The sequence below is a fragment of the Mesorhizobium sp. M0159 genome (assembly GCF_040322295.1).
Taxonomy (GTDB): Bacteria; Pseudomonadota; Alphaproteobacteria; order Rhizobiales; family Rhizobiaceae; genus Mesorhizobium.
Map to the genome: position 1 here is coordinate 1 of NZ_JAMYTF010000028.1, position 57,254 is coordinate 57,254.

A 57,254-nucleotide genomic window follows, 5' to 3' on the forward strand; every position below is an offset into this window, starting at 1 on the left:
TCCCCGCCCGAACGTGGATGAAAGGCGTAACGGACAATCTTCTTTGCCTCGCCATCCTGATAACGGGCATTATGAGCCCAGTCCGCCCGGCACCGGAAAGACTTGGCTGGCCTGCGCCTTCGGACGTCAGGCCGCCCGGCTCGAATCATTCCGTGCTCTACCTGCGCATGCCGCGTCTGTTCGAAGATCTCGCCCTGGCGCGTCGCGACGGCCGCTTTCCCCGTCTCATCGACAAGCTGGCTCGGGTGCAACTGCTCATCCTTGACGACTGGGGCACCCACAGCCTGACCGACCAGCAGCGTCTCGATCTGCTGGAAATCTTCGAGGAACGCTATCGCCGGAAATCAACGCTGATCACCGCCCAACTGCCGATCGCCCAGTGGCACGCCATGATCGGCGAGCATGAGAAAGCAAAAAACACCGCCGCCCTTGACCGGCGCCGAAAACGGCGAAATCAATCGCAAATGACTTCAACCAGGCAACCGAGCGCCGACCCCATCCTGCTGTCCGCGAATTAGTGAAACTGCTGTCCCCGATTTAGCGGAACGACTGTCTCGTTTTTGCGAAATACGCACGTCCGACGCAGCTTGCGTTGACAGAGGCGGTTTTACGCGCAATAGCACTTCCGCTCGGCCTATTTTTGTGGAGTTCAATTGTGGTTCGGCCAAGGGCGCTGGGCGCCGGACCGGCCCCGTGTAAAGAGAGAGAGACCCTGCATGGAAGAATTCTTACCGCGCATCGCCACTGGTGCCGGCATCGGCCCGGCTCTCGCAGAGAAGGCCGTTGGGTTAATGCTGGGTTTCCTGCAAAGCCACGCGGCCGACGGTCCCGTTGCCCGCATGATCGAGGCCATTCCGGGAGCTTCGGAATTAGTAGCGAAGTATCATGGCGACGACCCAGAGGGTGGCGGCCTTATGGGGCTCGGCCAGCAATTGATGAGTGAGGGTCTCAGCATGGCAAAGATCGCCGGCCTCGCCAACGAGACGATCGCCTTCACCAAGGAACGTGTCGGCGACGAACTCGTGGACGAGGTCCTCAATTCAGTTCCTGGCCTTCCCCAGTTCGTCTAATCAGCGGCAGCCGGGGGCGCATGACCTCGTGCGCCCGTACCGGCCGTTCTGCGCAGTAGGCATTCTCCGCCGAGCTTTCCGTACCGATCTCGCCAGACCACCAACCGCCGGGCACGCGAAGCGAGCGTTGGAGTACTTCATTCGTCTATTCCAAAATCGACCTCAGGCGAATCGATGTGTATAATTTCTGGCGGTAAGGGTTTATCCTGAACGCTTTCGATGAAGCCCGCGAGATAAGCAAACGTATTGTATTTCTCGAGGACCAACCGCTTCGCCTCTCGTATTGCGCCGCGACGCTCCTTCCAGAGGTCCGAGTTGATGATTTCTTGAATTTTTTGGATTACGTTCTTGTCCTCTGGGTCAATCAGAACCATTGAGTCCGAAGGGAAGAACCTCGTGATTGCCGGGCTGCCGTAATAGATCGGCATTGTTTCAGCAACGAAGCAGTCCATAAGCTTCTCTGTAAAATAGTAATCAGCACGAGTATTCTCGAAAGCTATACTGTAACGGTAAGGTGCGAGTGCGTTCCATTTATCTCCAATCAGCCGAAAACCTCGGCCGAACAGGTCAAAATCGAGCTCCTCTCTCAGCCGTTCCAGAAACGCCAGCCGATATCGATGCCCTTTAAGCAGGGCGATGTTACTGGTAATCCATGAGAGCCGAAGCGGCTTGTCCACGACTTCGCTGACCAGAAGTTGGTCATATGTCTTGTTTACAGACCAAGACCGAGTGATAGGTGGAGCCAAAACGAATCGGCGCCCTGCATTCTGCCGAGCAGCCAGCTCTGCGTCAGACGTCAGGACGATAGTATTTTTCCCCTGCCCTTCATGAAATGCGCGATGAGCTTTCGTCGGCGGTTCGCCGATTGCAAAAATTGTCCTGTTTGGGCTCGCCTCGATATCAACAGGGAGCCCAAAAAGAGAAGCAGAGTTAAAGACGATATGCCAATCGGGCACGAAGGATGTCGTGCGTACAAAAGCGACATTGTTCCAGATTCCACTGCCCTTTGGAGTGAGATGGTGGATTGCATCATCCAAAACGCCCCAAGAATCCAGACATGTAGCAACAATGGGCGCCGGACGTTCCGTCAACAATTTGGCCAACAAAGCAGTTCCACCCCATTCACTTCCGTTGGACCGGGAGCAACTTGTGCATCGGGCGCAACACCTCTCTGCGCCTGAAATAGCTCGCGATCCTGATCGATATCAAACACACGATTCTGTGCGACTTCGCGCCATTCGACAACTCATCTCTAAGACCGCGGGAATCCCTTCACTCGTGAAGGTACTCAATCGCCATTCCGGATTGCGGTAACATTGGGCAGCATAAACCTGCCGGGACCCGCCGTCGAGGCAATTGTCGCTTTGCACTTAACCAGGTTCTTCCTCACTTTGTGTGGTGATCAGGCCGGTTGAGTGGCAGCATGCGTGCCCTAAGGAGTTCGGAGCCCGCTCTGCCGTACATCGCACGCTTGATCGTCTTCAGGCGGTTGATCTGCCCTTCCGCCTGGCCGTTGCTCCACCGTAATTCAATGGCATTGCGAACGGCGTCAACGTCACGGCGTAGGACCCGAGCGAAACGCGTGATGGCGACGAGCCCGGAGTTGACGGCATCCTCGATCCAAGTGTCGAGCTTGTCCAATTCACAGGCCCCGCAAAATGCCGCGGAAGCGCATGGCAAGCCTGCGCATCGTGGCAAACTCATGTGATCCTTGCTTCAGGACGTCGACCTTTCTCGCCTGGTTGATCGTCAGCATACCCCGGGCCTTCATGCAGAGGGCCGCGGCGACTACCGGCGAGATCACATGGCCGGTCGCCGGATCCTGGATGGGGACAGCATCGCGGGCTGGTTGATGGCGTATGATCGAAGCAGGCGACGCACTGTCCTCGCCCGTCCTCTCGGCGCGGCGCCAGCTTGGGAGAAGCCGCTCCAGATTCGAGAAACTGCCCGTGTAGCCGCGCTGTTTGATATCGTGGAACAGGTGTCGTCCGCAGCGATTGCCGTCTCTCCAGGACTGGCTAAGAAACGCCTCGAAATATAAGGGTGACGTCGGCTCGACGCGGCCCTGCGTCGGTCGGGTGGCGTGTCGAAATTCAGCCATTTGGCGATGCTGCGCCGGCCGTAGCCGGTACGACGGGCGATCTCGGAACAGGACAGCCCTTTCCTTGCGCAAGGCGTGAACCATTTCGAACACCGTCTGCCGCGATTGTCGATGAGCGTGGCGCACCCGGCGCCGATGCGTTGCGTCAACGTGCGGATCATCCTGCATCAGATCGACTTGCGCGCTCCCGATACCCTTATCGGGCAGCAATGCAGGCCCCGTGGCGCGGCCCGAAAGGCTCATCTGCTCCTCGATTGCGACCAGCAGATTCTACATGAGATGGAACCGATCAGCCACCTGGCGCGCTTGCGGTGCACCCTCGCGAACAGCTTGCGCATAGAGCCCGCATCGGTCTCGGCTCACGATCTCGACGGAAGGGTGCCGCTCTAGCCATTGCGACGCACTCGCCACGCTTCTGTCATCCAGGATGTCGACAACCGAATGGCGCTCCAGGTCCACGATCATCGTGCCGTAGCGCCATGATCGCCGCCAGCTCCAGTCATCGATGCCAACGACCCGAATGGTGGAGTTGCTGTGAGCGACCGCGGCATCTCGCTTCAGCTGCCACAGGATAGTGTCGTCGCAGACCGGCATGCCGAGCCGTCGCATCAAGCGCTCGCCGGGACGGCCGCCGGTGCTATGGCCGAGCAGACCGACAATCTCCGCGACCCTCCAAGGGGAAGCAATCGTCGGCAGACGGTCGGTGAATGTTTGTCGTTCACATTTCTGATGTGCGCACCGCCAGCGGCTCAACCGAGGCTTCACCGTCACGGTCTTGCCCTGGACCGGCAGATTCTGAAGGCTGCGGTTGGACCAGCCATGCCGACTTCGGGTCCGTCGTCCGCAATCTGGGCAAAATGCCGAACGCCGGTCCGGCAGCGGAAACAAGCCAACTGTCATCATCAGTGAGCGCGACACCCCGTATTTTAGCCCCTGGGCCGCGTGACCATTTTGTTTTCGTTCGCATGCCCGCACATAGCGGCATCCCTCGCCAACGGCGAATGAACCACACAAAGTGAGGCAGAGCCCCATTAACTGCCAAGCGACACGATCCTTGGCTGCGTACCCGTCCTCGACGATTCCCTCGGAGCATCATTCCTGGCTAGTCCTTTTACCCGGCCATACGCGATCAGCCACTCACGGCCCGGACGAAATGCGCAAAGCTGGCCGCCGCACGTCACAATGCGCAGCGCCTTATTTGGACGATGCTGATATTTTTTCTTCAACGATTGGTCTCAATGCGAAAGGGCTAGGCCGATCGTTGCCTGGCCGAGCGCCAGACCGCCGTCGTTTGCGGGAATGCTTACGTGCGCCAGCCCCTCCAATCCTGCGACTGTGAGCTCGGCAAGTACGCCTTTGAGCAGCAGCCGATTCTGGAAAGCGCCACCGGACAGTGCGACCGTGCCGACGCCGTTTTCGTTAGTGAGTCCGATGGCCTTCCGCGAGATGATCTCTATCAGCGTCCTGTGGAAGCGCGCAGCAATCAGCCCGGTTTCGGCGCCCAAAGCCTGATCACAAAGAAGCGCTTCCCACAGACCTTTCCAGGAGATAACCGGTCCCTTCCGCGAGGTTGCTGGCCAAGCCTCGGCCGCATCCATGAACGGGCTGGCGAGCGCCTCCATCTCCATGCCGGCTTGCCCCTCGTAGCTCTGGCGCTCCAAACAGATGCCGAGGACTGCCGCGCAGGCATCGAAAAGCCGCCCCGCCGAGGAGGCAAGCGGAGCATTGACGCCCCTCTCGATCATCCGGTCCAGCACCCGAAGCGGCTTTTCGGCCAAGGCGGGGACGAAGGGCCGATCGGCAGGAAGCTTGGCCAGGAAATCCGGACCGAAAGCCGCCCGCAGATGCGCATAGGCATTGCGCCACGGCTCGAGGCTGGCCTTGTCGCCGCCGGGCATGGCGACCGGCTCGAAGTATGCCAGCCTCCGGAACCCTCGATAGCCGCCGAGCAGGAACTCGCCGCCCCAGATCGTGCCGTCATCGCCGTATCCGAGACCGTCGAGGATAATGCCCAGCACCGGCGGTGCGTCGATTGCGCGGCCGTGCTGGGCAAGGCACGAGGCGAGATGCGCGTGATGGTGCTGGACCTGCACAAACCTCGCCGCGGTCTCACGGGCAAGCTCCATGGCAAGCTGGGTCGAACGGTAGCCCGGATTCCGGTCGGCCACAATGAGGTCCGGCTTCGTGTCGAACAGGCTTCGATACAGCCCCAACGCCTGCCTCCACGCGTTCTGGTTCTTCAGCTCGTCGAGGTCGCCGAGATGCTGCGACAGCAGCGCGTTGCCGTCGCCCGCCAGGCAGAACGCGGCCTTTAGGTCGCCGCCCGCAGCCAGCGCCCTGACCGGGCCATCGAAGCCCGCCGGCAGCGCCAGCGGCTCCGGCGCGAAGCCGCGCGCGCGCCGCAACACCGAAATGCCGTGCCCGTCGAATCGCACCACGCTGTCGTCGAGCCGGTTGACAATCTCGCGGTCGTGCATCAGCCAGAAGTCGGCGATCCCGGCAAGCTCCTGCCGCGCCTCGTCATTGTCCGTGCATTGCGGCTCGCCCGAACGATTGCCGGAGGTCATCACCACCGGACCGTCCAGCGCCCGCAGCAAGAGATGATGCAACGGCGTGTAGGGCAGCATGAAACCGAGCCGCTCGTGCTGCGGCGCCACGCCCGCCGCAACGCCGCAGCTGTCACGGCGCTTCACCAGCACGATCGGCGCCGCTCGGGCGGCAAGCGCCACGCGCTCCTCGCCCGACAGCTCCGCGAATTCGGCAAGCTGCTCCAAGTCGCGCGCCATCAGCGCGAACGGCTTACCGTCGCGCTTCTTGCGGGCGCGCAGCTGCGCCACCGCCGCTTCGTCCGTCGCGTCGCAGGCGAGGTGGAACCCGCCGATGCCCTTGATCGCGACGATCCGCCCTTCCCCGATCAGCGCCGCCGCCTCGCGGATCACCGCCTGCGGGCCGCCGCCGACCACGACGTGGTCTGGACCTTCCAACCAGACGCGCGGGCCGCAGGCCGGGCAGGCGATCGGCTGGGCGTGATAGCGGCGGTCGGCCGGATTTTCATACTCGGCCCGGCATTCCTCGCAGGTCGAAAATCGTGCCATAGCGGTCGAGCGGCGGTCATAGGGGATAGCCTTGACGATTGACAGACGCGGCCCGCAATGCGTGCAATTGGCGAACGGGTAGAAATAGCGCCGGTCCTTGGGGTCGAGCACTTCCGCAAGACATTCCAGGCAGCAGGCGGCATCGGGCACGATGCCGGTCTTCACCCGCCCGCCCGCGCTCGCCGCTATGGCGAAGCCGCCCGCCGGCCGCGGCCCCTCAAGCGTCGCCGTCTCGATCCCGTCGATCCGCGCCAACGGCGGGCATTGCGCCTTTAGCCTGTCCGCGAAGGTCTCGAACTCGGCATCGCTGCACCACAGCGCGATCTCCACGCCTGCAGCATCGTTGCGGACGTGACCCGATAGCCCCATAGCGGTCGCGATGCGCCACACTGTCGGCCGGAAGCCGACGCCTTGCACCAGCCCCGTCACCCGGACCAGGCGTCCCTCCACTGCGGGCTCGGCGAGCGGCGGGCCCATCAGCGCACCGTGCACACTATGCACGGGTCCAACGACCGCACGATGTGCTGGACTGCAACCGGCTCGGTCTCGCCGAGCCGCACCGGCGCACCTTCGAGCGCCAGCTCCAGCGGGCCACGATTGCCGGCCCAGTCGCGTGGCGAAAAGTTCTGCAATGCGTAGAGCAGGTCGATCTGCGCGTGGTGGCGGCGACGAACCGCGATCTGGAGAAAGAGCTGCACCCCGTTCTTCAGCGTGAGCGTGAGGTTTTCCGGATGACAGAGCTTGGTGATGTACTGGTAGATGCCGGCCTCGTTGATGCCGTCGATGGTGTCATGCGCGTCGGTGTAGCCCGAGATGATCATGCGCACGATGTCCGGCCAGCGGGTGCGCGCCTGCTTCAGGAACTCGGTGCGGCAGGTGCCGGCTATGCGCTGGTCACACAGGATGATCTGGATCCATTCCATCTCCAGGATCGAGCTGGCGGCCTTGGTGTCGCTGGCTACGTGGACATCGAAATCCTCGCTCAGGACGCGCCGTTGCGCCTCCAGCGAGCGGATTTCGTCGTCGACGATCAATATGCCCGGCAGGTCGCTCACGATGCCTTTTTCCTTCCCTCCCGGCCGGCCTGCCAGGCGACGTCGCGGTGGCGGGCGATCGTCACTGGGGTGCGCGACTTCGGCACCTTGTGCACGAAATTATGCCGCGCGACGTGGTAGCTTGGGTCGAAGCCATAGAAATTGCGGCGCATCCGCGAAAGCTCCTCCTCGCGATAGGCGCAAAGCGGCTTGGCCGCCTCGTCGGCTGCGCGCCGGGCTTGTTTTTCGGCGAGCAACCCCGGAAACTCTTCGCTCCCGGCCAGCGCGGCAGCCGACGCCCTCACTTGCGCCGTGAACAGCTCGCTTGCCCCCGCGAACACCCGGTTGGCCAGATTCAGATTCAGCGCCTCCTTCGCGCCCATCGGCAGGCGCGCTGCCGCGATCCGGCGGGCATTCTCAGTCCCGCAGCAGCTCGGCAGGAGATAGGTCCAGAACTCCGAGCCGTAGAGATTGCCCATGTCCTTGTAATGCGGGTTGAGGATGACGCTCGAGCGCATCCAGAGCTGGTCGGTGCTGCGGGCGAGAAACACGCCGCCCGCTGCCGCATTTCCGGCAAGCGCTGCTACGGTGATGTGGCTTGTCGTGCGGATGATCGCATCGGCGAGGTCGTCGATGGCATTGATGTTGACCCAGGAATCGTCGGCCGCGCTGTCGGCCGCCTCGATCCGGTTGAGGTCGAGCCCGTTGGACCAGAACTGCGGCCCTCCGCACAGCACGATCGCCCTGGTCGGACGCTCCGTCGCTTTTGTATAAGCGTCCAAAAGTCTTCGACAGGCGTCCTTTCCCATTGCACCGTTATAGAAGGGGAAGTGCAGATAGCCGACCGCAGCTTCTTCTTCGTAGATGATGTCCTGATAACCGCCCGGTGAATTGAGCGGGATCTCCGGCAGGTCTGCAACTTCCTTCGCGAAGACCATGGTCGCCGGCAGCTTGAACGGGTGTGGCGAATTGGGATGCCGGACATGGCCGATCCACAACGCGCCGTCGACGGTGACGATGGCGATCGCCGGCCCGCTTCTGGCGGCGACCACTCCCGGCTCGGGGAGCGATATCTTGCCCCGTTCACCCCGCGCGAGAGGCAAGTCACCCCCTGGTTCACGTGCGTCTCGCGCGTCGAAAAGGAAGACCGTTTCGCCGAAAAGTTCGTCCCGCACGCCGGGCGCGCCGTCGGCTGCTGCGATATTCTTCAGCACCGTTTCGGTCGTGTCGGCAGCCCAATCGATCCGCCGGTCCGCCTGTTTGATCGCGTCCCGCCACCGGCCCAGCGGCGCTACAGATTGTTCTTCCAGGGCAATCGGCTTTTCGCCCTGCTCGAACCGCGCGATCGCTTCGAGCACCGCCGTCACCGCCGCGTCGGTCACCTCGTTGCTGTAGAGGCTCGATTTCGTCGCCTTTCGCATCGCGAAGGTGGCGCTCGCCCAGACCGGCCCCGCATCCATTTGGGCCGCCGCTTCCAGCACCGTGACACCCCACTGCGTCGCCCCGTCCACCATCGCCCAGTCCAGCGCGGAGGGGCCGCGGTCGCCGACGATGCCTGGGTGAACGATCATACAGCATCGATTTTCATAGACTTCTTTCGGGATTGCCCGCTTCAGAAACGGGGCAATAACGAGGTCCGGCCGAAACAAATCTACCGCCTCCATGGTCCGCTCGTCGTTGACGTCCATCTCGACCGAGACCTCGTGTGCGTGCTCGCCAAGCGCCACGAAAATCCTCTGACTCAAGGCGTTGAAGGCGGTGACGAGAAGCAGAATGCGCATCTTCAGCAGATCCTCGGGAGCTGTTCCCCGGCGATCCAGTCGACCATGCGCATACCGCCAAGTCTCGTTTTCATCCGCACCAGCGCATGCTGGTCTGTGACGACTTCGCCAATGATTGCGGCATCCCGGCCCATGGGATGAGCGCGTATCTCGGCGAGCAAAGTCTTCGCGTCTTGCGCCACGCAGATGGCGATCAGCTTGCCTTCGTTGGCAACATTCAGCGGGTCGAGGCCGAGCAGTTCGCACGCCGCCGCGACCTCCGGCTTCACCGGAACCGCCGCTTCCCGGATTACCATTCCGACCTTGGACTGCTGCGCGATTTCGTTCAGCGTCGCCGACAGTCCGCCGCGCGTGGGGTCACGCAACACCCGGATACCAGGAACGGAGCCAAGCATCGCCGCCACCAGATCGTGCAGAGCTTGGCTGTCGGAGATAATTTCCGTTTCAAAATCAAGGTGTTCGCGCTTCGACAGGATTGCGACTCCGTGGTCGCCCATGGTGCCGGAGACAAGGATTGCATCGCCCGGCCGGGCATTGCTTCCGGAGATGTCTGTGCCGTCCGCCAGCACGCCAACAGCGGTCGCGGAGATGAAAACGCCGTCGCCTTTGCCCTTCTCCACCACCTTGGTGTCGCCCGTAACCACGGGTACGCCTGCTTCCCGGGCGGCAAAAGCCATTGAAACAACTATTCTTTCCAGTTCGGCCAACGGAAAACCTTCCTCCAGGATGAAGGACGCGGACAACCAGAGCGGCCGCGCGCCCATCATGGCGACGTCGTTAATCGTGCCGTGGACCGCCAGTGCTCCGATATCCCCGCCCGGAAAGAACAGAGGCGAGATGACATGCGCGTCCGTTGCCATCACCAGGCGTCCGCAGACGGTGCCGAGCAGGGCCGCGTCGTTAGCCTGGGCCAGGAACTCGTTGGCCAGATGTCTTTGAAAAATATCCCGAATCAGCTCGGCCATCGCGCGGCCGCCCGCGCCATGCGTCATGTCCACCGCGCCGCGGACCGACGAGGTGGTGACGGCTAGGCTGGGATCGTTCGCGCTCATTATTCCGCCGCCTCCAACAGCTTCGGCTCGCGGAAACGGCCATAGGTCCAGTAGGCCGCGCAGGCGCCTTCGGAGGAGACCATGCATGAGCCAATCGGGTTCTGCGGCGTGCACACGGTGCCGAACAGCTTGCAGTCGGTCGGCTTCTTCACCCCGCGCAGGATCGAAGGGCATTCGCAGGACTTCACCTGGCGCGAAGCCTTGACCGACAGCTCGAAACGCTTCTCGGCGTCGAAATCGGCATAAGCGTCGCGGATGCGCAGGGCGCTGTAGGGCACGGTGCCGAGGCCGCGCCAGTCAAAGGTCTTGCGCAGCTCGAAGACCTCGCTCACCAGTGCCTGCGCCTTGAGGTTGCCCTCCTCGGTCACGACGCGGGTATATTCGTTCTCGACCTCGTGCCGGTCTTCATTGACCTGCCGGATCAGCATCAGGATGGACTGCATGACGTCCAGCGGTTCGAAGCCGGCGATGACAACCGGCTTCTGGAATTCCTCGGCAAAGAATTCATATGGCTGCGAGCCGATCACGGAGGAGACGTGCGAAGGTCCCAGAAACCCGTCAATCTTGACGATGCCCAGTTCCCGCACTTCCGGCGATTCAAGAATGTGAGAGATCGCGGCCGGCGTGAGCACATGGTTGCAGAACACGCTGAAATTCTTGAACCCCTCGGCTTGCGCCGTCTTGATCGCGACGGCCGTCGGCGGCGTCGTGGTTTCGAAACCGATGGCGAAGAAGACGACTTGCCGCTCGGGGTTTTCACGCGCGATCTTTAGGGCATCGAGCGTTGAATAGACCATGCGGACATCCGCTCCGTCCGCCTTGGCGCGGATCAGGCTGCGTTGCTTGGTGCCCGGCACGCGCATCATGTCGCCGTAGGTGCAAAGGATGACCCCGTGCCGCTCGGCGAGCTCCACCGCATCGTCGAGGCGAGAGATGGGAAGCACGCAAACGGGGCATCCGGGTCCGTGCACGAAATGCACGTTCTGCGGCATCAGGTCCTGCACGCCGTGGCGAAAAATCGCATGCGTGTGCCCACCGCAGAACTCCATGAAATGGTAGCTCTTTTCCGGATCAGCCTCGATCGCGATGGCGCCGGCGATGGTCTTCGCAAGCTCCTGGTCGCGATATTCGTCGACATATTTCACGCCGAAATCTCCTCCAGCCCCTCCTCCAGCACGCCCGCTTCGGCCATCAGCTGCAGCGTGCGCTCGGCCTCCTCGGGGCTCACCTTGTGGAGCGCATAACCGACATGGACGAGCACGAAATCGCCAAGCGAAACGTCTGCCACCAAAGCCAATGAGATGCGCTTCGTGACCCTGTCGAACGCGACCACGGCCATGTCGTCATCGAGCAGTTCAACGACGCGGGCGGGAATGGCCAGGCACATCAGGCTGCTCCGAGCTCGGCCGCCCGCCGATGGCCGACTAGCGCCATGGCGCGGACCGCGCCGATCCAGGCCGTCCAGTCCGACATCCCCTCGCCCGTGCGCGCGGAAACCCTCAGCACCTTGATCCGCGGGTTCACCTTTCGGGCGTTGGCGATGCAGGCCTCCACGTCGAAGTCGAGATGCGGCAACAGGTCAGTCTTGTTGAGGATCATGAGATCGGCGGCGGCGAACATGTCGTGATATTTCAATGGCTTGTCCTCTCCCTCGGTGACTGAGAGCACCACCACCTTGTGTGCCTCGCCTAGGTCGAAGCCCGCCGGACAGACGAGGTTTCCCACGTTTTCGACGAGGAGCAGGCCTCCTTCGGCAAGGTCGAGGTGATCTGCGGCATGGCCGACCATATGCGCGTCGAGGTGGCAGCCCTTGCCGGTGTTGACCTGGATCGCGGGCGCGCCGGTGGCGCGGATGCGGTCGGCATCATTGGAAGTCTGCTGGTCGCCCTCGATCACGGCGATCGGCAACTTGCCCTTCAGTGCCTCGATCGTGCGGCAAAGCAGCGTCGTTTTGCCAGAGCCGGGGCTGGAGACGAGGTTGAGCGCAAGCACGCCGCGCTCGGCGAACATTTTCCTGTTCGCATCGGCATACTCGTTGTTCTTGGAATGGATATCCTTTTCCAGCTTGACCATCCGCGCCTGGCTCATGCCCGGCGCACGGGTGCCACCGGGGCCCGAGCCACAATCGTGCACATGATCGTCATGATGGGGGCCGCGATCATGATCGTGGTGGTGATCATGATCGTGGCCGTGATGATGGTGATGGCCATGCGCCTTGCCCTCGATCCGGACGGCGCCCTCGCCGCATCCGCAAATAGTGCACATCAGCTCACCTCCAATTCCCTGATCTTCATTTCTTGGCCGCCGGTCACCTGCAGCTGATGGCTTCCGCAGTCCGGGCATGGATCAAAGCGTGCCGCGATCGGCACGCTCTGGCCGCAAGGCATGCACCAGGCCCTGCCTTCCGTCTCGACGATTTCCAGCCTTGCGTCTTGCGCCAGAGAGCCACGCATGACGACATCGAAGCCGAACTTCAGCGCCTCGACCTCGACAGCGGATAGCCGCCCGATTTCCATGCAGACGCGGCCCACCTTCCGAAAATCCTGTCTCGCGGCCTCTTCCTCGATGATGCCACGGACGCTCTCGCATATCGCCATCTCGTGCATCAGCGGAGCCTGATATCGTAGCCGACGCAGGGGTCGATGGCCCGGACCAGGAGATCGGCCTGGACCGCCAGATCTTCACGTCTGGATGCAGCGAGCGCCGAAAGCGAGCTCGCGGCAATGCCGCTCTCGGCGAAATGAATGCTGGTCGGAGCCGTGATGGCGTAGTCGGCGATTCGGTCGTCGTTCAAAACAATCCGATGTTCCAGCCGGCCGCGTGCTGCCTCGGCGAAGGCAGTAGCAGAGCGGCCCCCGTTCTCGTCGCGAAAGACTTCGCGCGTAGGCACTTCGGACCCCTCCGCGACATCCCGCAGGGCCGCGAGCCCTCCGGCGATCTGCGCCGGCAGCGTCGATGCCTCGACCACGCGGGCAGCCAGCCGCGCGGCCAGGCCGGCTCCACCGTTTTCGGAAAGGAAAGCGCGAACGAGCGGCGCACCAGCCTGCCTGGCGAGGCAGCTCGTGTCGGCCGACGTTTCCTTCGGCAAATGTTCGTTTCCCCCGTTTGTCGTTTCGGGGTGGCCTATCATGGCCCAGCCCCTTGCCAAGACCGGGGCGATGAGACGGGCCGCAATCGTGCCGCGCTCCATAGCCCACTGCGCGAACGCATCGCGATCCATCTCGCCAAGCGGCTTTTCGCCTTCGTAGACCACGGACTGCGTTAGATGGCTCGCTTCGGCGGCCGTTTCGGCAGCGTCCGCGCCCGGAATCCCCACGCACACGCCGGGAACGAACGCATTCCCGCCTGGAAAAAGTGCCTGCTTGAGGCGCTGCGGCAGGCGCATAGACCGGCGCAGGGTTTTACCGTCCGCAGGCTCGCCCGCGAGACTGGCAGTATCCAAGCCAATGCGCAGCAGGTGCTCGCGCAGCGTTTCGGTAAGCACAAGAAGCCGCCGCGCTTGCTTCGTGCGCCGGTCCGTCCCGATCTCCAGGGCCGCCTCGGCTGCCTCAACGCTCGCCGCCGACTGCGCAATACTACAGACACTGAACAGCGAACCGATCGCCGAGATGACCTCCGTCACCGGCCGGGCTCGCACGATCGGGCCAAGCGCAACCGGGCGCGGCGGCGTGACGATGGCTTCCATAACGCGACCGCCATCGCAGACGAGATCGATGGAGACGCGGCCATCAACGCTCATGCAGCGGTCTCCTCCTTGTCGCCCAAACCGAACAGCCAGCGGCGGGTCAATTTCGCCGGCTGGGAGCTCGCGGGTGTTCCGGCAGTCTCAACCTCGTCCAACGCGCTTGCCTCTTCCTCAGGTAGCCGGCCTTCCCAGACACGGATCATCTCGCCGTCTTCGTCTTCTTCCGCCTCACGGTTGAACAGTTCCGCAAGCACCTGCCGCGCGGCCTCTTGCGCACTCTCCTGGTCGGCGAATTCGAACATCGGCGAGAACAGCGAGCACATGCGGTAGCAGCCGAGCTCCTCTTCATAGGCCCGGAAGAACTCGAACCGGCCCGCCGGGAATGATGCATGCTCCTTCGTGCCCGTAGGCACGCGCGGGCGCGCTTGCCCGTCGCCAAATGGTAGAAGCACGAGGTTCATGAACCAGGGCGTGACAAGAACCGCGAGCCATTTGCCCTGCCACTGCCGCACGCCCACCGCGCTGACGCAAAGCGCCGGATTGAGGATCGGAATTCCTGCCATGGCCGTCCGTTCGATCCGCTGAAACACGAACTCTAGATGGGCAGCGACGGCTTGCGAATGATCCATGTCAATCGCTCACGACCATGAAGCCCTGCTTGGAGCCGTCACAGGTGGGGCAGCTCCAGTTCGCCGGCAGTTCGGCGAAGGGCGTGCCGGGCGGGATCTGCCAGTAGTCGTCGCCCTCAGCCGGGTCGTAGACATGCCAGCAAATCCTGCATTCGAGCCGCGACATCGGGCCGATCTTGGCATTGTCGCCGCCATATGAACCGGCAAAGAAGGAGTCGTTCACCGGTAGACCTCCAGGATTTCGAGGAGCCGCTGGCGGCTGTCCGCAATATCCTCGGGCGCAGCGCGGACCACCCCCGGCAAGGCCGTGACCTCGATCGTGTTGAGGATGAGATCGTCGGTCGAATTGAAGAAGCGCACCCACCAGACGCCGCGCGTCCCCGTCGTGGTCACGCGGCAATTGCCGTAGCCACGCGACAGCACGACCACCGGCCCGTGGCCAAGCAGGCCGTCGAGGAAGGTCAAGTCCTCTTCAGTGTGCGGCAGCAGCGACAGGTTTATGGCGTGCGGCCCGACGTCGGGCCCGACGAGCGGGATGCGGCCATTGAGCTCCGAAATCAGCGGCGGCGCGTTGAAGACGCCCGTCGGATAGGTCGCCGGCGCAGCGAGCGTATTGCGGCAGCCGGCGAAGGCCCTCTCCAGCACGGCCGAGGGAAAGGCGCCGACCTCGACGAAATCGCGCACGAGCCTGCCATCCGTTCCGGTCTGGCGCACGCGCCAGATACCGGCGAGCACCGACTCCTGAGCCTTCAGGTCGTCGCCGCAGATGATCAAGACCTCGCCCTCGCCCAGCGCCTGGTCGATCAGCGCAAGATTGGCGTCGTCGAGGCCGGAAAGATCATGCACCGCGTTTTCGCAATCCGGCGAGGACCGGCCGAGGCTTTCAGCCAGCGCGGAGAGCACCGCCAAAGCAGCTTCGAGCCCGGCGACATTTTCCTTCTCCGGCAACATGGGTGACGCAGAGGTCGCCATGCCCTTCGGCATTTCCATATACTGCAAGTCGCTGCCGTCCCCTTCGCTCGGCTGTGAACCCGGCCCGATGCCGCCGAATAGCGATGCTGCCATGATGCGCCCTCCCGGCCGCTTTCGCTCACTGGAAATGATCGTGGTCGTGACGGTCGTGGGTCGCGCAGGCTTCGGGAAGCTCGAAACGCGGCGGCGCGCTCGGCCCGCGCCTCAGTTTGCCGTCGATCTCAGTGAGGTAGTCTTCCCAGTCGAGCACGCGCTTTATGGCGCCGAGATATTCGCCGTTCCTCAGGAAGACAAGCGCCGGGAAGGCGTCGAAGCGATAGCGGCTTTGCAGCTCGCGTTCGCTCTCGCGCGATACCACGGCGGGCTTGAACACGCCCTGGAAGGCCTGCACCAGCTCCGGGAGGATCACCGCCACATCGTTGCTCTCGGCGAGCCGCAACCAGTCACCGGGAAAAAACAGCGCGGTGAGGTCGTGGGCCTCGGCGAATGCGTCGATGTTCGCCTCGTCAACCACCGGGATGCGGTGGCGCTCCATCATCATGGTGAGAACGGGTGAAAACATGGACTCAGGCGTCCTCCGTGCCTTGCGGTGAAAGGGCTTGCCCCGGCCGCAAATGCTCCGGCAGTTGCGGCTCGCGGCCGACCAGGTCGGCGAAGAGGTGGTCGAGGTCGGTGTCGCCGGCGAGCGCACGCTCCGTCGCTTCGATCGCGTCGGCGATCAGGCGCGCCGTCTCGGCAGTGACAGTCTCGCGCGCGGTGTCGAGGAAGGCGAGTATCCACGTACCCGCTGGCTGGTCGCCCACCAGGGTCATATCGAGGCGCCGCGTGCCGCTGCGACCGGTGCACAGGGCAATGCCGCCGCTGCATTCAACCACCTGGAAGGGAACGCCGACACACATCAGCCCTGCCTTCCAGACGATTGCAAAAGCGCGTCGACCTCGCACTCGAAATTCGCCGGACCAGCGAAGGCACCATTCGCGAGAAGCCGCGCGTCGCCGTGACGACAGGCCTCTTCCGGTCGGGGTCGACCGCTCTCGTAGATGCCGATGCGCATTTCGCGCGAGGCGAGCGTCTCTTCTTCGGCCAGCGGTTCGGTGCGCTTGGCGATCGTCGCGCCGAGCCAGGCGAGCCACTCGATGGCGATCCCGATTGCAGGCTCGATCTGAGCCTTCACCGCGGGCCGGAGACTGCCGCCGTAGTCGTCCAGCTCGACCGGTTGCACGCCGACGAGAAGGAGATGGGCGGGATAGTCACCCATCATCTCGGCCATGGCGAGAACTTCCTGAAAGCCAGTCTGGTGGAGCGAAATCTTCTTCACACCGAGGAAGGCCGGCACCTCGCTGCCTTCGACGAGCTTCAGCGTGCCGGGCGCCAAGCCGTAGTCGACCGCGTCGAACACCACGAGGATGTCGGCCTCGCGGATATGTTGGAGGAGGTAGATGCCCTGCGTGCCGCCATCCATGGCCCGGACGTTGTCCGCCGTTTCGCAGAGCCGGTGGAACTCCTCCACCACGCGGATGCCGAAGCCCTCGTCCGCCCATAGCAGATTTCCGATGCCGAGCACGAGCACCTGTGGCGCGTCGTTCATTGGGAAGCCTCCCTTCGATCTTTTTCTTCCAGCAGCAAGAGGCGGGCCAATTGGCCGGGGGCCGGCAAATGGTTGCGAAATAGGTTGATCTCTGGATAGCGAACGACGCGTATGGAAAGCGCGATGACGATTTTCCCGCACAAACGGAAAGTATCCTTCCATTGACGGATACGGCAACGGCCGGACTGAGAACCGAAATTCCAGGCCGATGGAAAGTTTGCGTCACTCGCCCTCCCCACTCCGCCTCGCTCCGCACCTTTGCCCTGAAAGGGATAGAGGAAGGGCGCCGGGCGTTGCGGTTGGCACTTCCTCTCCCCGTCGAACGGAGGAGAGGTGTCGAGGCAAGCCGAGACGAAGTGTGGATCGAACCCGTCTTGAAGAAAAGAGCCGGGGGGGGGCGCCCCCCCCCCCGCCCCGAGCGGGCGGGGAAGAAGCACAAAGGTAAAAACAAAGGCCCCGCACCGGGCCGACACCCCCCCCCCCCCCCCCCCCGGCAGGTGAGGTCGCGAAAGTCCTAGTGGGAATCACGAGGCGCGCCGTTGCCGCGAAAGGTCCGCCAGCCGGAGAACATCGAGGAGATGATCGACTGCTTCGACATGATGTCCTCGCGCACCGCGGCATAGATATGGATGATCACGAAGCAGATGATCACCCACATGCCGAGATGGTGCCAGGTATGCACGTCCTGACTCTGACCGAGAAGTGGGATGACCCAGCTCGAGAACAGGTCGTACTGCCAGGACCCCATGCCGGCCCCCTCGCCGTAGAGCGCCAGTCCGGTCACGATCATGAAGATGGTGAACCAGACGAACAGGAAGTGCATGGCGAGCGTCGCGAGCGGGTTGTGCCCGGAATACTTCATCGGCTCGCTCACCAGCATGGCGTACCAGAGCACCTCGTGCCAGAGCTCCTTCCAGAACCGTCCGTTCCAGACAGGCGGGAGGAATATCTGCCGGGAATGCTCGTTGCCGGCGAAGACCCAGTAGATGCGGAATGCGAAGCCGACGATCAGGACATAGCCCGCAACGAAATGCAGGTAGCGTATCCAGCCGAAGAGGAAACTGGAACTCGCCTCGCCGCCAACCGCCGGCGGCGGCGAGCCGATCAGGTAGCCGGTGCCGGCAAGCATGAGGATGGCGAAGGCATTGACCCAGTGCCAGAGGCGCAGCGGCGCCTCGTAGACATAGACCCCTTCTTCGCCATGCGGAGTTTGGCTCGCGCTCATGGCCGCCCCCTAGCCGCCGAACACGAGCGTAGCGCCGGAGCCGGCAATGACCATGCCGAGCCCGGCGCGCGCCCAAGGCGACGACGCGAGCCTGAGGCCGATGCCGGTGCCGGCCAGATGCAGCGCCGCGGTCGAGAGCGTGAAGCCGGCAATATAGGCAAGTGCCGCGCCGGTCGTCTCGCTCGCATGGGCATGGCCATGGAAGAGGGCGAAGAACCCGGCAAGGCCGATGCCGAGCATGCCGGGAAGGCCGGCACCGGCGACGATCATGATGCCGAGAGCAAGCACGGATAGCGCGATCATGCCTTCGACCGCTGGCAGGCCGATGCCGGCAAAGGCCAACGCCGCACCCGTCATCATCATCGCCACGAAGGTTGCTGGCGCCACCAGGACCCGCGACGGCATGGCCACCGCCGACCAGACCCCGACCGCCGCCATGGCGAGAAGGTGGTCGAGTCCCATCAGCGGATGGGCGATGCCGGCGGCGAACCCGTCGGCATGCCCTGCGCCGACATGGGCGAGCGCCGGGCTGGCAAGGACCGCGAGCGAAGCTGCGGCGCCAAGTTTCAGGATAGCGTGTCTCATTTCGGTTCCTCCCCTAGCGCACTTTGACATTGGCAAGTTCCTGTCCGTCCGGACCCATGACATGGGTCGAACAGGCAAGGCACGGATCGAAGCTGTGGATCGTCCGCAGGATCTCGACCGGCTCCTCCGGCCGCTCCACCTTGGTCTCCATCAGCGACGCTTCGAAGGCGCCGATATTGCCGGCATGGTCGCGTGGCGAGCCGTTCCAGGTGGTCGGCACGACGCATTGGTAGTTTTCGATCCGGCCGTTCTTGATGCGTATCCAGTGGCCCAACGCCCCGCGCGGCGCTTCGGTGAAGCCGACCCCCTTGACTTCGGCGGGCCAGGACTTCGGATCCCATTTCTGGGTATTGGCCGTCGAGCTGTCTCCAGCCTTGATGGTGGCGATCAGCTTGTCCATGAAGTAGACCTGCTTGCGGGCCGCCCACTGTGCTTCCAGCGCGCGCGCAGCGGTGCGGCCGAGCGTCGAGAACAGCCCCGTCAGCGGTACGCCGAGTGCCCGCAGCGTCGAGTCGACCTGCTCCTTGATCTCCTCGTGTCCCTGGACGTAGCCGACGACATAGCGGGCGAGCGGCCCTACCTCCATCGCATGGCCGCGCCAGCGCGGCGCCTTGATCCAGGAATATTTCGCGCTCTCGTCGATTTCGCGGATGTCGGTGCGCGTGCCCTTGGCATTCGGCCCGAGCTGATAGTTCGGCTCCGTGATCCCATCCCATGGATGCAGGCCCTTCGCCTCGTCCGGGTATTTGTACCAAGAGTGGGGCACAAACTCCTGGATCTGCTCGGGATCGCGCACGTCAACGGGCAGCACCTCTTTGAGGTTGCCATCGATGATCGCGCCCTGGGGCATCATCAGGTTGGCTGCCGAATAGTCGTTGGCTTTGTCGGGGATGTCGCCATAGGCAAGAACGCTCTTGCCCGACAGCCCGCCGCCATAGAGCCAGCCCTTGTAGAGACTGCCGATCGCGATGATGTCGGGGATGTAGACGTTGTCGACGAAGGCGATGGCGCGCTCGATGACGCTGCGGACGTAGTTCAGCCGCTCCATGTTGATCGGCGCGCCGGCCGCCATCTCACCGTCGATGTTGATCGCACAAGGCACGCCCCCCACCAGCCAGTTGGGATGGATGTCCTTGCCGCCGAAGATCGTGCGCGTCGTCATGATCTCCTTCTGGAAGTCAAGCGCTTCCAGATAGTGCGTCACCGCCATCAGATTGGCCTCCGGCGGCAGCAGATAGGCCGGGTTGGTCCAGTAGCCGTTCTTGAACGGCCCAAGCTGGCCGCTCTCGACGAACTTCTTCAGCCGGTTCTGGATGTCACGGAAATAGCCCGGCGAGGACATCGGGTGGCTCGGCGAAACCGCCTGCTGCAGCTCCGACGTCGCCTTCGGGTCGGCTCTCAATGCGTTAACCGGATTGACCCAGTCGAGCGCGTGCAGGTGGTAGAAGTGGACCAGATGATCGTGCACCTGCAACGAGAGCTGCATGATGTTGCGGATCGAATTGGCGTTCTCCGGGATTATGATGCCCAGTGCGTCCTCGACCGCACGCACCGAGGTGAGCGCGTGCGTGCCGGTGCACACGCCGCAGATGCGCTGGGTGAAGGCCCAGGCGTCGCGCGGGTCGCGGCCCTTGAGGATGACCTCGAGCCCGCGCCACATGGTGCCGGTCGAGACCGCGTTGCGGATGATGTTGTTCTCGTCGATGTTCACCTCGCAGCGCATATGGCCTTCGATCCGCGTGACCGGATCGACGACCACGCGCTGGCCGGAGGTGTCGAGATTGAAGCCGTTCGGCGTCTGGATGACCATCACTTGTTCCCTCCCTTTTCGCGCATCCGCTTGACCACGCTCGCCGCCGCATGCGCGGCCGCGGCGGCGCCGATGACGGTCGCGGCCGTCGTGCCGATCCTGTCGGCATCGGCCTCGATGCCGAAGCCGTGGACGCGGGTCAGGCGGCTGTAGAAATCGCCCTTGTCCCAGAAGCCGTCCTCGGAGCAGCCGATGCAGGGATGGCCGGCCTGGATCGGGAAGGAGAGGCCGCCGTTCCAGCCCACCGTCGAGCAGGCGTTGTAAGTGGTCGGTCCCTTGCAGCCGACCTTGTAGAGGCAATAGCCCTTGCGCGCGCCCTCGTCATCGAAGGACTCGACGAACTGGCCGGCGTCGAAATGCGGGCGCCGATAGCATTTGTCGTGGATGCGCTGGCTGTAGAACATCTTCGGCCGGCCCTGCCGGTCGAGCTCTGGGAATTTTTCAAAAGTCAGGATGTAGGTGATGACGGCCGTCATCACTTCTGGGATCGGCGGGCAGCCGGGAACCTTGATGATCGGCTTGTCCGGCAGGCCCGGAACCTTATGGACGGGCGTGGCCCGCGTCGGGTTCGGCCGCGCGGCCTGCACGCAGCCCCAGGAGGCGCAGGAGCCCCAGGAGATGATCGCCTTGGCGTCGGAGGCGGCATGGTTGAGCTGGTCGACGAAGGGCTTGCCGCCGATGATGCAGAACATGCCGTCCTCGTTGAGCGGCGCATTGCCTTCGACCGCGAGGATGTAGTTGCCCTTGTACTGTTCGACGACCTCGTCGACGATCGCCTCGGCCTGATGGCCGGCGGCCGCCATGAGCGTGTCGTCATAATCGAGTGAAAGCATCGACAGCACGACGTCCTTGGCGAGCGGGTGCGCCGAGCGGATGAAGCTTTCGGAGCAGCAAGTGCATTCAAGCCCGTGCAGCCACAGCACCGGAATGCGCGGCTTGGACTCCATCGCGTAAGCTATTTTCGGCGCAAAGGCCGGTCCAAGGCCGAGGGAAGCCGCCGTCAGGCTGCAGAATTTCAGGAAACTTCGGCGGGTGATCCCCTGTCGGCGCATGACCTCGTAGAATGTTTGTTGCATCAGGCCTTCCTCCACAGGCGGCGGCGTCTCCTGGTGCCGCGGACATGCGAAGGCGGAGCAAGTCCGATGCCAGAGTTAAAAAGCCGAATAAATTCAAAACTCAGATGCTCTTCGAGGCGTTGACTTGTTCCGGTCGCCGGCAAAGGAGTGGAAACCGGGCTGGCAGATTTCGAACAAAGTTTCCGTGATGCGGCGAGACGAGCGAAGAGGCCTGGCGGCGGGTGCCGACGGGATTTCGGCGGGCCTCGACCGACCTCGCCCAGAGCCACGCGCGGCTTGTCAGGACGGCCGAGCAGATCGCGCTTGGCCTGCGCGGCTACCGCAGACTGGGAATCGCGAGATTTGCACCATCTACTCGTCGCCGCTTGCGTTGAAACCGCTGTTGTCGGGTTTGTCGCATCCGCGACACGGTGATGTTCGGCCGCGCGCCGCCGCACTCGCAGCTAAGCCGTTGAATAAAATGCAGACTGGTTTTTCTGAGGCTGCACGTGCCGCGGTCGTGACCGGTCTTTCATTGCGTGAGGCCGAACGTGCGATTGCAGCTCCTGCCGCCGCGCAAAGAGAGGTTCAAGATTTGTGCCAACTGCGCTTGGCCGGCAGGTGGCATAGAGCGGTGCCTGAGAATGAAAGTGCCGCCGCCCAGCCTTCATAGCCGTTCCTCCTTTGTGGCGTGACGGCTCGAAAGTCGCCATCGCGTCAGATGTTCATCAGGGTTCGGCATAGCCGGGGCTCGTCGGCGACAGTCATGGCAGCGACTTCGCTTCTGGAGCCGCTCATCCGGCCGATAAGAACACATGCGCGTCCTAAGCCGTAATTGATCCGCCGGAGCTGACCAAAGCCACCTTGCTCTGGGTTGCGGCAATGGCGATTGCAGGCGAGAAGCCGAGAAGAACCGATGCGGCGAGGAGTCCTGAGGCCATCCGTCCACGAGACGTCACCAGGGAACGAAGTATTGCGTTCCGCGTTACACTACCGTATATACGTCCGCAGCACAGGAGCGCGCCATGGCCACCACAGCCACCAGGAAGGAAACACCCGTCTCGATGCGGTTTCGCGACGATGATCTCATCATCATCGACCGCGGCGCGGAGCTGCTCGGCCTGTCGCGCACGGAGTTCATGCGGCGCGCCGCGCTGCACGAGGCGCAGGCGGCCATCCTCAACGAAACCGTCATCCGCGTGTCCCCGGAAGCTTATGACGCCTTCATGCAGGCGATCTCAGCCCCCGCCGCTGCGCCCCCGCCGAAGGCGGCCGAGCGGCTGCGTCGGTCCCCGCCCTGGGACCGTTAGGTGGCGCTTTCAGGCATCGAACTCCTCGACGACGCGCACCGCCTCGACAGCTTCGATTGCGGCAAGCCGGCGCTCAATGCTTGGCTGGCCGGCTTCGCGCGAACGAACCAGGTCCGCGGCTTTACCCGCGTTCTGGTCGTTCACGATGAGGGAACAGTCGTCGGCTATTACGGCCTCGCGCCGGGCGTGATCCAGCCAAACAGCGCACCGCGCGCCATCCGCACCGGACGGCCGCCCGATCCGATCCCCTGCCTGTTGATTGCACAACTCGCCGTCGACCATCGCTATGCCGGACAAGGCATCGGCAGCGGCCTGGTCAAGGACGCGCTGCATCGCTGCGTCGCCGGCGCCGACATCGTCGGCGGCCGCGCAGTGGTGGTGCGGGCGATCGACGCCGAGGCCGAGCGCTACTGGCAGAGCTGGGGCTTCATTCCCGCGCGGGACAATCCGTCGGTGCTCATGCGCTCGATCCAGGACGTGGGCCTCTGGCTGGCCGACAAAGGCCACTAGCTCCACGCGCGTAGCGCCTCCGGCAGCGGCAGCGTCCGGGCGCGCCGGCCTGCAGCCGGATGACGATCCCTCACGCAGGGCCAGAGGGAGACGGCAGTCAGAGCGAGGAAGCTAGCAATAATCTGGGCGACTGGGCTGCCTACCAGGTCCCGTCTCGTGAAGGCGCTACGGATACTGGATCCAGCCGCCAAAGACCGCGAGATGGCGCGGCGCGCGGACTTTGGGATGATAGTCTGGGACGGCGCATCGCCCGGCACGGCCGTCAACGTGCTTCAGCTCGCCAATCGCGAACAAGCCGTGCGTCATTTGCGATCTGGCCAGGGGCAGCATGGCGACTACGTACAATGTGGGAGACTGGTGCGCCATGCTCCGCGATGCCGGTCCAGACATTCGGCGGGCCAAGCGAAGCCCGCATGGCGCCGGACGAGCGCCTGGCGTTGCCGGGATGATGTACGCGCGGTCCCGGCGGGTTTGACCCGATAGGCTTGATCCGGCCCCGCCCCCAACTCCACTTGTATGAACGGCCGGGGCCGGCCCTTTTCGAAACCGGCCCACCGCCGCGTGACGTTGTGCAGGATGATCGTCTTGACCCGTCTCGCATCTGAAGCGGGTGCAAGCCTGCCGAACATCCCGGCTGCTTGGTCATCCAACCTGGCTGCGAGGCATCGCCACCGTGGGGTGGCGTTCGCTGCCAGTCGGCTCCGATCTCGAAACCGCTGTGCCGCCATACCGAACACGCAACTCGGTTTAAGCGCCAGGCTGCTGTTCGAGGTATTGACGACGCAGGCGACATGACCGGAAAGGCTGGCGGGGTAAGCAGCTTCCATCGATCCGGCGGCATTGCGGATGTGGCTGGCGATGGCGGCCTGAGTTCTTGTCCATCTGCCGCATAGCGGGTGGTCAGGTGCTGGTCGCGTTTCCGGCGAGCCGAAGCATTTGTCTCTCAAGGTCACCCCTTGGAAATCCAGCACCAGCGGCTTGTCGGGACAAGATAGATGCTATTGGGATTTGGCCGCCGCAGCCGCGAGCATCGCTTCTCCCATCCCATTGACGCCTCGGGCATTCAGCATTTCACCAGCGTTCTGAATGTCGCGCACCTCTTTGTTCTGGCTGAGTTTTGATTTACCAACCAGGCCGGTGATCTCGATTTCCAGGGCGACGATCGCCTTAACCATCGTGTCAATGAAGTCCTTCGGCGCGTCGCCCATCTTCCACGGGGCAGGCTGCGAGGCTTCATGCATGTGAGTGAGCTTCGCCACGTTACGGCGCACATAGCGCTCATCATCCCGGACAGTGATGCGTCCGTGGGCGTGGACGACGAGATAGTTCCACGTCGGCACCTGCTTATGGAATTCATGCTTGCTTGGATACCAGTTCGGCGAGATGTAAGCGTCGGCCGCACGGAAGATAACGAGGACTTCATCGCCATTGGCAACTTCCTCCCAGACTCGATTTTTGCGTGCAACATGGCAATTGAGGAGGCCTTTGTCTCCCTTCGAGCGGTCAAGCTCGAAGGGAATGTGGTTCGCGTCGAGTGTGCCTTTGCTGTGGGTGACCAGGATACCGAGCGGATGTCTCTCGATTAGGTCAAACAGGGTGTTCTGATCGGGGACGGCAAAATGGGGCGGAACGTACAACGGTGGATCTCCTGTCGCGAATGGGCGGTCGTTAGCGAGCGGCGGTGTCTTGCGGAACGGGCCCGGGCATCTTTGTTGCCGGCGAAGAGGGCCCCGGATCTCGCTGTCCACCACGCTCAAGAACTGCCATCGAGAAGTGGGCAGGCAGATCAGATGCCGCCGCGTAGGAGTGCGGTTGGTCAGTGACAAGCCGCACACTCTCGCCTTGGCTCAAAATTACTGCGTGGGTACCCACCACGACACTTAGGGACCCCTGAGTCACCGAGATCAGCTCGCGCGTATCCGGACTATGAGCATCTGAGGAAAACACGTCGCCCGGCATAATGGCCCAGCTCCACAGTTCGAACATCGTTCGTCCCGAGATCGATGAATGAAGTTGTGCAAAGCTTCCTTTAGCGCTTGTCCAAAGCGTCCTCGTCTCTGTCCGCTCAATAGGAAGGCGAACTGTGGAAGGATGGTCATTCAACAAATCGGCCACCGAAAGCGAAAACGCCGCCGCCAGTCGGCAAAGTATGCCGATGCTGGGGTTCGCCTTGCCTTGCTCCAGCGTGACGACGGTTCCCTTGGATAAGCCGCTCAGTTTTGCCAGTCGATCCAGGGTCAGGTTTTGGTCGCGCCTCAATTGTCGGATCCGAACCGCTATCGCTTGGCCAAGCACCCGCTCGGGGTCCAACGCTGTCGTAACATCGGTCATTATATTGACTTAGTGCCTCGGCTCACTTATACGGTCAATATAATGACCGGCCTGAAATCGTGCAACTGCCCCGTTAGCGAGGAAATGACCGATGCGTTTTGAAACGAAGGCGATCCATTGCGGCCGAGCTGTCGACGCTTCCACGGGAGCGGTGTCCCTGCCGCTGCACACCAGCACGACGTTCCAACGTAGCGTCGACGGCTCGTTTCCTTCCGGATTCGAATACACCCGGGATGGAAATCCGACACGCAACGCGTTCGAAATGGCCATGGCCGCGCTCGAGGGCGGAGAAGATGGCATTGCCTTCGCGTCGGGCATGGCTGCAATCGCTGCAGTCTTTGAGAGCCATCCGTCGACGGGTCGGATCGTTCTGCCGGATGACATGTATTTCGGCATTCGTTCGCTGATTGACGAGACCGACATTGGGTCTCGCTTCGACTTTGCGGCCGTCGACATGCGCGATCTGGATGCCGTGCGCGCCGCGGTCACGTCGAAGCGGACTGGCCTCGTCTGGGTCGAGACGCCGTCAAACCCGATGATCCGCGTTGTCGACATTTCGGCCATCTGCAAGATCGCGCACGAGGCTGGCGCCTTGGCCGTAGTGGACAACACGTGGGCAACTCCAGTGCTTCAACGGCCCCTCGAAGTTGGGGCGGACGCGGTCGTGCACTCGGCGACAAAGTACATCGGCGGCCACTCGGACTTGATGGCGGGCGTCGTCATTGTCCCGCACTCGTCACCCCTCGGTCGCCCACTGCGGATGGTCCAGAGACACAAGGGCAGCGTCGCAGCGCCATTCGACTGTTGGCTGGCATTGCGGGGCCTGCAGACATTGTCGGTACGCATGCGCGCGCATTGCGAAGGCGCCCAGAAGGTTGCTGAGGCTTTGGCGTCTCATCCGCGTGTCGAAAAAGTACTTTTTCCTGGCCTGCAAACTGATCCGGGACACGATCTCGCTAAGCGGCAAATGAGCCATTACGGAGCGATGCTATCCTTTATCGTCAAAGGCGGAGCCGATGCTGCGATGGCCGTGGCCGGCCGCCTCGAGGTTATTGCCAGGGCGACAAGCCTTGGCGGGACGCACTCTCTGATTGAGCATCGCGCATCCGTCGAGGGTGCCAAGTCCAAGGCGCCAGGCGGATTACTGCGAATGTCAGTGGGACTTGAGCATCCTCAGGACATTATCGATGATCTGATGCAGGCCCTAGGCGGAACCTTCAAAGCGGCAGCCGAATGACGCGGGTGCAAGAACTCTGGCAGCGCTTTACGTGGCGGCTGGCGCAGCAATGCGGCCTGCTACGGTTGGGCGCCTAGATCAGGCAAAGCATCTTCGACGATGCTTAGATTTCGATCGAAAATCTCGGTGTCGGATGCGTTGGCGCGGAGAGACCGCACCTTGTTCAGGATCGCCGCAACCGCCGCTTCAGGCCTGGCGATGCGGCTCGACCTTTTCGAGGAAACCGCCGGTCTGCATCAGCTCGGCGATCTTCTTGTGCGCGACTAAACGGTCGAGACCGTCGAGCTCGCCCCAGACCGCCTAGCGCTCCGGCGTCACCTCCAGCCCGGCGAGAAAGTCCTCATTGTCCTTGAGGCTCACCGCCGCATTGACGGTGAGGATATTGACCGCCGGCAGCCGGTGGCGCTTGCCGGCCTCGAAATCATTGAAGTCATGCGCCGGCGTGATCTTGACCGCACCGCTGCCTTTTTCGGGATCGGAATACTCGTCCGCCACCACCGGGATCCTGCGGCCGACGATCGGCAGGATGAGGTTCTTGCCGACGAGATGCCGGAAACGCTCGTCGTCGGGGTGGACTGCGACAGCCGTATCGCCCAGCATCGTCTCCGGCCGGGTCGTCGCAACGGTGATGAAGGTCTTCGGATTTTCCGGATCGAAGGTCATGCCTTCGACCGGATAGCGGAAGTGCCAGAGGTTGCCGTTGACTTCCTGCTGCTCGACCTCGAGATCCGAGATGGCGGTCAACAGCTTCGGGTCCAAGTTCACAAGGCGCTTGTCCTTGTAGATCAGCCCTTCCTTGTAGAGCGTCACGAACACTTCGAGCACGGCCTTGGACAGGCCCTCCTCCATGGTGAAGCGCTCCCGGCTCCAGTCGGCCGAGGCCCCGAGCCGCTTCAGCTGGTTGAGGATGGCGCCGCCGGATTCTGCCTTCCATTCCCACACCTTGTCGATGAACTCATCGCGCGTCAGGTCGCGGCGGTGGATCTGATTTTGCATCAGCTGGCGCTCGACCACCATCTGCGTGGCGATGCCGGCATGGTCCATGCCTGGTTGCCAAAGAACGTTCTTGCCGCGCATGCGCTCGAAGCGCACCAGAATGTCCTGCAGCGTGTTGTTGAGCGCGTGGCCCATATGCAGCGAGCCGGTGACATTCGGCGGCGGGATGACGATAGTGAAGGCTTCAGCCCCCTCCTCGGCCCCGGCACCGGCCCGAAACGTCTTTTCAAGCGTATTATGTTTTTTGTGCATAGACCAACGAGTTGAACGGCGGCCCCATAAATCGCCGATGTGATAGGTCGGGCAAAGGCGTCCACCAGCTCGTACTTGTCAGGACGATGCCACCCTTGATCTTGCACCCGCCTCCGATACCAGCGATGCGCTGCGTCATATGCTCATGCCTGTCAGGATGGGATGGGCGCTGCTAGCACCGTGGCAGTTTGACGACCCGGCCATCGGGGCGGTAGCACCGTCCAAGACCAAGAGTCGCAGGGCAGACCGCACCCCATCGGGCTGCGCGACCCAGACCAGCTGACGCCCAACTGGCACACTCATCGCGCATCAGCACCGTGGATGCGACATCTACTTTGTTTACTTTGTTGCGAGCGCGATATCGGAACTTGGTTGTGACGCAGCTGTGCGTAAGCGCACCGCTGTCAGCAAGTGAGTGAGCGAAAGAACTACGTGGTGGAGGTGAGAAGTCATGCGGCGTCAAGATTCCCCGCCCTTTGCGGCAAACACACTGATCCCTCTTCAGAATCCGGTCTTTCGTTCGATCTGGACAGCCACGCAGATATCCAGCCTTGGCTGGCTGGTGCAGAGCGTGGCTATAAGCTGGCTTATGGCAACGATTTCAGCCTCCGATCTGATGGTTGCGCTCGTGCAGGCTGCATCGACACTGCCCGCCTTCTTCTTGTCGATCCTTGCTGGAGCGATTGCAGACAGCTTCAGCCGCCGCGGCGTGATGCTTGCCGGACATTGCCTGATCGCATTGGCATCCACGGCGCTGGCTCTCTCTGTTGGACTGGGCTTTGTCAGTCCATGGCTGATCTTGGGACTGAGTTTCTTGGCGGGATGCGGCTTTGCCTTGAATGATCCAGCCTGGCACGCCTCGGTCGGCGACATCCTGGAAAAAAAGCGCGACATACCCGCTGCAGTGACGCTGATGTCGGTGGGGTACAACGTGGTTCGGAGCATAGGACCGGCGCTGGGCGGTGTAATTTTGGCTTTGCTGGGCCCCCTTACGGCTTTCGCCTTCGCTGCGCTGACCGACCTGGTCCCATTGAGCGCTGTCCTGCGCTCCAAGTGGCAAGTTCGTTCTTCGCCTCTTCCGCGCGAGCGGATGACGACGGCCATTCATGATGGCATGCGCTTCACGGCAATCTCCTCGGAGATCAGAGTGGCGATCGTGCGTGCAACCCTGTTCGGGCTGTCAAGCATCTCGATCCTTGCTCTGCTCCCCCTCCTGGTTCGCGACCAACTGGCGGGGGGGCCAATTGTTTACGGCGTCCTGTTGGCCGGCTTCGGCACAGGCGCCTTCATCGCGGGCATTGGCAATAGCTACTTGAGACGCATCACGTCCCAAAATCGATTGATCACGCTCGCGTCCGTTGCTTGCGCAACGTGTTGCCTTTTACTGGCTCTCACATCATCGGTGGCTGTAGCAGCGATCGCGCTTGCAATCGCTGGCGCCGGCTGGGTTGTCACCTGGACCGGAACCGACGTGTGTGTGCAGTTGGCAAGCCCAAGGTGGGTCGTTGGTCGCACCCTGTCGATCTATTACGCCCTGACCTACGGCGGCATGGCAGCGGGCAGCTGGATCTGGGGTGCTGTCGCGCAGTACTATTCCCTGACGTGGGCTTTGGAAGGTGCTGCAGCGGCGCTGTTGCTGGTTGCAGCTGTGGGAAAGCTATTGCCGGTACGGCTATGGGAGGAATCGGATCAAGGGGCCTTCGACTTCAGGCCACCAGAACTGGCCCTCGATTTGAAGCCCAGGAGCGGCCCGATCGTGATCAAGGTGGAGTACTCGATCCCCGAGGAGAATATCGAGGAATTTCTGAGCTGCATGCGCGAAAGGCGGCGCGTTCAGAGCCGTGCCGGTGCGCGGGACTGGACCCTCCAGCGCGATCTTCAGAACTCGACTCTTTGGACCGAGACATTCCGCACGCCGACATGGACGGACTATCTTCGTCTAAACCATCGGCTAACGGTGACTGACAGGGAGGTAGGCGAGCGCCTTGCCGCTCTGCGGGTCGGTGATTCTCCTCCTCGTCTCTCACTTTCGATCGAGCGGTCGACAAGCCCCGCCCCCGGCAGCCAAGTCCAGCCTGTGCCCTTTGTATCGCGCCCGTAAGGAAACCAGTAACTTTTCTGGGCTCGGACACGGGAATGGCCGAGACCTACTCCTTCTCTCGTCGGGTCAGCCCGGATTGCCATACCTTGCGGCCGGTTAGGCGAGCATGAGGATTTGTGTGGCACGTATGTCCACCACGGGCCCATGTCCAGCCCCACCGCCTCTGCCATCAGATCGGCTTGGGGACGGGTTCAGGTCGCCTGTCCCCGTGCATCGCGGCGAGCAGCGGGGAGCAAGGGGGGCGGAGGGGTCTCGCCGGGCACGGAGTGAAGCGGGCAGACGGAGGAATCCGCCACCTGCGGCGCGACAATGAAGCTGCGAGCGTTGCCTCAATCAAGATGAGAATGCTGGCGGGTTGGAACGCAGGGAGGGCGTAGCCCGACTGGAGTTTCAACCCGCCAGCGCCGCCGCCTTTTCGGGCTTCAGCGCGCGCGTGGATTTTCTGCATTTAGCTGCAGCGAAGGTCCCGGTGGTGCGGTGGAAGCGCACCCGGGGCATCTTGGACTTATTATCCAGGACTGCTGCATTGCCACAGCAATGGTCACAACCTGCTAGGGTCCGGACCCATAAAGGGTTCCACTGACGGTGGTTTTATGATTCACGGTCTCCAAAGGGAGGCCACCGATGAATCGCGATTATTTCTGGCTGACCGAGGAGCAGTTTTCGCGGCTGCAGGCGCTGCTGCCAACCGACACGCGCGGCAAGCGCTGGCGGTCCTCCGGCTGAGGTCCTGATCGACTCTTCGGCCGTGAAGGCGCATCGCTGCGCTTCTGCCGGCAAAGGGGGGAGCAAAATCAGGCGATTGGCCGGTCGCGCGGTGGGCGAACCACGAAGATCCACGCCCTGACCGATGGCCTGTGCCGCCCGATCGCTTTCCTCTTGACCGGTGGCCAGGTCGCCGATTGCAGCGCCGGAGATTTGCTTCTGGAGCAGATGCCCGAGAGCCCGATCCTGCACGCCGACAAGGGCTATGACACCAATGCCATTCGCCACAAGGTCGAGGCTAAAGGGGCGATGCCGAACATTCCGTCGAAAGCCAACCGGCGCTGGAAGAACTGCTTCTCCCCTTCCTCTACCGTGATCGCAACGCCATGAGCGCATGTTTGGACGGCTCAAGGATTTCCGCCGCATTGCCACCAGCTACGATCGATCGGCCACTAACTTCCTCGCTGCCGTCTGCCTCGCCGCTACGGTCGGTTACTGGCTGTGACAGTTGTCCTCGACAAACAGAAGCGAACTTGCGCCCTGAAGCAGGGTGATCGCTTCAGAAACGGTGCGAAGGAGTATGTCACTCGCCGGCTCGATGTCGTGGATGAGGCCGGCGGCCTCACCAATCATGATCGCGGCTATCGTGGGATCGCCGCTTGCCCACGCTTCGCGGTAGGCAGCGGACTGCGCGTCAATGTCGGCGAGGAGATGGGCCTCATTGCCGTGCCAGGCTTCCGTAAAAGCATTCTTCCGAACGCGCAGTGAAAACCGCGATGGCCAATCCAGGCGGCGCGCTAGGTCCATCACCGAGGTTCGAACCGTGTCGTCTCCGGTCGCCGCAAGGGCAGCCTGGTGCAGATTTGGATGAACGAGAGCCTCCAACGAGGCCCAGAAACGTGATCCCATCACGACGCCATCAGCGCCAAGCATCAGCGCCGCTGCAAGCCCACGACCATCGGCGATGCCACCGGCCGCGCAGATGAGCGTGTCCGGCGCCCGTCGCCGTACCAAGTTCGCGACCTCCGGAACAAATGTGAATGTCGCTCGCTTCTCACCGTGACCGCCGGCTTCCGCGCCTTGGGCGACGACGATGTCGGCTCCGACATCAAGAGCGCGGCGCGCGTCGTCGAGGCTCTGGACCTGGCAGATCAAGGGGACCCCGGCGGCCCGTATCGCCGGCGAAAAAGGCGCCGGGTCGCCAAAGGATAGGAAAATCGCACTTGGTCGCCGCTCCAGGGCCTTATCGAGTAGGCGCGGGTTCCTGGCGAGTGACCAAGTTATGAAGCCGCAGCCGACAGGTCGGTTGCCAGATCGCTCGAACTCTCGCGTCAGCCAATCAGCGTCGCCATAGCCGCCGCCGATAAGCCCAAGCCCTCCGGCTGAACTGACCGCACCTGCGAGTTCCCCGCCCGATGCGAATGCCATCGGCGCGCTGATGATCGGATGCTGCAGTTCAAGCCGATCAGTGAGACGGGTTACGATGCGCATCATCACTCCAACAGATTGCCTTGAGTATCGCAGGTTCGGTTGATTCTATCGAGCCCCGCTCAGCGCCCCGCGATTAACGGCAACCAGAGCCCCCAGTCGACCAACGGTTATGAGTCCGGACCTTAGTACTACAGTTGCGGATGCCGATGCCGTTTGTAGTGACAGATGATGGCCGCAGCCTGATGTCGTCGTCGCCATAGCGACCAGGCGATAATGAAGGGCTTTTGTGTCGGTGGGAAGATGAGGCGGCGAGGAGATAGCGGATCTCGGGGACGCTCGGGACGAGCGCAGCCATCCGGATCAGGCGGCGATTGGCTCCTTTGGACTCGTTTCGTTCGGTTTGCTCCATGCGCTGCGGCGAAGATCAGCCGATAGCTTCGAGAGGAATGCCAGGGCGGCCATGCACAGGCTCATGTGGCGATGCCATCCGTGCCAGGACCGAGCCTCGCAATGATCAAGTCCGAGATCATCCTTGGCGCGCTCAAAGCACTCCTCGATCGCCCAGCGCAGGCCGGCCACTGCCGCCAATTCGGCCAAGGAGGAACCGGGCGGGGCGAAGACCAGGTAGTAGGCTTTTTCTCCGGATGTCGATCGCTTGCGGCGGACGAGAAGCCAATGCTCGAAGCCGCCTTTTGACGTCCAAGGGCGGCGGATGCGTGCCCAGTCGTAGAGCCGAGGGCCTTTGGCGCCTTCACCTGCCGCATGACAGGCCCAGTCGTCGGGCTCGAACTCGCTGGCCAGTTCCTCGGGCGAGGTTTCCTCAAACAGACGATCCCCTCCCCGGCGCATGAAGTGAGCGCCTCGAACCGCCAAGACATAGGGCTGCTCGCGAGCTTCCAGCATCCGGCGAAGGCTGCTGTCCGCCCCGTAGACAGCGTCGCCCAGAACGTAAGCGCACGGGACGCCGGCATCGAGCGCCGCCTCGACCATGGCGCGCGCCATCTTTGGCTTGGTCGCAAACTCGACCATCTCCGGGATCGACGCTCTGGCACATCGCGCCCGATCCCTTGTCCAGCTCTCCGGCAGATAAAGGCGACGATCGACCAGCGCTTGGCCGTAGCGGCTCGCGTAAGCCAAGAACACGCCGACCTGGCTGTTCTCGATCCGCCCCGCCGTTCCCGAGTACTGACGCGCGACACCGGCGGAACGATCGCCCTTCTTCACAAATCCCGTCTCGTCGACGATCAGGACGCCATCCTCAGCGACTGCATCCGATAGGGCCGCTCCGCTCCGGATTGCTCAGCCATCAGCCAGCCTGTCTTGCGCTCAATGCCGGAAAGAAGGCCGTCAAGGAAATCTGCGCCCGTTTCCCGCAACTCACGACGAGGAAGCACCCGCCCAACCCGTGCCTTCAGCGCTGTGAGCGGCCAACAAGCATCCGGCCCGTGGGGCCGACTCGTCTCCCGGTCGTGTGAGCAGAAGAACATCGCGAAGTGCGGCTTCATCCTCGACGCCGCGAGCCTGCTCGCCGTACCGCGGCCGCCGAAAGCCCTAGGCGCTGTCACCAGGCGCCAGCCCACCTCTCTAGCTGGCGGACCATCGCATCGAGCGCGCCGATGGCCGCACCTGCAGTGATTGCAATGTCCTCAATGCGCCGCAACTGTTTGGGTCGGCGGCAGCCCTGCGCAACCAGGCCGGCACCGCCGTCGTCGGCGCGGCTTCCGTGGCACCGGGAAGAGTGCCGTGGTGGCGCAGGAGGGTTTTGGCTCAGAATCATGGAACACGATGAATCATCGCGGCGCTTTTTGTAGAGCGAACGATAAGTCTTGCACGACCAGCCATTTATCCCTCGCGAGATCAATGCCGCGGGCAATTAGCAGGCGAACTCCGTCCGGACTGAGTACCTGTTTCAAGGCGGGCAAAAGAAGTTGTGTAGTCATGTCACGAAATGCTTGGTCCGCTTCTCTGCCGGCCGATGGTCCATGAAATCCCCTCCCCACCCATGACACCAGACACCTCCTTGCCAATAGACCGATCAAGCACTGGCCTCCATGGTACCAGCGTGAACTCGCGCGCCTTCTCGACTATGACGTACTTGCCGCTGGCAAGGTCGATCGAGCGGCGCAATCGACCCTCTATTCGATCACCAGGCTGCGCTTCGGAATACGAGAGTCCGAGTTCGTCAGACAGTTGACCGGCAACACGGTTCAGCTCACGTTGACGCAGCATCGAAAGCATGTTGGCGCGATAGACGATCCGGTCCTGCTCTTCCCGAGCAAGACCTTGCGCAATCAGCCACTGCCGTCGGCGGCCTTGCGCCTCTCGGACATCGCGGCCGAAACCAGAGCTGTGCAAGGCCTCCGGTGTGTCGGAAACCAGCTCTCGATCGAGCCAGGTGGCGCCGTCGAACCTGACTTGTCTCTCCAGCGGCATCGATGAGAGCTTGTGAACCGTGACAGGCTCGGCCCTCGCTCGCTTACGCTCGTAGTCAGACACACGGTCGAGATGATCCGGTGCGACGATCCAGGTGCCGTCCGGCTCGCGCTCGACACGACCGGTCGCCCGGCGGATCGCCTCCAGTCGCCGCACGTGCGTTTCGGCAAAGCGTTCGGTGGCCGACGGGTCATGCTTGAGATGGATATCGATGCTGTAGCGCGCGTCATTGGCCGTGGCGATCTCGGCAATTGTGCGGTCGACTTGCCTTGGCCCGGTGTCCCTCGGCGTGACCCGCACTATGCAGCCCTCTGGCGTCGGTTGGGTGGCCTCGCCTTTGCCGATATCAACATAGTGGCTTTTGCCGTCCACGCCGTCGACGACGAGGTAATGGCGGTCAGTGATTTCGTCGGCCAGGCCGCGCGCAACGATGCGGCCAACGACAGGCTGCATCTGCTCTGCAGATCGACCATGGACAACATAGTCGGCGGCACTGCGGGCGAGCCCCTTGCCGGTCAGTTCGCGGTGCATGGTCTTGATGATGTCGCCCCGCTCGCCGATGCGGCGCAGCGTCGCTTCAAGCTCGCCATCAAGGCGCCAGCGGCCCGAGCCGACTTCCTCAGCCAGACCCATCCGCTCGAGCTTGCGCAGGCGGCCCTGGTGCAGCGTCTGGCGAAACGTGTCTCGGCTGGCCGGTGAGACATGCCCCTCATGGTCGCGCATGCGGAGCAGCTGCCGATCGATGCTGGTGAAGCGTTCCCGCTCCATTTCCTGGCGCAGGCGTTGCTCGATCTCGCGGTCCGTTCTCGGGCCAAGGTCGAGGCTGACCAGCTCGGCCGCCTGTTCACGGATTCCAGACGAGATGTAGTCTCGCGCGATGACAAGATTTTCGCCGCGGTCGTCCTTGCCGCGGACGATAATATGGGTATGCGGATGACCAGTGTTGAAATGATCGACAGCGACCCAGTCGAGCTTGGTGCCGAGGTCTCCTTCCATCTGCGCCATGAGGCGCCGCGTGAGCGGCTTGAGGTCGTCATACTCGATGCCGTCTTCAGGTGCGACGATGAAGCGGAACTGATGCCGGTCGCCATCGGCACGATCGATGAACGCCTTGCCATCGACGCGGTCGCTGTCGGCGCTATAGAGCTCGCCAGGCTCGCCTTCCCGGGTGACGCCGTCGCGCTGGAGGTAGCGAAGGTGTGCACGTGCCCCGTCAACACCCTTGCCGGCCAGCTTGACGATACGCGCCTTGACGACGGCGCGCCGCTGCCGAAACGCCGCGTGGCGATCGCGCGCTCTGAGAACGGCGGCAGCAGCCCCGCCGCGCCCCGCCCGGCTTCCGATGAAGCGGCCACGGCGACCGCTGCCGCCGCCGGCTCGGTTGATCGCGGCGCGAATCTGGCCGGCGAAACGCTTGCCTGCCTTCGAGCCGCGCGATCCGATTTTGCCCAGGCTCGGCTTGAACTCTTCATCCTGCATTGAGCCTCCTAGTAATCTTTAACAAAATCACATGTTTGTCGGCAGCAGCTCTCCTGACGCTGAAGGCAGCCTCCGTGAAAAACGATGTGCAGACAAAGACTTCGCCGGCTCCAGGAGGCGATGCCTTTATCTTGCCTTCAGCGGACCTGCATCCCTGCCCCGCCCGACCCACGGTACCCCTGCCCTCACCTGCGATCCGGCCGGCCTGACCTTGCTCGCTCCGATCCGAGCGGCACCACAATTTGGCCATTCGGATCGGTCGCGGAAACACCGTTTCGCAGGAAAAACAGCGACTGCCCGGACGGGATTTCCGGCGCTTTTCCGGAACGGGATTTGCCGGTGAACGCGTCCATGTCGGCGGCCGAGATCCCCGCCGCCTTGAGCTCTTCCAGATACGAAACCGTCTCGCTGGGCAGCGGTCGCCCACGCTGCAAATGCTGTTCGTAGCGGTCCGGCCCAGCGTTATAGGCGGCAAACAGGCCGGGAAAGCCGAAGCGGTCATACATGGCGCGCAGATAGGCAGTGCCTGCCAGAATGTTGTCGCGAGGGTCGTGCGGATCGGCCCCCAGGCCAAGCTCTGCGCGCATCTCCTCGTAGGTGCCGGGCATCACCTGCATGAGGCCAATGGCGCCGGCGTGTGAGGCGATCGGCCGTCCGTCCAGCATTGTCTGCCCCCGGCTTTCGGCATCCATGACGGCATAAATCCAGGGCTGTGGAATGCTGAAACGCCGGCTTGCTTCGGCTACCAAGGGCTGCCATCTTGCCAGCTGCGGACCACGGGAGATGGCGGCCGGCTGAGCGTCGGTCGCGGCGGAACATGCGCATGGCGCTATCGCGACCATGCCCAGCATCAGGAGGGTTACTCGGTCCATAGCGGCACCAGCCTCCCGACAATATTTTCGGCCGGCACCGGCCCGAAATAGCGGCTGTCGAAGGAGCGGTTTCTATCGTTGCCGAGCAGGAAAACCTCGGCGGCGGCGAGCTTGCGGCAGGCATTCCACCAAGGCAGCGGACGGTGCTGCGTGTCGGTTGCCAGCCGGCGCGCGACAATTTCGCCGCCGATGATGATGGCGTCGCCGAAGGCGCAGACATGCTCGCCAGGCAGCGCGGCACGGCGCTTGACCAGCGGCACGTTGCTGGGCAGATAGAAGCGTTCGGCGGCGAGATCGGCGACCGGTTTTGGCGGGCGGACGAGCACGAGATCGCCACGAGCCGGCGATCCGGACGCGACGCGATAAAGGCCGACCGGCGCACTGGCCGAGGCGTTCCAGACCAGCCAGGGCGATGGGTTGTCGAAAGCGGCGAAGCCGATCAGGCTGAGGCCTATACTGGCCACGGCGATCGTCTTGCGCGCCCGAATGCGTTGCAGATGGCTGCCGATCAAACGGATAGTGGGACGCCGGCTCATGAGCGGCCTCCCTCACCGGCCGAGCCGGAATCGTGCCCGCCATCCTCGGGCCTGGTCTCCTGCGCGCGCCCCTTCGACCAGTCGTCGAGCTCGTCGATGTGATAGCGGACATAGCGGCCGTGCTTGCGGAATTGCGGGCCACCGCCTTTGAGCCGCATCTTCTCCAGCGTGCGCTGGGACAGCCCGATATAGAAGGCGGCCTGCGCGGTGTTGAGAAACGGACTGCCCTTCTTCGCGCGGGCCGCGCGTTCGTTTTCGTCGTCCATGATGGTCCTCGTTTCGTTACGGACAAGCGAAGGCGAGGATCGGCGAGCGAGATCGTTTCGGGGACGGGCGAAGAGTGGGGGGCGAGTTTTCGCCGCCCCCTCCCGAAAGAGCCCCGCGCCGGTTGCGGCGCGGGGCTCGAGGCTGGCGGTTCAGTCGACCGGGTTCCAGATGATGGCGTATGTGTCGTCGTCATCCTGGCCGGCGGCGCGGCCGAGATTGGCGTAGAGCTTGCGCGGACCGAACTCCGGGGCGGCAATCGACAGGCTCACATAGTCCTTGCCGGAGGTCTCGCCGGTGCGGATCCAGCCGGCCCCTACTTCGACCCCTTGCGTCAGCACCCGAAAGTCGGGATGGGTGTCGGCGCTCTTTGCCTGATTGGGCACGATGTCGATGTCGGCGCAGACGCTGAGCGTCTTGAGCTGGCCCTTGTAGCCGCCGTTTTCCTGTTTGTTGACGTATCCGATCGCGGTCATTTTTAGTCTCCTTTTGGTGCTCGCCGGGGACCATTCCCCTGCGATGGCGGACCGTGATGGGCGCGTCCGGACCGCCGGAACCGGGACGGCCGCAGCGATAGCGGAGGACCCGAGCGGACAGCTTTTTTGAAGCGAAGCGGCGCGAGGAAGCCGCCGCAGGCGGCGGGGAAAAAAGCTGCTGGCGAGGGTTTCGGGCGGGCCGGATCCGCCCATAGGTCGTCAAGCCAGCCGCAGGGGAATGGTCCCTGAGACACATGGAGACAGGTGGCGCGATCGGCGGCACAACGAGCAGGCGGCATAACAGGGCGCCGGCTGCGCGGGCTCTGTCGGCAACCCGATCGGACAATTGGCCCCATGCGCCTGGGCGCCTCGGCAAGCAACCCGGCGCGGTGCAGGGCTGCCCAAATGGGGGCGAGTTGGCGTCGGGATTTCTCGCGCGCGGCACTGGCTCGACAAGACGACCAATCGGCAGCCGGCGCGGCCCGGGGCGGCGCGCGCGACCTGAGCGGCGGCACTCGAGAGAACCGCCGCTCGGGCCCTGATCGACTATTCGCGCGCGAACAGCGGCTGCACTTGTGCCCACTGATCGGCGGTGCGGAAACCGCCGCGGCTGGTGTAGCTTTCGGCCGGGAATTTCATCCAGCGCGGCAGCCAGGTCTCGACCTTCTGGCGGCCATTCTCGCCCGCCAGGAAGTCGCGGATGATCTTCTTTTGCGTCTTGACCTTCTCGGCGACATTGCCGTCCGCGACCAGCTTGCCGCCGACCCCGGCCAGCATCGAATTGGCGATTTTCCTTATCGCGCAAGAGGTCGAAGAAGGCATCGTCCGGTTGCCACCATGTGCCCATATCGACGTTCAGATGGTTGCCGAGCGCCTCGATGACGGCGCTGCCGGCTGCAAGCTTCTCGGCCATGACAAGGGTGAGAACGCGCATGACATCGTCGTCGCACAGCGCCAAGAGGCGCGCGAAGACGCCGGCGATAGCAAAGGCGTCGCCATTGCCGCCGGCGACCACGCCATCCTCATCCGGTGATCCGAGCAGGGCCAACACTTCGCGCCGCTTTTTGCCGAATGCGGCTTCAGCCTTGCAGCCGGCAAGGCTGGCAGTCACCGTCTCGTTGGCTCCTCGCTGCGGTTCACGGCGCACCTGCCCAGGCCGGAACCGGTGATGGCGTGCGCCACCACGAGGCGCAGCGCCACGGCGGGATGGTCGAGCATGGCCGCGCGCACGCCAGCATGGCGATGCAGATCGACATAGTTCTGCATCGGGCCGGTGAGTTCGGGGCGCGGCGGCTTGGCGGCTGTTTCTTCTTGCTCGCCGCCCTCGCGGGCGCGGCGCGCTTCCTTGCGTGACAGCCAGCCCTCGTGACACTCAACCTCGCCGCGATGCGAGACAGTGATGACGACCTTGCCGCCCTTCTTCTTCGGGGTCTTCTCGTGGTCCGATGCGTGGAAATATTGGCCCGGCTCCAGCAGCACCACCTCGCTCCAGCCGTCGTTAAGATAGGTGTCGCGTCTGGCGGCAATCGCTTCGTTCTGCTTTTGCCAGAACAGGTCGGCATCGGCGAAATAGCTGTCCTCGCCGAACAGGTCCGAGGTGATCAGGCCGGGATATTCGTCGATGGCAAACAGCGCCACCTTGGTGGAAATCGACTGGCCGCCGAACAGCCATTGCTTCAATTGAAAGCCACGCGGCGCGTATTGATCGGGATCGGCACAGAGTGCCAGCCAGTCCTTCTGCTGCGCCTTGGACGCCATGGTGAGATGGCGCACCGTCTCGGCGTCGATCTCCTCGCGCCGATAGGCTTCGCGGATTTTGGGCAAGAGGTAGCCAAGCGCCAGAATGCGTTTGACCTTCAGGTCAGTGATGCCGAAGGTCGCAGCGATGTCCGGAACGGTGCGGCCTTGCCTGACGAGCCGCGAAAACGTCTCCCATTGCGATACTTCGTCAGGATCGAGGCGGGCGAGGTTTTCGATCAGCGAGGCTTCCAGCGCATCGGCGTCGTCACCGTCCTCCATGATGGCGCAGGGCAAGGGATCGCCTTCGCCGCGCTCGTCGGCAAGCGATTTGGCGGCGAAATAGCGCCGCCTGCCGGCGACGATCTCGAAGGTTTCCGGCTGGCCATTGGGCCGCACAAGGAGAGGCACCAGCACGCCGCGCGCACGCACGGATGGCAGGATGTCGGATATGTCGGGCGCGCGTTTTCCACGGCGCATGTTGAGCGCGGAAATGTTGAGCTGATCCAAGGGGATGTGGGCAAGCTGCATGGTTACTCTCCTTCGCTTTGGTTAAGGTTGTCCCCGCCGCAGAGGCCGACGGCCGGCGCGGCGGGACGGTTTTTGCGCCTATCGGCGCTGCTATTCCGCCGTGTCGGGCGGAAGCTCGGAATGGGGCTTTGAAAGGGCGTCTGCTGCCTGCCGCAGAAGTCGCTCGGCCTCGGTGATGTGGCCGCAAATGCGGGCGGCTTCGGCATAGACGGAGAGCGGAAAGCGCGCCTGGAAATGCAGGTCGCGCTCTATGCCGAGGCCAAGCGGACCTTTTACGGATGCAAGCTCGGCCAGACTGACGCTGCCGAGTTCGGGGAAGCCGAAGCCGAGATCGCAAAGGCCGAACAGCGTGTCGCCATCGGCGTCGAGTTCGGTCAAAAGCCACGTGGCGGCACCTGTCGGATTAAACAGTTTCACAACGGGAAAATGGTCGACGTCGGCGTCGGCGGCGCCATTGGCGAGCAGTCGTGCGCGCAGTGGATCGGTGATCAGGATCATGGAAAGACTCCTTGTCAGAACAGGTCGAGTTGATTTCTGCTGGCTTCATCGAAGAGGCCGATATCGAGCGGCTTTTGCGCCGCGCGCGGACACATCGGCGCGTCCATCAGGAGGGTGAGCCGATCGCGCGTGGTGATCGGCCGGACACCGGGAATGAGCATCTGCTCGCCTTGCGGCGTCGGCTCGCTCGCGGTCAGTTGAGGATCGCGCATCGTCATGCCGCAATCCCTTCCTGCGCCTCGCCTTCGGCATCGGCCTGAAGGCCAAACAGGAAATCGGCGGCCTTGGAGGCAAGACTGGCGGCACGGAAGATGGCGCGATTGTCCTCGCGCAGCACCTTCAGCCATGAGCCGATGTAATCGGCATGACGCACGGTCGGCTCGATACCGAGATTGCTGCAGACGAAGGCGGCAGTGATTTCGGCGACCAATTCTTCACGCGCGTAAGCCTTGGAGCCGAACGAGCCGGAGAGGTCGCGAGCAAGCCGCGTTGGGTGGCCGGTCCAGTGGCCAAGCTCGTGAAAGCAGGTCCGGTAATAGTCGATCTGGTGATGGAACGCCGGCTGCGGCGGCACCTGAATGTGGTCGCTGCCCAGCATGTAGAAAGCGCGATCGCCGCCGACCCTGAAATCCGCACCGCTGGCGCGAATAAGCGTCTCGGCCTGCGGCACGATCTCGCACTGAGGCAGCGGCTCGGCGGCGGCATAGAGGTCTTCCGGAAGATTATCGCACTGCGCGACATTGAAGACGGTGAAGCGCTTCAAGAAAGGCACGGCCTGTGGTTCATCGCCCTCGTGGCGTGCGCGCTCCTTCTCGTCCTTGGGGACAAAGCGGTCGGCATGCACGATGGTCGTGCCGCGCTCGCCCTTCCTGACATTGCCGCCAAGGACGAGCGCCTGCCGGAAGGTGAGCCAGTTCTGGCTGGGATAGCTGCGCTCGATGACCGCGCCCCACAGGATGAGGATATTGATGCCGGAATAGGTGCGCCCAGTGGACGCATTCCTCGGCAGGCCAAGGCCTGCCTTTGCGCTGCCCCATGGCTTGACCCATGGCACGGTGCCGCGCTCCAGCTCGGCAATGATGCGGTCGGTGATCTCCTGATAAAGGCTGGCGCCGGGGCGCCCGCCCTTGCCTGCGCCAGCCTCTGTGCTGGCACAACGCTTGCTGTTTGCATGCATGTCTTATCCTCCGCTCACCAATCGCCGCGCCTTTCCCCGGAAGCGGGGTGGGCGGCGAGTCGCGACCGGAAAGGCCCGCCGTGGTAGGCGGACCGCATCCGAAGGACCGGAACGAAGAGGAGGACCCTGAGCGGCAGCGAAGGGTTGCGGGCTGCCGCGGCGGGCCTAGAAGGGAGTGCCGCCCACCCCGCCGCCGGGAAAGGCCAACAGACAAACCGCGCCGCCCGCAAGGGCGGCGGCCGTCTCAGCCCAAGGGCTGCCCGCGCCAAGGGGCGAAGCCGAATGGCCGAGACCGCCTGAGCTTGCCGAAGAAAAGCGGGCTCGGTTCACGAGCACCTGGTGCGCGTCGTCAGGCGCGCGGGCGCCTGCCAGGACGGTAGGCCGGACAGATTTTTCGCACGGATCATCGTCAAGCGCCGCAGTTACGCCGAGAAACTCGACGACATCGCCGCCGTGCGCGCGGCTTGCTCCGAACAAAACCAGCGCTCGCCTTTCAACAGGTTGAGGCGCGTGTCCCAGTAATTCCTGTCCGGGATCATGATAGACGCGCTCGCCCGTTTTGTAGCTTATATTGGCTTTGATGTTGCAGCCGACAGCGGCAGGGTCGATTCGAAGGCAAGAAAGCCAGCCAGGAGTTGCTTTGATAGCGATGATTGCCCACGCCCTTCCCTCCGAAGAGAGAATGCGACGTTTGCGGCCTGGAGTCTACAAGTCGGGTCTAATTCACCGGTCCTGTTCCGAACCATTGAATGAACGGCGCATCCTTACCCGTGATATCCTTCACCGTCTTTAACAGCGCTTCATGGGTGCGTTGGAGAGCCCGGTAATGGTTGCTGCTAGGTGATAGAAGCGGCTGGACGATGCTCTTGTGCAGCCGTTCCGCCTCCGCCAGAAAGCGCTCGATTTCAGCCTGTGAAAGCTGCTTGGAAAGTTTGGTCCTAGCCATTGCGATCTCCGTTGAGGAATCGCCCCACCTAGGATTATCATCCTACATCGGCATGGCCTGGTAAAGACCACCCGCAGCGGAATGGCAGCTTGCCGAAGAAAAGCGCGCTCGGTTCACGGCACCGGCGCGAGCCGTTAGGCGCGCGGGCGCCCGTTAGGACCGCAGGCTGGACAGAATCTCGCACGGATCCGCGTCAAGCGCCGCAGTTAAGTCGAGAAACTCGATGACGTCGAGACGACGCTCTCCACCCTCGTACTTGGCCACGAAGGATTGGGGACGATCAAGCTTCTCGGCCACCTGCGCCTGAGTCAGGCCTTTGGCCTTGCGCAGGGAAACCAGCTGGGCCAGAAACCGCTGGTGGCGGGGCGATCGAAGAGATTTGGGCATGTAGGCGAACCGGTCGGGTAAAGACCGGATCAGCGACTAATCCCGGTTTCGGATTATCCCATTTTGGGATATGCTGCGTTGCATCCAGCGCTCAACAGCCGAGGCTCGCAACAGGCATGAATCGATCAATGGGAACAGATGAAAGTCGAAGCTCAACGTTGAGCGATGAAGTCCCCTGGTCGGAGAACCTCACGAGCTACGACAGGGAGCATTTCACGATCTACCTGCGGATCCTGGATGCCTGCGCCGACAATGCCAGCGAAGAGGAGATGGCCGATCTCATTCTCGGCATCGACCCGGCCCTTGAACCGGTCCGCGCCCGCAAGGCTCTTCGCAGCCATATCGACCGTGCGAACTGGATGGTGACGACTGGCTACAAGGAACTGTTCGCCGGCTGAGGCACGGCACGGACTGTCATGCTCTTCAAACAAGGAAGTTCAGATACCCGCCATTCATGAGCGCACGGCCGCGAGAGACGGCGCGGCGGGAGCGGTCACAACTGGTTCGCGTGCTGTTTGACTGCCATTTCCAGTGCTTGGCTCAGAGGCACAGCCTTGGAGAACAGGAAGCCCTGAGCGGTCCTGCAGCCAAGCTTGTGCAGGGTTTGCCGATCCGCCTCTGTTTCGACGCCCTCGGCCATGACCTCGATCCCGAGCATGTTACCGAGATCGATGACCGATTTGACAAGCAGTCGGTCCTCTCGGGACTTGGCCAAGCCGCGAATGAAACCCTGGTCTATTTTCACCTTGCGTATCCGACTGTCCTTGAGCGATGCCAACGTGGAAAAGCCGGTGCCGAAGTCATCGAGCGCGATGGAAATGCCGGCATGTGAAAGCCGTCCGAGCTTTTCATCCACTCTGTCCGGGTCCACCGGGGATTCTTCGGTAATCTCGATTTCGAACATCGTTGCAGGGAGGCCTTTTGCCGCCAGACCATTCAGAACCATGTCGTCGATATCGCCGGCTTCCAGTTCGCGCGGTGAAACATTCATCGCCACGCGGAGATCAAGACAGTCAGCTTTCACCAAGCCGTCGATAAAAGCACAACAGTCGGCGAACACGGTTTGCGTCAGCAGCTGAAGCATTCCGGTTTCGCGTGCAGCTGTGATGATTTCGGGTGGAGAGATGGCACCATGAGTCGGATGGGACCACCTCAGCAAGGCTTCAAAACCGACCACGGCCTCGGTGTCGAGTTTCACGATCGGCTGGAACCAAGGTTGCAAGCTTCTCGTCTTTATCGCCGAATGAAGGTCCCGTTCGACGGACTGGCGGCGTTGCAGTTCCCTGTCGAGTTCGGCATCAAACAGGCAAAATTCGTTCCTGCCACGACGCTTGGCCGTATAAAGGGCGATATCCGCCCGCAACAACATTTCCGTCAGGCCCGGCGTCTGCGCCAAGTATATTCCTATCGATGCCCCGACACGGACGGACGCGACCTCGATATAGGGTCGGGCAATTTTGGCTATGATATTGGAGGCGAGATCACTGGCAGAAAGCGAAACCCTCGTTGAGGGAAAAAACAGCACGAATTCATCGCCGCCGATACGAGCGAGCGTTGAGCCTTCCGGTGCTTCCTCCTCTATGCGGCGGGCGATCCTTACAAGCAGTTCATCACCGGTCCTGTGACCGTAGGTATCGTTGACGGATTTGAACCCGTCCAGATCAACCAGCATTGCCACGAAGGGGCTATCCGCGGTCTCGAAACGTCCGATTGCGTCTTCGAGGCCACGCCTGTTGAGAAGGGCCGTCAGGTGGTCCTGCCTGGAACTGGCCTTCATCTCCGCCGCAAGCCGCTCGGCCTCATGCCTCAGGCGGCTCGCTTCGCGGAACCGTGCTTGCCCAACACACGAAGCTCGAACCAAGCCGCCCATGAAAAGCAGAACGGCAAAAGCCAGAATGTAATCTTCAAAATTGCCTTTCGCCAAAAGGCATCCCACCGTGATGAGGAGCGGAGGTGTGATGAAGTTGATCGCCGCCGCGGCATACGAACTGCCGTATGTAACCGCACCAGCTGAAATGCCCGCCAGAATGACCAGATGCAGCGGTGCTTGAGGTGTCGTGTATCCAACAGTCAGGACGGCCAGGAAGGACCAGGCAAACCCTGCCAGAAGGGCAAGGATGCCAAACCAGCGAAGCCGCGGCAAAACCCCCACTAAACCGTCATGGCGCCCCGTTTCCTTTAGCTGATAACGCGCGAGTGCAAGGCGGGCGGCATTTATCGCATTGACGACCAGGAACCAGATTGCAGCGGCAAAGCCGCTGCCAGAAAGGGCGTGCACCGCCCAAATCAGGCCTGACAGGATACCGCTTATCGGCATCGACACGAAGAGGCCGGTCCTCAGGTCAGCAAGCTGATCCTGACGGATTTTGGCCTCCAGCGTGTCTACTTTCTTCGGGGCCATGGACGGACCAGCTTGCTCCCATCGTTGTTCGCGAGGACAAGCTTACGCAGGCCCACTGAAGGACGGGTTAACTATCCAGCGGGGGTAACCAGTGCGCTCACCATGGCTCCGGGTCGCACGTCTGCTCTGAGGATTGCCGGCTGATCATCAAAGTCTCGTCCGCGCGCGTTTCTTGATCCGGATGATCATGCCAGGATCCGCAACGTCAGAGACAAAAGGAAGCTGCGCCGAGACAGCGTTCCAGAGCGGCAGCGCTATCTGCCGATTCACCGCCTGAGCATGGCCGAAATGCCATGGCGGACAAAGGGAAGATATTGGGCAAAGCGGAGCCCCGCATGTCTTGCAAGCCGTGCCGCCGGGTGCTCGCCTGAGTAGAGACCGACAAGCATGTTGGTGGCATGATAGAGCGGTGCCGCCGACAGGCGCAGCCGGCTTTCGTATCTGCCGAGCATGTCGGGATCGGCAATGTCGCGGCGGGCGTAACATGCTGTCAGGATTTTACGAGCGAGTTGCTTCTGGCCGCTGAGGCCGATAACGGACGTCGCGCTTTTCGGCAACGGTGCCATTGCTCAACTGAGGCAGCGTTTCGGAGCCGAATGTCACCCCGTCAGTCGGCTTTTTTTGCGGAAGTTGGAAACCACAAGAACACGCCTAGGAACCTCGTGGACCTGGATAGGCAGCGGCGGCTGCATGCCCGCCTTTTGTTTCTAGCACTGCTTTTGTCTTTCGGCGACAGGCGGTGACTTGTGCTCCAAGGTCATGAGAACACGCCTTGATTGATTTTTTCATCCGACTAGATTGTACCCGCGCGTTCATCTGGGCGCCGATTCGTGATCCTGCCGGACGACAGGCAAGGCTTTTTTCGGATCGGAAACCCCGTCACCTGGAGTGCTTCGGATGAGTGTGTCCTCAACGCCGCGTGCTGCCAAACGAGAGGCTCATCGAGGGTCGCAGTGGCTTAAGTGGGATCTGCATTTACACGCGCCCGGTACGAAGCTCTCTTGCGGATATGGCAAACCGGAGGACGCGACGTGGAAACGCTTCGTGGCTATTCTCGAACAATCCGAGGTCAAGGCCTTTGGCATAACGGACTATTTTTCATTCGACGGCTACCTGAACACCGTCAAGTGGTATCGCCAATCGTATCCGGACTCGACCAAGCTAGTGATCCCGAACCTAGAGCTGCGTTTGACCGAGACGGTCAGCATCGACGGCAAAAACGTCAACGCGCATGTTCTGGTAGACCCGGCTGTCGCGACGCCCGAAGCCTTGAGTAAATTCCTCAACGACCTCGAAACGCACATATCCGTTGGTGGCAGACGGTTACGCTGCAGTGAACTGACGTCTGCGAACTACGCTGCGGCGACCGTCAGCATACATGATGTTAAGGACTCGCTAAAAGGATGCTTCGCGCCGGAGCAATACATTATCGTCACCGCCGCCGGAAACGATGGCCTACGCGGTACCGCCAAAAATTCCCAGCGTAGCAAATCCATTTCCGATGAACTCGACAGGATCAGTAGCGCCTTCTTTGGGAAGTCGAACAGCACGGCATTCTTCCTGAGCGACTCTCGGTACGAGGACGGGTCGAAGTCCGAGCCTAAGCCCCTCTATGACGCCAGTGACGCTCATTCCTTCGAGGACCTCGGACGTTTGACAGGTGACGAGCCGAGCTATCAATCGACCTGGATCAAGGCCAATCTGACTTTCCGAGGTCTCCGGCAGACGATCTTTGAACCGGAACATCGCGTCTTTGTTGGAGAACGTCCAACCGTTCTCGTCCGGCTCGAGCGAGAGGCGACGCAGTTCATCGACAGGCTGGAGATCAATGCCCTCGCCACCTATGCCGATCATAACGGCACCTGGTTTCGGAACGTCGAAATCCCGTTCAACCCTGAACTGACTGCCATAATCGGCAACAAGGGAAGCGGCAAAAGCGCCGTCGCGGACATTGTCGCGCTGCTCGGAAATACTCGCCAAGCGAAATATTTCTCGTTTCTAACCGACAGTCAGACGAACAAGAAATTCAAGCGGCGCGGGTTCGCCGAGAATTTTTCGGGTCGTCTCGTATGGAAGAGTGGGAGCGTTGTTGAACGGGCACTGAGCGATGATGTCGATGAACTCGAGCCGGAGGCGGTCAAATACCTACCACAGAACTACTTCGAGAGCCTGACGAACGAAATCGAAGTCCAGGCGCTGCGCCGGGAAATCGAAGACGTCGTATTTTCACACGTCGACATCAGCGACAAGATGGACGCCAAGAGCTTCCGCGACCTCGAAGAACGGAAGACGTTGAACAGTCGACAGGAAGCTAGCCAGATCAAAACGAAGCTGCGGGAACTCAACATCAGGATTCTCGAACTCGAGGACCAGAGCGAACCTGCATTCAAGACCAAACTGCAGGCGGAACTAGGGGTCCTTCAGAAGCAGGTGTTCGCACTCGAAGCGTCGAAGCCTCCGGAGGAAGCTGCCCCGGCTGCTCAGAGTGCGGAACAGGAAGCGGCGACAGAAGAAATCGCGTCACAAACCCGGTTGCTGGATGACCTTTCTGCACGTGAAAAGAGCGCCGTCACGCGGCTCGGCTGGCACAAGACTACCCTGCAAGAGGCCAGTGAATTCAAGGACGCCGTAAATGCCCTGAAAAACCGTGTGCAAGGCGACAAGGAGGCTTTTAAAACTAAGTATAGGGCTCTCGGCTTAGATGTTGATCAGGTCATCCGTATTACCGTTAACCTCGAAGAAGTCACGAAGAAGATTGACGATGCGAACGAAGAAATCGCTCAGATTGAGCGCGAGAGCGCCATTGTTTTCGATTCAAAGACCGATCTTTCCAAAGTCGCCAGTGCACCCGAGCTTCGTGCTGCGCAGAAATATATTGCCGATCGCATTGCCGAGACGCGCGCCGCTCTCTCGGCACCTCAACGGCGTTATCAAAGGTATGTGCAGGCCGTCCGCGAGATATCCGAGCAGATCAGCGATATCGTCGGTCAAAAGGCCTCGCCCAAATTAGGGACAATCGCGGAACTAGAGGCCCGCATTGCCCGGATCGACAACGATCTGCCCGGTGAATTGTCCAAGGCGTTTGAGGACCGTAAGGCACTTTGCTTGACCCTCTTCGAAAGCAAACACAAGATAAGAACGTTTTACGAGGGTTTGAAAACCAAGGTTGAGTCGCGGCTCACCGCGGTGAGTACCGGGGACTTCAAGGTGTCGATCGACGCGTCTTTTGTACCGTCTCCCAAGTTCGGTGATGAATTCTTCAACCATCTGAACCAAAACGTGAGCGGCCCCTTCCGCGGAGTCGCGGAAGGCGCGCGCGCCCTTCAACAGAAGCTATCGATAGTCGACTGGAACTCCTTCGAAAGCATCTTTGCCTTTGTGGACGATGTGGTCGGATCGATGAAATCCGGTGGCATCAGACGGCAGACCAAAGACGTCAAGAAATTCTACGACTTCCTTTATTCCCTCGGATACTTCGAACCCCGGTACGAGTTGAGACTGGGAGGCAAAGACCTGAACCAGCTTTCCCCCGGAGAGAAGGGGCTTCTGCTGCTGGTCTTCTACCTACACCTGGACACCGACAGCTCGCCCCTCATCATCGACCAACCCGAAGACAATCTCGACAACGACAGCATATTCGCGGTACTCGCAAGGTGTATTCGCGACGCGAAGAAAACCCGGCAGGTCATATTGGTGACGCATAACCCAAACCTCGCGATCGGAGCCGACGCCGAACAAATCGTCTATGTCCGGTTGGACAAGGTGAACGCTTACAGGTTCAGCTATGATTGCGGCGCGATCGAGAACCCGAACACCAATGGCCATATCGTAAAGGTGCTCGAAGGGTCGCGGCCAGCCTTCGTACAACGTCGACTCAAGTATCAAATCACCTGATGGCGGGGTATTGCGGCGTTGCTTTGTTTTGTAACGTCCGCTCCTGGCGTTTCCGGACGAGGTCAATAGCGAAGCATCCGACTTCTATAAGAAGAGCGGGTGATGCGGACGAAATGAGGCGCAAAGTTGCCGGGGGATCTTGGCAAGCAAGGCTAGGGGGAAGAAGCCGCAATTCCCGGCAGCGCGGCCCACGCCAAGCGATTTCCTTGTAGATTGGAAGACGCTGTTTGGGCGGCCATCCTATTCGAGTTGGTGGATGGTAGTCCCTGGCACAACTGCCTTGGCGATTTCGCATAAATGCTTGTGATGCGTTAGATATATCACCTGACCCATGCCCGCCATTTCGCCGAAAAGCCTGAACACTTCTTCAGACCGGATATGGTCGAACGTCTCCATGATGTCGTCCGCGACGAATGGGACCGACTGTCGGAATTGCGCGAATTCGTAATATCCAGCGAGTCTCAGGGCCAGATAGAGCTGAAACCGCGCGCCTTTTGACAGCGCATCGGCGACCTTGGATTGGCCGTCGCGCTGCATCGCTATCAGGACCTCGCCACCCTTCACGGGCTGGGTCGTGAGGCCAGAATGCTGGCCTTGCGTCATCAGCTTGAAAGCGTCCGATGCACGCGCCATCATTCCTGACCGGTGGCGCTCGCGATAGGCGCGCAGAGCATTCCCGGCTGACATGATGCCGAGCTTCAGTTCAATATAGCGAACCGCGCTGTCCTCGATTTCCAGCAGAATGGTTCGGCGTTCGGCGTCGAGCCGAGCGACAGCGCCGTCGCCTCCAATCTCGTCAATCTTATCCGCAGCGCGCGTTTGTCGGATCAGCTGTTGTTGGAGGAAGCTGTCTAGCTGCTGGAGCCTCTGCTCGCCTTGTCCCTTCTCGATCGCCAGGCCGTCGAAGTCGATTTCGTCAAGGACCGAGCGGGCCTGCTCAAACTTCTCCAATGAAAGTTCAGCCGCCACCCGATCCTCAAGCTCGGCCACGCTGGTGTGCAGACGATCCCTCTCGCGCAGCAACTCGTCGCGGTGCGCCACATCGGTTAAGGTTTCGACGCCGAACGCGATCAGCACCTCATTCTTGCGGCACTCATGGACCGAAGTCTCATTGTCGAGGACATTGCGCTCGCCTTGCAAGCGTTTGAGATCGGCCAAAAAGCCTGCCTTCGTGTCACGCGCCCTTTCAGCGCGATCCAAGCGGTCGCCAACGCGAACCGCTAACTGCTCCGGCTCTCCATCCTTCGTAGCCTCTCCCAGATCTGCTGCGATAGAGCTGACCTCACTGAGGAAATCGGCCCTGTCAGCTTCCATTTTGTCGATGCGCAGTTGAAGGGCGTCTCGCTCTTGCACGCTTTTGGCCAGATTACTCAACTGTTCGAGCACTGTGCTTAAGCCGGAAGCGGATACGCCGCTCTCGAGCCAAGTTCCCTTGAGCGTCTCACCTGTCGTGGCGAGCCACTCCTCCTCGCGCCGCTCGGCCATGGCGAGAGCCCGACGCCTGACAGTAAGATCCTCCTCCCTGCCATTCACGGTTCTTAGTGCTTCAGCGTATTCTGCGTCTAACTTGCGCTGCCGCTCTAGAAACAATTCCGCGAGGGCCATAGCGGCTTCAAGCGTGTCATGCGGCGCCGGTACTATTCCGACGCTCGTCAACGCCCTGATAAGTTCCAGTCGGATCTGCTCGCCCGCCTCGGCAGCCCGGTCCGCCCTCTTCCGAGAGAGCTCGATCTGCCGCCATTCACCGAGTGCATCAGCACGCAACTCAATTCGATTGTCCAAGCGCTGTACCAGGCGCTCTAGTGATGGCTCGATCACGTCTTCCAGCAACGCACCGCCGGCCTGACGGACTTCAGCCATCTTGGCTTCAAGATCGAGGGCAAGCTGCGCGTATTGTTGACGCAAACGAGACAAATCCGCCGAAGTTTCGCCAAGCGCCCTGGTCGTTGCGCGTATCTCTGCCAAATCCGACGCGTTCGCTAGACGGCCCGTGCCGACGCCATCGTCGCGGGCTAGCGCTAGAGCAAAGTCATCAGCTGTTTCGCTGGTCAGCGCCGCCCTATGCGTTTCCCAAGCTGCGTCACGTGCTCGTCGGCTCACTGCAGCGGCTTCGTCGTCAGCCACATCGATCGACACACGAAATGCTTCCAGTCGTGCCGATTGCCTCGTGGAATTGCTCTCACATTCCTCAAGGCGTTCGGCGACCACCGAGCTGGTTCTGGCTAAATCTGTTGCGGCCATTTTCCAGGAAGCAATCTGCCCAGCGCTCGGAACAGCGATGCTCGCGAGCGCGCTCGCATCGCCGGCCCACGGCCGCAGCTGAGCCCGCAACTCCTCGAATCGTATTGTACCCGCATCTTCCTCCTCGCGGGCCGCCGCAACTTCCGCGAGCTGATTGCTGGCGCGGGCCTTCGACAATGCTGAACTGAGCTTCGCTCTTACGGATTCGGGCACGGCTCTTTCTTCGCCAACTCGCTGTCGAGCCAATTGGAGCGCATCGACAGCAGCCGCAATTTCGTCATGGGCAGCGCTTGCCGCCGTGGCGATCCCGGATCGCTGCTCAATCATTGTGCGCAAGACGCCCACCGTCGCTGCTGGCAAAAGTAGCTTCGCAGGATCCTGTTCAGAAGTGCGTCCCAACGCGCTAAGGCAAGTCGCTACGGTGTTGTCGAGGATCTGCAGCTGGAACTTGCGAGTGGGCAAATCAAGGCCTGCCGACGAATAGCGCACCTTGCTCTCTGCCAAGCTTCTGATGCGCTCCGAGACCCCCAAGATCAGCTCGTCTACGTCGAGGAATGCAATGCTTGACGTCAGACGTTCAACTTCGCCGACATTGCCCGCCAAACGCGTTCTCAAGCTCGCATCGTCACCAATCAGCTCCGCGATCGAGCCCGCCCAAGTGCGCGTAGGTGAAGCGGTTTTCGGCAATCCGTCTAATTGGACGAGCTTGCGCCGAATATCTGCCAGCATCGGCCGTGCACGCTCGAACCGCGCAATCGCCTCCAGCCGGTTCGCCAGCACCGCTCGTTCGTTGATCAGGGCGTCGTACTGTTGTGCCGCGTCGCGACGTTCAGCCTCCAGTCCTTCGTAGGTCGAAGCAAGTGTGTCGATATCATCCTTCCGAGTTTTTAGGTCGGCCAGCCGCCTCTTGAGCAGCGCGATCTCGGTACCTTGCGCCTGCTTGCGATGTAGCGCGTCGGCCTCTGCATCCAAGGCATTTAGCGTATCGCTTGCATGGCCAAGTCCTGCGCTGGCGGTGAATAACAGCTTGCCGAGATCACCGCGCGATTCCAGGATCGCCTTTTCACCGGCTTCCAGCGTCTCGTCATCCAAGGAAAACATTGTCGCGTAGGCATCGCGAGACAGGCCGGCGAGGTGTGCCGAGATTGCCATCTCACTGACCGGCTTGCCGGTCGCATCAAGGAGCGAATTGTTCCGCTGTTTCGTGCGGGTAAATGAATGCTCCACACCTGCCAATTCGAGCACTCCACCAAGGCGCATGGCGCTATACTCGTGAATGAAGTTGTATTTGCTACGCTCCTCGATCCCGAACAAGAGGTCGAGAAAGCCAGAAAGAGCGGTCGACTTGCCAGCCTCATTCAGACCGAACACGATATGCAAATCAGGGCCGGACGTGGGCTTCGGTCCAAAGTCGATCGTACGATCGGTGAACTTCCCATAGCGAACGAGGTCAAGGCGTCGCAGTCTCATGACGAGGCACCAGCCTTGAGACGTGCGGTGACCTGGTCAATGCCCCTGGCCAGCGCTGTATCTAGGAAAAGGTCGAGGTCGGCTTCGCTCTTGCCAGCAAAGTCGCGGCCTTCCGCCGGAAGTTCGGCAACTGTCTTTTGAATGAACGCCCTCGCCTCGGCGCGGAACGCCTCGGACGTGGCGTCACTGCGCATCGACGCGGCTAGCTCATAAATTGGATCAGCGGTGTCCTCAACTGCTTCGGTCCCAGGTGAAAGGACGTTGAGATCGAGCTTTTCGATCCACGTGTCACCCAGTTGCCCGGCCACCTGTTGAGCTTCGGCAAGGAGGAGGTCCCTGTCGCGAATGAGCTGCCACGACAACGGTGTCGCTCCGCTCAAATTGACTCGAGCCAGAACGTGCCGCGATCGAACATTGGATCGCAGCTGTTCAAGTGCGTCTCGAATGCGCGTGGCGACTTCGGGCCACTCAACGGTTCCGATAAGGTCGACGTTGAGGCGTTCGAACTGCGCGACGCTGGTCAGCCGTTCCTCGATCTCAACAGAACCGTGATCACGTATCGTCACAAGCGTTGCCGATTTCTCGCCCGCCTCGTTGATATCCCTGCCTTGCGGAATACCCGGCATCACGACCGTTGCGCGTGCCCCTGGATAGACCTGGCGAACATGGATGTGTCCGAGCGCCCAGTAGTCGAAACCATGATTGTGCAAGTCAGCCACACTGCAGGGCGCGTACACGTCGTGACCGAGCGAACCGGCCATGCTGGTATGCATGATACCGACATTGACCGCGCCTTCACGAGGTGTTGGGTACTTGGGCAACAGACTTTCTGGCGCCTTCGAATGCGTAAAACTCAGGCCATGGAACATCACATCCAGACCACCTGAAGTCTGCAATACCGATTGGGCGCGGCCGCCGAAAATAGTCACGCTGTCCGGAAACACGAGCTGTTTTGAGATGCGTGAGAGGGCATCATGGTTGCCGCGGATCTTGAAGACCCTAATACCAGCCTGGTGCAGCCGTCCGATCTGTGTCGCGATGAACCGCGCAGTCTTCATCGAAGTCTGATCGCCATCGTAGAGGTCGCCCGCAATGACCAGCGCATCCACGCGTTCCTCGAGGCACAAATCCACTATCGAAATGAAGGCTTGGCGGCTGGCGTCTCCCACGAGCTCTGCGAGTTCGAGGTTTCGCAACGCTAGCGAACGCAGCGGTGAATCCAGATGAATGTCTGCCGTATGAACAAATCGAAACGCCATTCAGCCTCCAGCCAAGGGCAGAGTTTGTCCCCAGGTTCGCCATGATCTTGCGAGGGTGGCGGTCCACCCTCGCGTCCTCGCTGATTTCTTACTGACCGTTTGCGCCGTCTATCAGCAGGCCGTCTTGGTACCGCAACGATCCATTCGCAACAGCACCGGCGACCGCCGCTGAAATCAATTGCCTCAGCTGCGCGCTCGTGGCTTTGAAGCCCAGCATCCTCGAGACGCTCGTTGCGATTTCGTCCTCCGTCGCGCCGAGATTGGATCTCACCACCTCGATTGCACCCTGGGCAACTTCCTCCGAGGAGATCATTTCGGGCTTACGCAATCCAGGGGACATGACACCACTGCGGTCGCGTAGCTGAATAGGCGCGCCCGGTTTGAAGCAGAAGTCGCCTCGACGCGCCACCACTCCCCGCGCTTCGGCGATAACAAGACCACGCTCAATCGCGTCCTGAATCCTGCCGCCGGCCTGCTGTAGGCCCCATGCATCCCGAATGCGCGATACTACCTCATCGAGATGGACTGGCGTCTCTGCGGCGACGATTTGCTCGACCAGCCCAGCCAGGAGACCGGTGGGCGTCTCGTGAAGTTCAAACCGCCCGGGCGGTCTCTGTACACTCGCTTCTGCGTAGGCTCGATCTGGTGTCGCGGCTCCATTCGTAGTCTGCAACGCGATTTCGGTGACGTTACCCCGGTCGACCGTTACGACTTGTACGGCCGCCCCACGGCTTCTCTGGTTTCCCAATTCCGCCCGTTCAGCAAGTTCTCTCGTTGCAGCCTCGATCGCCGCCACCGTCCGCTCGAGCTGTTCACGCGGACGCTGGAACCAATCGGCACTCCAGATGCGGTGAATTATCCAGCCGTGGTCTTCGAGCACAGCCTGGCGAAGCCGATCCCGATCTCTTGCGGAGCGCGAGGAGTGATACTCGGCACCGTCGCATTCGATGCCCAGCAGGTAGCGCCCTGGCCGCTCCGGATCAGCAACTGCCAGATCGATGAAGAAGCCCGCGATACCCACCTGTGCATGGACCTGATAGCCTCGTTCAATCAAGGCGTTGGCTACCTGTTCTTCAAAGATTGAATCCATCTCTCTGGTCGTCGTCTGAGCAAGCGAGATGCGTCCAGTCCTCGCGTAGTGCAAAAAGAGCTTGAAGGCAAAGACCCCCTTACCCTTTCCGCGCTCGAGGTCGATGTCCTCATCTGTTATCGACGCGTACACCTCACAGGCACGCTTAGCCCGGCTTATGAGAACGTTGAGTCGACGTTCTCCGCCTTCCGAACCGAGTGGGCCGAAGCGCATGGCCATGTAGCCCTGGGAATTCTTCGCGTATCCCACCGAGATCATGATCACGTCCCGCTCGTCGCCTTGAACGTTCTCCAGGTTCTTGACGAAAAACGGCTCACTCGGATGGGCGTGGAAGAAGTCTTCGGTGTCCGGATTCAACCGCCGCAGGGCTTCAAGCTCATTTTGGATCGCACGGCGTTGGCTGACAGAAAAAGTCGCAACGCCAAGAGACTCTTGTGGATTGGACTTCGCGTGACGAATGATCGCTTCTGCTACGGCACGCGCCTCGATCGGGTTCGTCCCTGTCCCACCTGAATCGAACACTCCGTCCGGCACGTAATGGAACCGCAGCCCCATACCAGCCTCTTGGGTATACGGACTTGGGACGATGAAGAGCCGGTTGTCGTAGAACTGGCTATTCGACACGGCGATGAGCGATTGATGTCGACTGCGGTAGTGCCAGCGAAGCATGCGCTGTGGCAAACCACGGGCTGTGAAAAGCCCGAGAATGCTCTCGATGTCAGCGACCTGCGCACCCTCGCCGTCGTCATCTTCAGATTGCGAGCCCGTCATCTTCGCAAAGAATGTCGTCGGGGGCAGCTGGCGTTCATCGCCAACGACGACTACCTGGTTCGCCCTGGCAATTGCGCCGAGTGCGTCCACCGGCTGGATCTGAGACGCTTCGTCCATAACCAGGAGGTCGAACGACATTCGACCGGGCGACAAGAACTGCGCCACCGAAAGTGGGCTCATCATGAACACCGGCTTCAACGCCTGGACAGCAGGTCCTGCCCTCAGCATCAACTGCCG

General features: G+C 61.8%; 48 protein-coding genes and 5 pseudogenes (1 of these 53 running past the window's edge). 10 read left to right on the top strand and 43 right to left on the bottom strand.

Features of this window, described 5'->3' with window-relative positions; translation table 11 throughout:
- Positions 1 to 152 precede the first annotated feature (152 nt).
- The gene (locus tag NKJ32_RS23400; RefSeq protein ID WP_352579643.1) at positions 153 to 518 is read left to right on the top strand and encodes an ATP-binding protein; all 366 of its coding nucleotides are present in this window, start codon (positions 153 to 155) and stop codon (positions 516 to 518) included.
- Positions 519 to 716: 198 nt separating this feature from the next.
- Positions 717 to 1,070 carry a hypothetical protein gene (locus NKJ32_RS23405; RefSeq protein WP_023679095.1) on the top strand — a complete coding sequence of 118 codons (354 nt, stop codon included), beginning with the start codon at positions 717 to 719 and terminating at the stop codon, positions 1,068 to 1,070.
- Between the two features lie 137 nt (positions 1,071 to 1,207).
- On the opposite strand, the gene NKJ32_RS23410 is transcribed toward NKJ32_RS23405, so the two are convergent.
- From NKJ32_RS23410 to NKJ32_RS23515, 21 genes and pseudogenes are all read right to left on the bottom strand, one after another.
- Positions 1,208 to 2,173, bottom strand: coding sequence for a glycosyltransferase family 10 domain-containing protein (locus NKJ32_RS23410; RefSeq protein WP_198023618.1), 966 nt, complete (start codon positions 2,171 to 2,173; stop codon positions 1,208 to 1,210).
- Between the two features lie 283 nt (positions 2,174 to 2,456).
- Positions 2,457 to 4,138 (bottom strand): annotated as a pseudogene (locus NKJ32_RS23415) (ISL3 family transposase).
- Positions 4,139 to 4,406: 268 nt separating this feature from the next.
- Complete coding sequence (gene hypF, locus NKJ32_RS23420; protein WP_352611125.1) at positions 4,407 to 6,743, bottom strand: carbamoyltransferase HypF; 2,337 nt, start codon at positions 6,741 to 6,743, stop codon at positions 4,407 to 4,409.
- Positions 6,743 to 7,321: a response regulator gene (locus NKJ32_RS35545; protein ID WP_023679098.1), complete on the bottom strand. Its 579-nt coding sequence runs from the start codon at positions 7,319 to 7,321 to the stop codon at positions 6,743 to 6,745. Before NKJ32_RS35545 ends, hypF begins: the two co-directional genes overlap by 1 nt.
- Positions 7,318 to 9,081 (bottom strand): enoyl-CoA hydratase-related protein, encoded by a 1,764-nt coding sequence (locus tag NKJ32_RS23435; protein ID WP_352642970.1) that lies wholly within the window; start codon positions 9,079 to 9,081, stop codon positions 7,318 to 7,320. Before NKJ32_RS23435 ends, NKJ32_RS35545 begins: the two co-directional genes overlap by 4 nt.
- Positions 9,082 to 9,083: 2 nt before the next feature.
- Positions 9,084 to 10,133: a hydrogenase expression/formation protein HypE gene (hypE, locus tag NKJ32_RS23440; protein WP_352642968.1), complete on the bottom strand. Its 1,050-nt coding sequence runs from the start codon at positions 10,131 to 10,133 to the stop codon at positions 9,084 to 9,086.
- A complete protein-coding gene (gene hypD / locus NKJ32_RS23445; protein WP_023679101.1) occupies positions 10,133 to 11,278 on the bottom strand; it encodes a hydrogenase formation protein HypD in 1,146 nt (381 codons plus the stop codon). The genes hypE and hypD overlap by 1 nt, the downstream gene beginning before the upstream one ends.
- Positions 11,275 to 11,520, bottom strand: coding sequence for a HypC/HybG/HupF family hydrogenase formation chaperone (locus NKJ32_RS23450; protein WP_023679102.1), 246 nt, complete (start codon positions 11,518 to 11,520; stop codon positions 11,275 to 11,277). Before NKJ32_RS23450 ends, hypD begins: the two co-directional genes overlap by 4 nt.
- On the bottom strand, positions 11,520 to 12,398 hold the full coding sequence (gene hypB / locus NKJ32_RS23455) for a hydrogenase nickel incorporation protein HypB (RefSeq protein ID WP_352642966.1): 879 nt from the start codon (positions 12,396 to 12,398) through the stop codon (positions 11,520 to 11,522). The genes NKJ32_RS23450 and hypB overlap by 1 nt, the downstream gene beginning before the upstream one ends.
- Positions 12,398 to 12,739 (bottom strand): hydrogenase maturation nickel metallochaperone HypA, encoded by a 342-nt coding sequence (gene hypA / locus NKJ32_RS23460; RefSeq protein ID WP_023679104.1) that lies wholly within the window; start codon positions 12,737 to 12,739, stop codon positions 12,398 to 12,400. Before hypA ends, hypB begins: the two co-directional genes overlap by 1 nt.
- Positions 12,739 to 13,872 carry a hypothetical protein gene (locus NKJ32_RS23465; protein WP_023679105.1) on the bottom strand — a complete coding sequence of 378 codons (1,134 nt, stop codon included), beginning with the start codon at positions 13,870 to 13,872 and terminating at the stop codon, positions 12,739 to 12,741. Before NKJ32_RS23465 ends, hypA begins: the two co-directional genes overlap by 1 nt.
- Entirely contained in the window at positions 13,869 to 14,447 is a 579-nt protein-coding gene (gene hybE / locus NKJ32_RS23470; protein WP_023679106.1) for a [NiFe]-hydrogenase assembly chaperone HybE, read from the bottom strand. Before hybE ends, NKJ32_RS23465 begins: the two co-directional genes overlap by 4 nt.
- A gap of 1 nt (position 14,448) precedes the next feature.
- On the bottom strand, positions 14,449 to 14,670 hold the full coding sequence (locus NKJ32_RS23475) for a rubredoxin (RefSeq protein ID WP_023679107.1): 222 nt from the start codon (positions 14,668 to 14,670) through the stop codon (positions 14,449 to 14,451).
- Positions 14,667 to 15,512, bottom strand: a complete 846-nt coding sequence (locus NKJ32_RS23480; RefSeq protein WP_023679108.1) for a hydrogenase expression/formation protein — start codon at positions 15,510 to 15,512, stop codon at positions 14,667 to 14,669. The genes NKJ32_RS23475 and NKJ32_RS23480 overlap by 4 nt, the downstream gene beginning before the upstream one ends.
- A 25-nt stretch (positions 15,513 to 15,537) precedes the next feature.
- Positions 15,538 to 15,981, bottom strand: coding sequence for a thioredoxin domain-containing protein (locus tag NKJ32_RS23485; protein WP_023679109.1), 444 nt, complete (start codon positions 15,979 to 15,981; stop codon positions 15,538 to 15,540).
- A gap of 4 nt (positions 15,982 to 15,985) precedes the next feature.
- A complete protein-coding gene (locus NKJ32_RS23490; RefSeq protein WP_023679110.1) occupies positions 15,986 to 16,318 on the bottom strand; it encodes a HypC/HybG/HupF family hydrogenase formation chaperone in 333 nt (110 codons plus the stop codon).
- Complete coding sequence (locus NKJ32_RS23495; RefSeq protein ID WP_352642965.1) at positions 16,318 to 17,007, bottom strand: HyaD/HybD family hydrogenase maturation endopeptidase; 690 nt, start codon at positions 17,005 to 17,007, stop codon at positions 16,318 to 16,320. Before NKJ32_RS23495 ends, NKJ32_RS23490 begins: the two co-directional genes overlap by 1 nt.
- 514 nt (positions 17,008 to 17,521) lie before the next feature.
- A complete protein-coding gene (cybH, locus tag NKJ32_RS23500; RefSeq protein WP_352579874.1) occupies positions 17,522 to 18,232 on the bottom strand; it encodes a Ni/Fe-hydrogenase, b-type cytochrome subunit in 711 nt (236 codons plus the stop codon).
- Between the two features lie 9 nt (positions 18,233 to 18,241).
- Entirely contained in the window at positions 18,242 to 18,817 is a 576-nt protein-coding gene (locus tag NKJ32_RS23505) for a HupE/UreJ family protein (protein ID WP_352643352.1), read from the bottom strand.
- Positions 18,818 to 18,830: 13 nt separating this feature from the next.
- Entirely contained in the window at positions 18,831 to 20,627 is a 1,797-nt protein-coding gene (locus NKJ32_RS23510) for a nickel-dependent hydrogenase large subunit (RefSeq protein WP_023679114.1), read from the bottom strand.
- Entirely contained in the window at positions 20,627 to 21,703 is a 1,077-nt protein-coding gene (locus tag NKJ32_RS23515) for a hydrogenase small subunit (RefSeq protein WP_352643350.1), read from the bottom strand. The genes NKJ32_RS23510 and NKJ32_RS23515 overlap by 1 nt, the downstream gene beginning before the upstream one ends.
- A 1,004-nt stretch (positions 21,704 to 22,707) precedes the next feature.
- On the opposite strand from NKJ32_RS23515, the gene NKJ32_RS23520 reads away from it, so the two are divergent.
- Positions 22,708 to 22,992: a type II toxin-antitoxin system TacA family antitoxin gene (locus NKJ32_RS23520; RefSeq protein WP_352829033.1), complete on the top strand. Its 285-nt coding sequence runs from the start codon at positions 22,708 to 22,710 to the stop codon at positions 22,990 to 22,992.
- Positions 22,993 to 23,502, top strand: coding sequence for a GNAT family N-acetyltransferase (locus tag NKJ32_RS23525; protein ID WP_352643348.1), 510 nt, complete (start codon positions 22,993 to 22,995; stop codon positions 23,500 to 23,502).
- A 998-nt stretch (positions 23,503 to 24,500) separates the two neighbouring features.
- On the opposite strand, the gene NKJ32_RS23530 is transcribed toward NKJ32_RS23525, so the two are convergent.
- Positions 24,501 to 25,139 (bottom strand): FMN-binding negative transcriptional regulator, encoded by a 639-nt coding sequence (locus NKJ32_RS23530; RefSeq protein WP_352643346.1) that lies wholly within the window; start codon positions 25,137 to 25,139, stop codon positions 24,501 to 24,503.
- A gap of 31 nt (positions 25,140 to 25,170) precedes the next feature.
- Complete coding sequence (locus NKJ32_RS23535) at positions 25,171 to 25,833, bottom strand: helix-turn-helix domain-containing protein (RefSeq protein ID WP_352625521.1); 663 nt, start codon at positions 25,831 to 25,833, stop codon at positions 25,171 to 25,173.
- Between the two features lie 91 nt (positions 25,834 to 25,924).
- Here NKJ32_RS23535 and NKJ32_RS23540 point away from each other — a divergent pair, with 91 nt between their 5' ends.
- Positions 25,925 to 27,070 (top strand): trans-sulfuration enzyme family protein, encoded by a 1,146-nt coding sequence (locus NKJ32_RS23540; protein ID WP_352625523.1) that lies wholly within the window; start codon positions 25,925 to 25,927, stop codon positions 27,068 to 27,070.
- Between the two features lie 189 nt (positions 27,071 to 27,259).
- Here the strand turns inward: NKJ32_RS23540 and NKJ32_RS23545 are convergent.
- Positions 27,260 to 28,318: pseudogene (locus NKJ32_RS23545) on the bottom strand (class I tRNA ligase family protein); the annotation flags it as partial.
- 451 nt (positions 28,319 to 28,769) lie between these two features.
- Between NKJ32_RS23545 and NKJ32_RS23550 the strand changes: the two are divergent.
- Both NKJ32_RS23550 and NKJ32_RS23555 read left to right on the top strand, forming a co-directional pair.
- Positions 28,770 to 30,419, top strand: a complete 1,650-nt coding sequence (locus tag NKJ32_RS23550) for an MFS transporter (protein ID WP_352829035.1) — start codon at positions 28,770 to 28,772, stop codon at positions 30,417 to 30,419.
- A 700-nt stretch (positions 30,420 to 31,119) separates the two neighbouring features.
- A pseudogene (locus NKJ32_RS23555) lies at positions 31,120 to 31,629 on the top strand (IS5 family transposase); the annotation flags it as partial.
- Here NKJ32_RS23555 and NKJ32_RS23560 read toward each other — a convergent pair.
- The 8 genes and pseudogenes from NKJ32_RS23560 to NKJ32_RS23600 form a co-directional block, all read right to left on the bottom strand.
- Positions 31,617 to 32,615 carry an NAD(P)H-dependent flavin oxidoreductase gene (locus tag NKJ32_RS23560; protein ID WP_352643492.1) on the bottom strand — a complete coding sequence of 333 codons (999 nt, stop codon included), beginning with the start codon at positions 32,613 to 32,615 and terminating at the stop codon, positions 31,617 to 31,619. The pseudogene NKJ32_RS23555 and the gene NKJ32_RS23560 sit on opposite strands and share 13 nt — an antisense overlap.
- A 300-nt stretch (positions 32,616 to 32,915) precedes the next feature.
- Positions 32,916 to 34,042: pseudogene (locus tag NKJ32_RS23565) on the bottom strand (IS701 family transposase).
- A 454-nt stretch (positions 34,043 to 34,496) separates the two neighbouring features.
- Positions 34,497 to 36,467, bottom strand: a complete 1,971-nt coding sequence (gene rlxS / locus NKJ32_RS23575; RefSeq protein WP_352829037.1) for a relaxase/mobilization nuclease RlxS — start codon at positions 36,465 to 36,467, stop codon at positions 34,497 to 34,499.
- A 185-nt stretch (positions 36,468 to 36,652) separates the two neighbouring features.
- Positions 36,653 to 37,339 (bottom strand): lytic transglycosylase domain-containing protein, encoded by a 687-nt coding sequence (locus tag NKJ32_RS23580; RefSeq protein WP_352624434.1) that lies wholly within the window; start codon positions 37,337 to 37,339, stop codon positions 36,653 to 36,655.
- On the bottom strand, positions 37,327 to 37,875 hold the full coding sequence (locus NKJ32_RS23585) for a S26 family signal peptidase (RefSeq protein WP_352829038.1): 549 nt from the start codon (positions 37,873 to 37,875) through the stop codon (positions 37,327 to 37,329). Before NKJ32_RS23585 ends, NKJ32_RS23580 begins: the two co-directional genes overlap by 13 nt.
- Positions 37,872 to 38,141 carry a helix-turn-helix transcriptional regulator gene (locus NKJ32_RS23590; protein WP_023800971.1) on the bottom strand — a complete coding sequence of 90 codons (270 nt, stop codon included), beginning with the start codon at positions 38,139 to 38,141 and terminating at the stop codon, positions 37,872 to 37,874. Before NKJ32_RS23590 ends, NKJ32_RS23585 begins: the two co-directional genes overlap by 4 nt.
- 150 nt (positions 38,142 to 38,291) lie before the next feature.
- Positions 38,292 to 38,615, bottom strand: a complete 324-nt coding sequence (locus NKJ32_RS23595) for a DUF736 domain-containing protein (protein ID WP_352829040.1) — start codon at positions 38,613 to 38,615, stop codon at positions 38,292 to 38,294.
- Between the two features lie 546 nt (positions 38,616 to 39,161).
- Positions 39,162 to 39,392 carry a hypothetical protein gene (locus tag NKJ32_RS23600; protein WP_352829041.1) on the bottom strand — a complete coding sequence of 77 codons (231 nt, stop codon included), beginning with the start codon at positions 39,390 to 39,392 and terminating at the stop codon, positions 39,162 to 39,164.
- A gap of 4 nt (positions 39,393 to 39,396) precedes the next feature.
- Here NKJ32_RS23600 and NKJ32_RS23605 point away from each other — a divergent pair, with 4 nt between their 5' ends.
- A complete protein-coding gene (locus tag NKJ32_RS23605) occupies positions 39,397 to 39,648 on the top strand; it encodes a hypothetical protein (protein WP_352642238.1) in 252 nt (83 codons plus the stop codon).
- Between the two features lie 74 nt (positions 39,649 to 39,722).
- Here NKJ32_RS23605 and NKJ32_RS23610 read toward each other — a convergent pair whose 3' ends face one another.
- The 6 genes from NKJ32_RS23610 to NKJ32_RS23635 all read right to left on the bottom strand — a co-directional run bounded on the left by NKJ32_RS23610 (position 39,723) and on the right by NKJ32_RS23635 (position 43,891).
- Positions 39,723 to 40,883: a ParB/RepB/Spo0J family partition protein gene (locus NKJ32_RS23610; protein WP_352829042.1), complete on the bottom strand. Its 1,161-nt coding sequence runs from the start codon at positions 40,881 to 40,883 to the stop codon at positions 39,723 to 39,725.
- Between the two features lie 90 nt (positions 40,884 to 40,973).
- Positions 40,974 to 41,381 (bottom strand): DUF2958 domain-containing protein, encoded by a 408-nt coding sequence (locus NKJ32_RS23615; protein ID WP_352642234.1) that lies wholly within the window; start codon positions 41,379 to 41,381, stop codon positions 40,974 to 40,976.
- Between the two features lie 14 nt (positions 41,382 to 41,395).
- A complete protein-coding gene (locus tag NKJ32_RS23620; RefSeq protein WP_352549568.1) occupies positions 41,396 to 41,599 on the bottom strand; it encodes a hypothetical protein in 204 nt (67 codons plus the stop codon).
- Positions 41,596 to 42,558 (bottom strand): ArdC family protein, encoded by a 963-nt coding sequence (locus NKJ32_RS23625; RefSeq protein ID WP_352642233.1) that lies wholly within the window; start codon positions 42,556 to 42,558, stop codon positions 41,596 to 41,598. Before NKJ32_RS23625 ends, NKJ32_RS23620 begins: the two co-directional genes overlap by 4 nt.
- 718 nt (positions 42,559 to 43,276) lie before the next feature.
- Positions 43,277 to 43,504: a hypothetical protein gene (locus NKJ32_RS23630; protein WP_023722034.1), complete on the bottom strand. Its 228-nt coding sequence runs from the start codon at positions 43,502 to 43,504 to the stop codon at positions 43,277 to 43,279.
- Between the two features lie 153 nt (positions 43,505 to 43,657).
- A complete protein-coding gene (locus NKJ32_RS23635) occupies positions 43,658 to 43,891 on the bottom strand; it encodes a helix-turn-helix domain-containing protein (RefSeq protein WP_023679646.1) in 234 nt (77 codons plus the stop codon).
- 116 nt (positions 43,892 to 44,007) lie between these two features.
- On the opposite strand from NKJ32_RS23635, the gene NKJ32_RS23640 reads away from it, so the two are divergent.
- Positions 44,008 to 44,289 (top strand): DNA -binding domain-containing protein, encoded by a 282-nt coding sequence (locus NKJ32_RS23640; protein WP_352610886.1) that lies wholly within the window; start codon positions 44,008 to 44,010, stop codon positions 44,287 to 44,289.
- Positions 44,290 to 44,384: 95 nt separating this feature from the next.
- Here NKJ32_RS23640 and NKJ32_RS23645 read toward each other — a convergent pair whose 3' ends face one another.
- Both NKJ32_RS23645 and NKJ32_RS23650 read right to left on the bottom strand, forming a co-directional pair.
- Entirely contained in the window at positions 44,385 to 46,292 is a 1,908-nt protein-coding gene (locus NKJ32_RS23645) for a putative bifunctional diguanylate cyclase/phosphodiesterase (RefSeq protein ID WP_352829043.1), read from the bottom strand.
- Positions 46,293 to 46,558: 266 nt separating this feature from the next.
- Positions 46,559 to 46,825 (bottom strand): annotated as a pseudogene (locus NKJ32_RS23650) (5-demethoxyubiquinol-8 5-hydroxylase UbiM); the annotation flags it as partial.
- 364 nt (positions 46,826 to 47,189) lie between these two features.
- Between NKJ32_RS23650 and NKJ32_RS23655 the strand changes: the two are divergent.
- Positions 47,190 to 50,186, top strand: a complete 2,997-nt coding sequence (locus NKJ32_RS23655; protein WP_352829045.1) for a TrlF family AAA-like ATPase — start codon at positions 47,190 to 47,192, stop codon at positions 50,184 to 50,186.
- 240 nt (positions 50,187 to 50,426) lie between these two features.
- On the opposite strand, the gene NKJ32_RS23660 is transcribed toward NKJ32_RS23655, so the two are convergent.
- The 3 genes from NKJ32_RS23660 to NKJ32_RS23670 all read right to left on the bottom strand — a co-directional run.
- Positions 50,427 to 53,897 carry an AAA family ATPase gene (locus tag NKJ32_RS23660; RefSeq protein ID WP_352829047.1) on the bottom strand — a complete coding sequence of 1,157 codons (3,471 nt, stop codon included), beginning with the start codon at positions 53,895 to 53,897 and terminating at the stop codon, positions 50,427 to 50,429.
- Complete coding sequence (locus tag NKJ32_RS23665) at positions 53,894 to 55,156, bottom strand: metallophosphoesterase family protein (RefSeq protein WP_352725308.1); 1,263 nt, start codon at positions 55,154 to 55,156, stop codon at positions 53,894 to 53,896. The genes NKJ32_RS23660 and NKJ32_RS23665 overlap by 4 nt, the downstream gene beginning before the upstream one ends.
- A gap of 88 nt (positions 55,157 to 55,244) precedes the next feature.
- On the bottom strand, positions 55,245 to 57,254 hold the end of the coding sequence (locus tag NKJ32_RS23670) for a DUF3320 domain-containing protein (RefSeq protein ID WP_352829048.1). Its footprint extends 3,561 nt past the window's final position; 2,010 of the gene's 5,571 nt are visible here — the last part of the coding sequence; its start codon lies off the right edge, out of view; it ends in the stop codon at positions 55,245 to 55,247.

Coding starts and splice junctions, on each gene's coding strand:
- NKJ32_RS23610 (WP_352829042.1), bottom strand. CDS start 40,883: ATGCAGCTTGCCCACATCCCCTTGGATCAGCTCAACATTTCCGCGCTC.
- NKJ32_RS23435 (WP_352642970.1), bottom strand. CDS start 9,081: ATGCGCATTCTGCTTCTCGTCACCGCCTTCAACGCCTTGAGTCAGAGG.
- NKJ32_RS23590 (WP_023800971.1), bottom strand. CDS start 38,141: ATGGACGACGAAAACGAACGCGCGGCCCGCGCGAAGAAGGGCAGTCCG.
- cybH (WP_352579874.1), bottom strand. CDS start 18,232: ATGAGCGCGAGCCAAACTCCGCATGGCGAAGAAGGGGTCTATGTCTAC.
- hypB (WP_352642966.1), bottom strand. CDS start 12,398: ATGTGCACTATTTGCGGATGCGGCGAGGGCGCCGTCCGGATCGAGGGC.
- NKJ32_RS23585 (WP_352829038.1), bottom strand. CDS start 37,875: ATGAGCCGGCGTCCCACTATCCGTTTGATCGGCAGCCATCTGCAACGC.
- NKJ32_RS23620 (WP_352549568.1), bottom strand. CDS start 41,599: ATGACGATGCGCGATCCTCAACTGACCGCGAGCGAGCCGACGCCGCAA.
- NKJ32_RS23625 (WP_352642233.1), bottom strand. CDS start 42,558: ATGCATGCAAACAGCAAGCGTTGTGCCAGCACAGAGGCTGGCGCAGGC.
- hypF (WP_352611125.1), bottom strand. CDS start 6,743: ATGGGCCCGCCGCTCGCCGAGCCCGCAGTGGAGGGACGCCTGGTCCGG.
- rlxS (WP_352829037.1), bottom strand. CDS start 36,467: ATGCAGGATGAAGAGTTCAAGCCGAGCCTGGGCAAAATCGGATCGCGC.
- NKJ32_RS23550 (WP_352829035.1), top strand. CDS start 28,770: ATGCGGCGTCAAGATTCCCCGCCCTTTGCGGCAAACACACTGATCCCT.
- NKJ32_RS23510 (WP_023679114.1), bottom strand. CDS start 20,627: ATGGTCATCCAGACGCCGAACGGCTTCAATCTCGACACCTCCGGCCAG.
- NKJ32_RS23485 (WP_023679109.1), bottom strand. CDS start 15,981: ATGTTTTCACCCGTTCTCACCATGATGATGGAGCGCCACCGCATCCCG.
- NKJ32_RS23480 (WP_023679108.1), bottom strand. CDS start 15,512: ATGGCAGCATCGCTATTCGGCGGCATCGGGCCGGGTTCACAGCCGAGC.
- NKJ32_RS23490 (WP_023679110.1), bottom strand. CDS start 16,318: ATGTGTGTCGGCGTTCCCTTCCAGGTGGTTGAATGCAGCGGCGGCATT.
- hypA (WP_023679104.1), bottom strand. CDS start 12,739: ATGCACGAGATGGCGATATGCGAGAGCGTCCGTGGCATCATCGAGGAA.
- NKJ32_RS23560 (WP_352643492.1), bottom strand. CDS start 32,615: ATGCGCATCGTAACCCGTCTCACTGATCGGCTTGAACTGCAGCATCCG.
- NKJ32_RS23635 (WP_023679646.1), bottom strand. CDS start 43,891: ATGCCCAAATCTCTTCGATCGCCCCGCCACCAGCGGTTTCTGGCCCAG.
- NKJ32_RS23645 (WP_352829043.1), bottom strand. CDS start 46,292: ATGGCCCCGAAGAAAGTAGACACGCTGGAGGCCAAAATCCGTCAGGAT.
- NKJ32_RS23660 (WP_352829047.1), bottom strand. CDS start 53,897: ATGAGACTGCGACGCCTTGACCTCGTTCGCTATGGGAAGTTCACCGAT.
- NKJ32_RS23495 (WP_352642965.1), bottom strand. CDS start 17,007: ATGAACGACGCGCCACAGGTGCTCGTGCTCGGCATCGGAAATCTGCTA.
- NKJ32_RS23515 (WP_352643350.1), bottom strand. CDS start 21,703: ATGCAACAAACATTCTACGAGGTCATGCGCCGACAGGGGATCACCCGC.
- NKJ32_RS23465 (WP_023679105.1), bottom strand. CDS start 13,872: ATGAGCGTTGATGGCCGCGTCTCCATCGATCTCGTCTGCGATGGCGGT.
- NKJ32_RS23405 (WP_023679095.1), top strand. CDS start 717: ATGGAAGAATTCTTACCGCGCATCGCCACTGGTGCCGGCATCGGCCCG.
- NKJ32_RS23535 (WP_352625521.1), bottom strand. CDS start 25,833: ATGACCGATGTTACGACAGCGTTGGACCCCGAGCGGGTGCTTGGCCAA.
- NKJ32_RS23580 (WP_352624434.1), bottom strand. CDS start 37,339: ATGGACCGAGTAACCCTCCTGATGCTGGGCATGGTCGCGATAGCGCCA.
- NKJ32_RS23450 (WP_023679102.1), bottom strand. CDS start 11,520: ATGTGCCTGGCCATTCCCGCCCGCGTCGTTGAACTGCTCGATGACGAC.
- hypE (WP_352642968.1), bottom strand. CDS start 10,133: ATGAGCGCGAACGATCCCAGCCTAGCCGTCACCACCTCGTCGGTCCGC.
- NKJ32_RS23630 (WP_023722034.1), bottom strand. CDS start 43,504: ATGGCTAGGACCAAACTTTCCAAGCAGCTTTCACAGGCTGAAATCGAG.
- NKJ32_RS23615 (WP_352642234.1), bottom strand. CDS start 41,381: ATGATCCTGATCACCGATCCACTGCGCGCACGACTGCTCGCCAATGGC.
- NKJ32_RS23520 (WP_352829033.1), top strand. CDS start 22,708: ATGGCCACCACAGCCACCAGGAAGGAAACACCCGTCTCGATGCGGTTT.
- NKJ32_RS23595 (WP_352829040.1), bottom strand. CDS start 38,615: ATGACCGCGATCGGATACGTCAACAAACAGGAAAACGGCGGCTACAAG.
- NKJ32_RS23665 (WP_352725308.1), bottom strand. CDS start 55,156: ATGGCGTTTCGATTTGTTCATACGGCAGACATTCATCTGGATTCACCG.
- NKJ32_RS23655 (WP_352829045.1), top strand. CDS start 47,190: ATGAGTGTGTCCTCAACGCCGCGTGCTGCCAAACGAGAGGCTCATCGA.
- NKJ32_RS23540 (WP_352625523.1), top strand. CDS start 25,925: ATGCGTTTTGAAACGAAGGCGATCCATTGCGGCCGAGCTGTCGACGCT.
- NKJ32_RS23505 (WP_352643352.1), bottom strand. CDS start 18,817: ATGAGACACGCTATCCTGAAACTTGGCGCCGCAGCTTCGCTCGCGGTC.
- NKJ32_RS23600 (WP_352829041.1), bottom strand. CDS start 39,392: ATGCTGGCCGGGGTCGGCGGCAAGCTGGTCGCGGACGGCAATGTCGCC.
- hybE (WP_023679106.1), bottom strand. CDS start 14,447: ATGGATCATTCGCAAGCCGTCGCTGCCCATCTAGAGTTCGTGTTTCAG.
- NKJ32_RS23640 (WP_352610886.1), top strand. CDS start 44,008: ATGAATCGATCAATGGGAACAGATGAAAGTCGAAGCTCAACGTTGAGC.